The following is a 57,671-nucleotide window of genomic DNA, read 5'->3' on the forward strand; positions in this document are numbered from 1 at the left end:
ACGTCCCCCTTGATTAAGGATAGCGTTGCATCGACCCATTGAACTCACAGCCAAAAGCGGACGTTACTAACGCATCGGAGAGTTAGAATACGGTTAGCAAGGTCACGCCCTCTTAAGCGTCTGGGCGAGGTGGGGAAAGTGCTGCGCGCCAGAGAAATTACCAATATGCATCCAAATCTATTGTATCGCTCTCTGGTGCAAGTTCTTTTGATAACCTCTCAATCTGTATTACTACTGGGGTGTGGAAAGCGGTACCAGATACTACACATGCACCTGAAGGAAGTGATGGAATTAAAGCGCGAGATGAGTTATCAAGGTTGTTTAAAGAGTTTTTTAGCAAAAATATATCATTATCATTAACTAAGCGATGCAGAAAATAATTGTGAATTTGAGACACTATTGTTGGAGATATATCCGCAGGCCTTTGGCTGGAAATTGTTATAAAAAAACCAAATTTACGTCCTTCTTTGATTATTTCCTCGAAAAGTTCAAGTCTATAGTCTTTCCAGGTTTCGGACTCTCTAACTGAACTTTCAGAAAGGATGTTATGTGCTTCATCAATAATTAAATGGAAACTTTTTTCTTTTCCTTCGAAACGCTTATGTTCTAAGAAAGAACACTTAGCAATCATCATTGGTATGGTTTTTTTTATGTCTTGATTGCAGTTCTTTAGGGAAATGAATATTAATGGCGAGGGGTGAATTTCAACATCGGAAATTACCTTAATGACTTTCTCAAGTGATTTTGCAGATGCATTTATTTTACCAATTAAAGGGCTTATATGTTCATATTGAACATAGTTTCTAGATACTGATTGTATGAGCTGCAATGTTGCGCGTACTGATAATTGCTCGAATGCTGTAAGCTCCTCATGGTTTATATATGTATCTCTTAGGGTTGGGGTATGCGACAAATACTCTTCTGGCGTGCTTGGATAAACTCCTCCTAAATAGTATTTATTGTTTTCACCTCTAGAAAACCAACTAAATTTCGCCAGTTCATTATTTATTTTCCCTTCATTTTCAGGATTGATAATCTTTATTACACTAAGTAAGACACTTATTGTTTCTCTATGTTGGTTCTGACCAAACATAACCTGTAAAGTTTTCTGGAAGTAATCGTTAAGTCCTTCACCATACTCCATTCTATTTCTTATTAAGATATTCAAGAAGGGCTTTTGTGTTTTTTCTGTCGCTGAGAATAATACTGAAAGCAATTCGGAATCCCAGAACTCAGATTGCTTTAAAAATAATTTATCTTTTCCTGCATTGGTGTGGGTGTCAAGTTCTACATACGAACTATGCCTAATGAAAGTGTTATGCATTGTCCGATATTCGCCATTGAAATCGATGAATATAAATCGGGATCGTGTAAATATTTTATCTTTAAATGAGTTAAATAACTCTATGTAAAGTTTAGCCAGAGTGTTTGATTTGCCACTTCCTGTGTTCCCGAAAATACCTAAGTGGGAGTTGAAAACCCCGTTAATAGGTATTCTGATAGATATATCTTCCAGCAAAGATTTTCCTATTGTTATAGATTTTGAATCCATATTACCGCCGAAAGTGTAGATGGCGCTTATTAATTTATCCGAAGCCAAATACAGGCTATCTTGAATCATGGGGAGATACTTTATACCAGATTGAAACTTGTTATCTTGCACGTATCCAATAATTTTAAGATCGATAAACCTATCATACTTCTCTGCATTGGGCTGTTCTTGGTTGTAAGATTTTTTTTCAATTATTTCTTCACCCTCGATTTTCCCAACTATCTCATGAAACCCCTTTTTTATCACAATGTATTCATTTATAGACACACCACGGTATAATTTCCCATCATAAATATATGTTGCTTGATAAAGATTAGGGTTAATCAGGGCTCTGACAGCTGTTCCCTTAACCGAAGTTACAGCACCTATTACAAGCTGCATGTTAACCCCCGCAATGCATATTCATTTTTCTTCGGGAATATGCATGATATAAATCTTTTAAAATCAATGTTGTTTTCATCTGTATAGGAATTAGGAGATATGAAAACAATTTTTTTGCTGTTGATGATTCTTTTTATGTTTTCTTTATCCTTTAATCTATAGCAAAACACATAGATTATAAGAGATGGGTTGCTCAAAGATCTTTGGATTATTTCTCTAATGTGTTCATCTTTAAAAGAAAATCCAAAGCAAATTAATATTGTTTGCGGTTTCTCGAGTTCATAACTTAATAGTCGTAATGACTGATAGTAGTGTTGCTGAAAGACAGTTTCTTTAAACTTAGCTTTTGTTGGATTAACAATTGCTAGTTTGTCATATTCATTTCTAAACCTCTGTAATCTTTCATCATCTTCTCGAGAAAGTTCAATAGCAGTTTTTGCGCCATCGAAATAATATTCTTGCTCTATCTTCTCTATAGTCTCTGTTATATTTAAGTAATAATCTGTCTCAATCGACAGCTCATCAGGAAGTGTATCGAGATAACGTATGGTAATAGTATCTTCGTTAACTTTATTCCAAGATATTGACCCATGCATTTTAATGAGATTGATAGTGGGGATTTCAAATTTATAAAGATCGTTAGTCCCGTGATGCCAAGTTGATGTATGGAAATTACTTATATTAAGGTATCGAGTATGCAGTCCTCTCCCACCATCATTAAATATAAACCCAGCATTGGTTTTTAGGAGTAAGTCAGATGACTTTTCTAAGAAAAGATCATAATTAGTTGTAAAGATGTTTGCTCTGCGGATTTGATTGACACTTTTTTTATCGACTAAAGATGAGAGGTTTTTAATAAACCTTAAATAATTGATGAAAGTGTGTTTGAATTTAATTTTCTCTTTGAAGATGCTTGGGATTATGCAAAAGCTTTTAGATAAAATATCGTCGTAGTAAGAATGATATATAACATTTTCAATTTCTTGAAATTTTTCATTAGTTAATACATCCTCATATGATATGTCATCCTTAATCCACAAGGTAGGAATGTAGCCTGCTGATGCACCAGAACCAATAAGAAAATTAATATTCTTATCGACTAAGTCTGACGCTTTAAATGCTTTTAGAATATCATTGCTCATATATTCATTATCCATTCTTATTTTTGCAAAAAACTTCCCTACCACTTCATCAAATCAATTCGATGTTCAAAGTGAATCGATCTGTTAAAGTTTTTCTGATCTGATTTTATCACTATGAGCAAGAACTGCTTCGATTACATCTGCATTAAACCTGTTTTCATTAGCATCAGTACTCGCAATAGCTCTCAAACCATGAGCAGCTAACTTACCACCATAGCCAATACGTTTTAAAGAAGCATTAGCAGTTTTGACCTACTCCCCGGTGATTGAAACACCTCAATGTTAGTCATGTTGTTGGAGCTGTGAGCGTCCGCTGTTTGCTCATTGCGGTCACACTACACAATTGAGCGTGAAGCCATCTCAAAACTTAATCCGGCTCTGTACCCCATCGGTATCTGATAGTTAACCTACCAGTCCAGCATCTGGCAGGAACGAACCTTTTCAGTGGACGGGGCATTATGAACGCCCTGTTGCCGGGATTTAACAGCTTGAGAGCGTCTCATACCTTTGACCTTTACTCTGATATTCAATTATCAGTGGGCTGCGTCCGGATACCGCCCTTTTAGTTCAGCAAGGCGCCTGGCATCACGTTCTGTAAATTCAGTATCACCAAAAACCGGATTTCCCTGGGCATCATCAACCCGGATCACCGTTACAGTGAAGACTGCATCTGCCGGTGCCTCAATTTTTCCCCAGTCAGAGTAGGAATTGGGCGCAAGATTCCAGTCAGCTTTCTCTCCCGGTTCTAGGCCTCCAGAAATTTGATAGTTGAAAGTGTCTGTGTACCATGGCACTTCACGACCCGGGCTGGAGATGACGCCACGAAAGTAGGCGCGGGATACTGCTTTAGGCGTGCCATTCTCTACGCTCAGCGCAATAATAGGCTGGTCAGGACCATATTCCTTTTTCTCAAAATAAAAACGCGACCGTGTGACTTTGAAAGCCTCAAGCTGCTTCAGGTTTGCTTGTGCATCAGTCTGTTTTTTTTCAAGCTCTGCGATTTCCTGCAGGGCCTGTGTCTTTTCTTTTTCAGCCCGTTCCTTACGGATCTTGTCTGCGTAGTTGATAACTTCCTCGCCGGTTTTTCCTGCCAGGTCACTTTTCATCTGCGCTTCGATATCTGCGGTATTATTCGTCATCCCTGCCTGCATCAGGTCTTTAAAGTCCAGATGGCTGAAAGCTACCACCTTAAGCGCATCGTCATAAGATGCACGTTTATCCTCAGGTAATGACGTTCTGACCTTTTGAATAGAGGACTTCATGCTCTCATCACTGGACGTATCAATTTTTGGCTGCTCACAGCCACTGAGTGCCAATGTCACTGCTAGCACGACCCACATTTTTCTCATAACCATCCCTATTAAGATTCCACTTTGACAGGACAAATCCTAAACTCACAAAGAAAAATTGGGAAGCACTTCGAGCTGAAATGTTAAGGGAAACTTTCAAAAAAATGACTTCGCCCGATGGGATGGACCTTACTCGATGGGCTTGGCTGAATGCGAATAGTGGGTTATAGGTCCAGATTTATTAATGTGATGCTGGGTCTAAGAGCTGCTAGCCGTCGAGTAAAACTCGGGATGTAGAAATGCCACCACCGCACCCAAAGCCGCGGCAGTAGCATTTTTTCTTCTTCCCGATGATGCACCCCGTTTGCATCATCAGCCACAACGTCATCTACTTTTCGCGGGCAGGGTGGGGCAGCGGATAATCAAAATCCACCCTGATCGGCTCCGCGTAGGGGCTGTTCCACAGCTGACTATAAAGCGCGTCCAGGCGCTCGGCCATCGGCACGCTGTTCATCACCAGCTCAAGGTTGCGTGAGTTATCAAAATAGCCCCCGCTCCAGTTGCTGGTTCCCACCCAGGCCGTCGTACCGTCGATCGTCATCAGCTTGCTGTGAACCACGCGCGCAAAGGGAATAAACCCCCGGCTTGCGGGTGGAATAGTCACCACCTTGAGCTGAACGTTAGGCACCAGCGACAGGCTCTTTAACCAGAACACCTCCGGTTTTTTCAGATTCCAGCTGGCCACCATCAGTTCAACCTGCACACCCCGTGCGGCCGCGCTGCGCAGGGCGTTATCAATCGTGGCGTAATAGGGGCGCTTTCCCTTTTCTCCCCACGACAGCGGGGCGTAGTCCATCACCTGCACTCGTATCCGCGACTTTGCGCTGTCCAGCAGACGCGGCAGTTCAACCTGCGAGTCAATCACCCCGCTCGGGTTGTAATCGCGCGGGCTGGCAACCAGATAATTGCCCTGCGGAACCGACGCCGGTGCCTGCCACGTCAGTTTCGGCACCGGCTTATTCCCGGCGAGCAGTGCCTGCGCCTGCCAGTCCTGGTCGAAGATAGCCTGAATTTGCTGCACGGCTTGTACATCGTCGATCCGCAGGCCGGTTTCCTGAATCTGCTCCAGCGCGCGCCAGTCAAAGTTCTGGCTGCCGACAAAGGCCTCTTTACCATCCACCAGCAGATACTTGGCATGGACGATACCGCCGGTCAGCCGGTGGAACGGAATAATCCGCAGCTCAAGGTTGGGGATGGTCTTCAGCGCCGCCAGCGTTTCCGGCGTCGACAGGCCAACGCCTTTCTCCTCCATCAGGAAACGGATCTTCACGCCGCGTTCCCCGGCGGCGCGCAGATGGGTCAGCACGCCATCCAGCAGAGAACCTTGTTCGTTTGCCACATAAAACTGCGCCAGATCGATATGCCCACGTGCCGAATCAAACATCTGCTGCCAGACGTCGGCGGCATTGCGCAAATCACTGTTCTGTAGCGTGGTTTCCTGGGGTGCGTTATACACCAGCTCGTAGCCCGGTATTGAGAACGCCGCGTGTACGGGCAGGCTTAACAGCATCCAGCCGCCCGCAACCAGGCTAATCAGGCGGCCTCCCGGCCACCCGTATTGACGAGAATCAGGCATAGCGCTGCGCCTCGCGCCCTTCCCAGTGCCGATCGCTCTGTTCCGGACGACTGGCCGGGCTGCCGGCACGGATCAGCAGAACTTTCAGCAGTTCGTTAATACGCTCCATGCGGCTTTGCAGGTAGTTATTCCCCACCAGGCACAGCAGCGCTATCGCAATCCCCAGGCCGGTGGCGTAGAGCGCGGTGCCCATCCCGGCGGAAACCATACTGGCGTCAGAAACGCCAGAGGCGGAAAGCGCCTTAAAGGTGTCCATAATGCCCAGTATCGTCCCCAGCAGGCCCAGCAACGGCGCGGCGGTCACCACGGTTTCAAGCATCCACAGCCCGCGCGACATCTGCGGTTTGCTCAGCAGATACTGCGCATCAATTAAATCACTCATCGCTTCGCGGTCTTCCGCCATCTGTTTTTTCTCCAGCACCGGAAGAATAATGGTCAGTGGCAGGCTGTTGCGCCCGGTCAGCGACTCCGGCAGGTCCGACGCCCGGCGGACGTCCGGCGTCAGCGCCTGTTCAAAGCGCCGTGCCTGGCGCTGCGCCCACGAAAAATAGAGCCCGCGTTCAATCAGTATCACCACGGCGATCGCCAGTGCGGCATACATAATGTAGAAAATAATGTCGTGAATCAGGGTGGCATCCATCAGCGTGCCCTCCGGTTAGTTAAAAGGTGGCTTCCAGCGAAACGCTAAAGGTGCGCTCTTCGCCGACGTTGTAATACGGGGTGCTGGCCCTCACGCCGTTGTAAGGTGCCGCGTTAAAGGTCGTTGAGCGCACGGAGGTCAGATACTCTTTATCGAACAGGTTATCGATGCCGAAGCGCAGGGTGGCGCTTTTAACAATCTTTTTGTCCACCGGCAGATGAACGCCCGCGGCAACATCAAAGATCGTGCGGCCGCTGATTTTTTCGTCGTTGGTTAAATCGCCATAGAACGCGCTGACGTATTTACCGCCGAAGCTGCCGTAGTAGAGGCCATCGTCATATCCCAGCGACATGTTAAGCATGTTTTTCGGCACGTTCGGCACCGTTTTACCCGCCGTTGGCAGTGGATTGCCGCCGTTGCTGACAATGTCATCTTTCTGCTCGGAATCCGTATAGGTGTATGAGGTGTAGTAGTTGAAGTTGTACGGCAGCTTACCGCTCCACTCCAGCTCCAGACCTTTACTTTCCACGCTGCCGATATTCATCATCTCGTAGTCGCCGTCAGCATTGGTGGTGGAGATCTGACGGTCGGAATAGCGCATATAGAAAACGGTCGCGCTCAGCAGCATATCGTCGCGCTGGAAACGCCAGCCCAGCTCGTGGTTCCAGCTCAGCTCCGGCGAGGTGTTGATGGAGTCGCCCACGTTATAGAGCACGTAGTTTGGCGGCGTACGCATGTTGCGCGTCAGGTTATAGAACAGTTGGTTTTCCAGGTTCGGCTTATAGCTGAGGCTGAAGTTCGGCAGGAATTCATGGTAGGTCGCTTTACGTTTTTCCGGCGCGTTGTACAGGCTGCCCTTGTTATCACCAATGCGCTCGACGTACTGATACGCCAGGCCGCCCACCACCGTCCATTCCGGCGACACGAACCAGGTATCCTGAAGCCAGACTTTTTGCGCCGGGGTAACGGTGTACTGGTTGCGGCCCTGTACCGTGTTGCCGTTGGCGTCTTTCACCTGGTCGGACCCGCCGGGCTTACCGGAAACGTTCGCCGGGTTGCCATCATCCTGAATGCTGATAAACGGCTGGGTCTGCGACTGGCGTGCACGCTCATACCAGTAACCGATATCCAGGCTGTGCTCGTCGTTAATATCCCACTTCAGTTTCGTCGTAACGCCCGGCCGCCATGTCTGAGTCCACGAAGGTCGGTAGTAGGTATTGGAGGTTAAATTGCTCAGGTCGTACTGCCCGGCCTTATCGGAGGTGTTAGACAGCACCGAGGCCGTTTGCCCGGTAAAGCTGCCGCCGTTACCCCAGTAGTAATAGGGCTGAACGGTCAGCGCGAGGTTGTCGCGAAGCTGCAGTCGTTGTGAGAAAGAGAGGGAGAAGTTTTCAAACGGATTGCGGTCCAGCTTGTAATATTTGCTCAGCTGGCCTCTGCTGTTATAGACCGGCGAGGTCGAGTAATCCTGAGTCGGATCTTCGTCAAACTGCGCTTTGCTCAGGGTGTTGTAGTTGGTGTTGTCCTGCTTGTTGTACTTCACGATCAGGTTACTGCTGTTGCCGTTGCCATCCTCGTACAGCGAGTTCATCTCGAACTTATTGGAGTAGTTGCGTCCTTCTCCGCGCCATTTTTTTGCTTCAGTGTGCGAGTAAGAGAGCCAGTTGCTGAAACCGTTGTACTCACCGGTCTCCAGGCGGGCGAAAGTTTTGCTGAGGTTGTTGCTGCCCAGGGTTTGCTTGACGAAGCCGCCGAACTCTTTAGACGGACGCTTGGTGACCAGGCCAATGTTACCGCCGCTCGACCCGATATGCGGGCCGTCAACTTCGGAAGATCCCTGAGTCACAAAGATCTGCTCAAGGTTTTCCGCATCACCCAGCAGGTTCGGATACACCGCGTAGTTGCCCGAGTCGTTAATCGGAATGCCGTCCATCGACAGGCCGATTTGATCGGCGTTCATTCCGCGCATGGTGTAGTCAATACCGCTCAGGCCGCTGGCGTCATTACTGTTGACGTTCATACCGGGCGTATATTTCAACATGTCGATCGCGTTGCTGGCGCCTTGCGCTTTGTCCATGGCTTCTTTCGTCAGCGTGGAGCGTGCTTTACTGCTGTCTTCCTGCACCATCAGACCGCCGCCCAGCGACTGCCCTTTGACGTTAATCTCCCCCACATCGCTGCTGTCTGCCGCCAGCGATGAACCTGATAACAATGCCGTCACCACGGCTAACGCAATCCCAGAATAATTAAAGTTCTTCATTTTTTTTCCTGTGAAAAAACAGATAATTAAGTTTTATGGAGCCTGATAATTAAACGTTGCGGTAAATCTTTTGCTGCTTTGCCCGGCGAAAGCCTCTTCAGGGAAGGGCTTCAACTGGCTGATACTTTGTAAGGAACTCAGCGCTGCGCGATTGAGCAACATGCTCGGAGCCTTACTGGCAATACCGGAAGCGAGCACCCTGCCGCTGCGGTCGACCTCCAGCCAGACCTCAACGTTGCCCTGTGGGCGTTCCAGTGACGCCTGACGGCCGCTCGGGTAGCGTTTGCGCTGTTCCAGCTCGCGGCGCAGCGCCTGCAGGTAGCCGTTTTCCACCGCCTGCGCGTTGGCTTTCGGTGCCGGAGGAGCAGGTGGAGAGGGCGGCGCGGTAGGCTTGCTTACCGGCCTGCTGACGGCAGACGGCTTTTGTGCCACGCGCTCCTGCGGCTTCGGCGCTTTCTCAGGAACCGGTTTTGGCTTTGTTTCTGGTTTCGGCTTTGGCTTTGGCTTAACAATCGGTTGCTGCTGGATAACCGGTTCCGGAGCAGGAACGACGGGTTCTGCAATCGGCTCTGGCTCAGGCTGCGGTTCGGGTTGTGGTTCCGGCGGCGGTTCTGGCTGCGGTTCCGGGATGGGTTCCGGCTGCGGTGGCTCTGGTTCGGGTTCGGCCAGCGACAGCTCCATTACCGTATCGTCATAGTGGGGTTTCACCTGCAGCACGGCATGCTGGCTGATAAACAGTAAGCATCCACCGATAACCAGCGCGGGTAGCCAGCTGACAACGTGGCGTGAACGATAAAGCAGATACATATCACTGCTTCCGTGTGGCGATAGAAATGGAGAAGAAACCGCCCTGGCGCAGGGTATCCATCACGGTAACCAGGCGCTCGACCGCCACGTCTTTATCGCTGTTGACGATAATCGTGGTGGTCTGGTTTTCCTGCTGCTGCTGCTTAAGGGTATTCACCAGCGCATCGATGGCCAGCGGCTGGCCGTCCAGCTGTAGCTGTTCGCCGCTACCGAGGGTGATAATCGCCTTTTTCTGCGGTTTAAGCTGCTGGGCGCTGCTGGCCGACGGCAGCTGGGTTTTCAGGCCCAGAGCAGGGATCACATTCAGGCTAATCAGAACAAAGAAAACCAGTAAAAACATCATCACATCGATCATCGGGATCAGTTCGATATGGGCTTTATTTTTTTTAGGCTCACTCCAGTTACGCATGGCACTCCCTCCCAAAAATTGAAGGGGCCAATATAGAAGTGCTTTGTTTATTTTTTGTTGCACATTTATTATTTTATTATCACAACCCTTACATTTTTGTGAAATAAAACCGCGATAAGGTTCAATGATTAGCGCGGTATTTGGCAGCAGTCAGGGTCAAATCATGTTTTCAGCGTATGAGCATGCAGGGGCTAACAGGAATCAATTTTATTATCATTCCTGACGATTCATATCGGCTAAAGATGAAAACATATTTCCGTTGATTTTATGGCGCCATGTGAATATAAATATTGATTTAAAATCATATGGTTATTTTTTTATGAGGTGTGAATTTTCACAGGTCAAAAAATGTTTTTTTTACCGTGAAGCACGGGTGTTGTCAGCGTTAAGCAATCGTTTTCGTTCAAATAATTGAGTCAGGAAAGATCCTTCAGAAATAGTTATTGCCAGTACTTCAGCTGTAATATATCTGCGTGATATCTACAAAAGTGATTATTTCCGTATTCACCGATTCTCCGTATCGAATTAAGGGAGTGAATTTGTCATATCCGGAAATACAGTACCCTGATGCTCGACCGGAATTAAACGCTGTAGTGGCTCAGGGCCGTGACCGCATTACGCAGGTCAGATTATTACCGCCAATCTGAGCCGTCGCGTCCGTTCGTTCCCCTGTCAGGCCATATCTGCGCACCATCCTACCCTGTATTTTTAGCCGGGAAAGGCGGTAAACTGCCCGCCATAGCCAGCTGAACAGAACACACCATGCAAAATCGCCTGACGATCAAGGACATTGCCCGCCTCAGCGGGGTGGGGAAATCCACCGTATCCCGCGTGCTGAACAACGAAGAAAATGTTCGGCCGGAAACCCGCGAGCGCGTGCTGCAGGTGATTGAAGAGCATAACTTCAGCCCGTCCAAGTCGGCGCGGGCGATGCGTGGCTTCAGCGACAAGGTGATCGCCATTGTCGTGTCGCGCCTGGATTCACCCTCGGAAAATCAGGCGGTGCGCGCCATGCTGCCACTTTTCTATCAGCAGGGCTATGACGCCATCGTGCTGGAAAGCCAGTTCAGCGTGGAGCGGGTGAAAGAGCATTTGCTGGTGCTGAAGCAGCGCAATATCGACGGGGTGATCCTGTTTGGTTTTACCGGCCTGACGGCAAAAATGCTGCTGCCGTGGCGCGATAAACTGGTGATGATGGCCCGCGAGATGCCCGGCCTTTCTTCGGTGTGTTATGACGACGCCGGGGCAGTGCAGTTGCTGATGAAGACGCTGCTGGACAGACAGATTAACGAGATCGGCTTTATCGGCGTTTCCGATCGCGATACCACCACCGGACTGAAGCGTACCCGCGCCTACGAAGAGTGCTGTCAGCAGCACGAGTTAGCGCCGCATATCGCGCTCGGTGAACTCACCTGGCAGAGCGGTTACGATCTGCTGCCGCAGCTGCTGAAACACGATATCCGCGCGGTGGTGTGTGCCTCCGACACCATTGCCCTTGGCGCACAAAAATACCTTCAGCAACAGCAGATTAGCGGCGTGCTGGTGTGCAGTATCGGTAACCTGCCGCTGCTGCATTTCCTGTTCCCGGAATCCTTCTCCGTGGAGCTGGGATACGGTGCCGCTGGCGATGCCGCTGCCCGGCAGCTGCTGGCGCAGCTTGACGGTTCAATCGATCTGCAGCAGACGATTATTCGCGGAAAACTGGCGCTTTAACGCCGCCTTTCGGCCCGATTAAACCCTTACGATCCTGAAAATTTGTGATCGTTTCTGCAAAACTGGGAACGTTCCCATGACAGAGCGTAGCGGATCTGGATATTCTTGCGTCGATTTCAGACAGCCCCTGACCCGGCATTGGACACTTCCAGAGATAAGGCCACTTCTTATGAGTAAAGTTAAGCAACAGGATGTTGATCGGCTGATCGACCTTGTCGGCGGCAAAGACAACATCGCCACCGTAACCCACTGTATAACCCGTCTGCGTTTTGTCCTGAGCGATCCGAAAAAAGCCTCGCCGCAGGGGCTGGAAGAGCTGCCGATGGTCAAAGGCTGCTTCACCAACGCCGGGCAGTTCCAGGTGGTGATCGGGCCGGAAGTCGGCGACTACTACAAAGTGCTGATTGCGACGATCGGCCAGAATGAAGTCGGCAAAGAGCAGGCAAAAATCGCCGCCCGGCAGAACATGAGCCTGTTTGAGCGCAGCATCTCGCACTTCGCGGAAATCTTCTTCCCGCTGCTGCCCGCGCTGATCAGCGGCGGCCTGATCCTCGGCTTCCGCAACGTGATTGGTGATATTCCCTTCAGCAACGGCCAGACGCTGGCGCAGATGCATCCAATGTGGCAGTCGATCTACGACTTCCTGTGGCTGCTGGGCGAAGCGGTGTTTATGTTCCTGCCGGTGGCGGTGTGCTGGTCAACGGTGAGAAAAATGGGCGGCACCGAGATCCTCGGCATCGTGCTGGGCATCACTCTGGTGTCTCCGCAGCTGATGAACTCCTATAACCTTGGGCAGCAGCTGCCGGAAGTGTGGAACTTCGGCTGGTTCACCATTGAAAAAGTGGGCTATCAGGCGCAGGTGATCCCGTCCGTGCTGGCCGGTATGGCGCTGGCGCTGGTGGAAAATGCGCTTAAGCGTATTGTGCCCGCCTACCTGTATCTGGTTATCGTGCCGGTGACCTCGCTGCTGATTGCGGTGTTCCTTGCCCACACGCTGATCGGGCCGTTTGGCCGCATGATCGGTGACGGCGTGGCGTTCGCGGTGAAAAGCGTGATGACCGGCAGCCTTGCGCCGATTGGTGCGACGCTGTTCGGCTTCCTCTATGCGCCGCTGGTGATCACCGGCGTGCATCAGACCACGCTGGCGATCGATATGCAGATGGTGCAGAGCACCGGCGGCACCCCGGTCTGGCCGCTGATTGCCCTGTCAAATATTGCCCAGGGTGCCGCGGTTGTCGGTGTGATTATCGTCAGTAAGAAACATAACGAACGCGAAATCTCGGTTCCGGCGGCGATCTCCGCGTTCCTCGGCGTGACCGAACCGGCCATGTACGGCATCAACCTGAAATACCGCTTCCCGATGCTGTGCGCGATGATCGGCTCCGCCGTGGCGGCGCTGATCTGCGGCCTGGCCGGCGTGACGGCAAACGGCATCGGCGTCGGTGGCCTGCCGGGCATCCTCTCTATCAAGCCGCAGTTCTGGAGCGTTTACGCGCTGGCGATGCTGGCAGCAACTGTTATCCCGATTATTTTGACCGTGCTGGTTTACCAGCGTAAGGCGCGCCGTGACGCGCTGGCCGCGGTGTAGTGGTATTTAATAAGGAACAGGCAATGAGTAACGAAGTACAGTGGTGGAAAAACGGAACCATCTACCAGATTTACCCAAAAAGTTTTCAGGACACCACCGGCAGCGGCACGGGCGATATCAGCGGCATTATCAACCGGCTGGATTATCTGCAAACGCTGGGCGTGGATGCGCTGTGGCTGACGCCGATTTACCTGTCGCCGCAGGTGGATAACGGCTACGACGTGGCCGATTACTGCGCCATCGACCCGGCCTACGGCACCATGGAACAGTTCGAGCAGCTGACGGCGGAAGCGCATCGGCGCGGTATTCGCATCGTGATGGATATGGTGTTTAACCACACCTCAACGCATCACGAGTGGTTCCTCAAGTCGCAGGATCGTGACAGCGAGTTCCGCCCGTTCTACATCTGGCGGGATGCCGCTGAAGACGGCGGGCCGCCGAACAACTGGCGCTCCAAGTTTGGCGGCGGGGCCTGGCAGTGGCACGAAGCGAGCGGGCAGTACTATCTGCACCTGTTCGCCACCGAACAGGCGGACCTGAACTGGGAGCATCCGCCGGTGCGCGAAGCGCTGAAGCAGGTTTGCCGCTTCTGGGCACAGAAGGGCGTCGACGGCCTGCGGCTGGACGTGGTGAATCTGGTTTCCAAACAGCAGGATTATCTGCCGGATGACGTGGGCGACGGCCGCCGTTTTTACACCGACGGGCCGCGCATTCACGATTTCCTGCATGAGTTCAGCAATGACGTGTTTCAGCCGCTGGGCCTGATGACCGTTGGCGAGATGTCCTCCACCCGCCTGGAAGACTGCCGCCGCTACGCCGCCAATGACGGTAGCGAGCTGTCGATGACCTTTAACTTCCACCATCTGAAAGTGGACTATCCCAACGGCAATAAGTGGACCGACGCCGCGCCGGATTACGTGCTGCTGAAGCAGATATTCCGCGAGTGGCAGCAGGGAATGCACGGCCACGCCTGGAACGCGCTGTTCTGGTGTAACCACGATCAGCCGCGCATCGTTTCACGCTTTGGTGATGAGGGCGAGCTGCGCGTCACCTCGGCGAAGATGCTGGCGATGGTGCTGCACGGGATGCAGGGCACGCCGTATATTTATCAGGGCGAAGAGATCGGCATGACCAATCCGGGCTTCACCCGCCTTGAACAGTATCGCGATGTGGAAAGCCTGAATATGTACGCCGAGCTGAAGAGTGCCGGGCACAGCGATGAGGAGCTGCTGCGCATTCTGGCGCGTAAATCCCGCGATAACAGCCGCACGCCGATGCAGTGGAGCGCCGATGCGCAGGCCGGATTCAGCGCCGGTACGCCGTGGATTCCGGTGGCGCATAACGCCAGCCAGATTAACGTGGAGCAGGCGCTGGCCGATCACGACTCGGTGTTTTATCACTATCAGCGGCTCATTCAGCTGCGTAAAAACGAGCCGCTGCTGACCGAGGGCGATTACCAGGATCTGCTGCCCGATCATCCGTTTATCTGGTGCTATACCCGTTCCGCCGGAGGGAAAACCCTGCGCGTGCTGGCAAATCTGAGCGGCCGCGAGCAGGCGGTAACGCTGGCGGAATTTCGCGGTGAGCTGCTGCTGCATAACTACGAGGATGGCGCGCCGACGGGCATTCTGCGCCCTTACGAGTGTATCTGGCAGCTGGCGGACTGACGCGACCGGCCTTCATTTTCTTTAGCTTCGACTAAGCTTGTTTTTCGTAAGCTGTCTGAAGCGGATACCGTTTCACGCTATCCCTCCGCCTTAACAGCCCGGGTTGATGTTACTCACCGAATTAACGGGTTAAACGGGGCTAAAGAATGACTGGAAAATCTGTTTTGCGCAGTTGGGGGGCGGAATACGTCGCCGCTGGCGTGGTCCGCTTTCGGCTTTGGGCAACGGGCCAGCAGCGTGTCATGCTGCACCTGGCCGGTGCCGATCGGCCGATGAACCCCGTCGGCGACGGCTGGTTTGAGCTTGAGGTTGAGAGCGTTGAGCCCGGGGTTGAATACCGCTTCGTGCTGAGTGACGGCAGCGCGGTGCCGGACCCGGCGTCCAGAGCACAACGGGACGGAGTTAACGGGCCGTCACGGGTGGTCGACCCGGCAAGTTACCGCTGGCAGCACGCGGAATGGCGCGGCGTGCCGTGGGAAAACGCGGTGATTTATGAACTGCATATCGGCACCTTCACGCCGGAAGGCACGTTCAGCGCCGCCATCGAAAAGCTGCCCGGGCTTGCCGAACTGGGCATCACGCTGATCGAGGTGATGCCGGTGGTGCAGTTCGGCGGCGATCGCGGCTGGGGCTATGACGGCGTGTTGTTCTACGCGCCGCACGCTGCCTACGGCACGCCGGATGAGTTTAAAGCCTTTATCGATGCCGCCCACGGTTACGGCCTGTCGGTGGTGCTGGATATTGTGCTCAACCACTTTGGCCCGGAAGGCAACTACCTGCCGACACTGTCGCCGGATTTTTTCGATCCGCAGCGCACCACCCCCTGGGGTAACGGCATCGCCTGTGAGATTGACGCCGTTCGCCGCTATATCGTGGAAGCCCCGCTCTACTGGCTGACGGAGTACCGCCTGGACGGGCTGCGATTCGACGCCATCGACCAGATAAAAGACGACTCTGTCCGACACGTGCTGGTGGAGATCGCCGAACGTATCCGTAGCGAGATTACCGACCGCCCGGTCCACCTCACCACCGAAGACAGCCGCAATGTGACCTTCCTGCATCCACGGACCGAAGACGGCTCCGCGCCGCTGTTTACCGCCGAATGGAACGATGACTTTCACAACGCCGCCCACGTCCTTGCGACCGGGGAAACCCAGGCCTACTACCGCGATTTCGCTGAGCGGCCGGAAAAATGGCTGGCCCGGGCGCTGGCGGAGGGCTTTGCTTATCAGGGCGAGGTGTCCGTTCAGAGCGGCGAGTCACGCGGTGTCGACAGTACCGGGCAGCCGCCGACGGCGTTTGTCGACTTTATTCAGAATCACGACCAGGCCGGAAACCGCGCCCAGGGCGAGCGTCTGATATCGCTGGCCGGTGCCGACCGGACCCGCATTCTGCTGGCCACCCTGCTGTTGTCGCCGCATATTCCGCTGCTGTTTATGGGGGAAGAGTATGGCGAAACCTGTCCGTTCCTGTTCTTCACCGATTTCCACGGCGAGCTGGCCCGTGCGGTGCGGGAAGGGCGGGCGAAGGAGTTCGATGGCCACGCCGGGTACAGCAGCGAAAGCGTGCCGGACCCCAACGCCGTTGAGACCTTCCAGCGTTCGAAACTCGACTGGGAAAAGCGCCACGGGGAAGAGGGCAAAACCTGGCTGACGCTGGTGCGTCAGCTTCTGCTGCTGCGCCAGCAGCATATCGTGCCGCTGATTGCCGGTGGCGCGTTCGGAGCCGGAGAGATCCTGATGACGGCACCGGGCGTGGTGGCCGTTCGCTGGCGCTTCCCGGCGGGAACGCTGTCGCTGGCGCTGAACCTCAGCGAGAACGCACTCTCGCTGCCCGAGCTGCCGGGTAAAACCCTGTTTGCCTGGCCTGCGGAAGCCGACCGGCTGGGGCAGAACGCGATGATCGTCCGGCTTGTAGAGGGGGCCGCGCAATGATCCCACTCGCCACCTACCGCATTCAGTTCCGCAACGGCATGACCTTCGATCGCGCCGTTAAACTGATTCCTTACCTGAAACAACTCGGCATCAGCCATCTTTACGCGTCGCCGGTGTTTACCGCCACCTCCGGCTCTACCCACGGTTATGACATCACGGACTTCAATGAAATTGAACCGTCAATCGGCGGGCGCGAAGGCTTTGAGCGGCTGGCCCACGCGCTGAAAACGGCCGGGCTGGGGCTGATCCTGGATATCGTTCCCAACCATATGGCCAGCTCGCTGGAAAACGCCTGGTGGCGAAGCGTCATAAAATATGGCCGGCAGAGTCGCTATGCCCGCTATTTTGATATCGATGAAACGCAGCGCCTGACACTGCCGTTCCTTGGCGATACCTTCGAGACGGTACTGGAAAATGGCGAGATTAGCGTTAAAAACGATCCGTTAACCGGCGATCCTGCGCTGGCTTATTACGACAGTTATTACCCGCTCAATCCGGACAGTTGGGCGGGGAATCGTGCGGCGGTGCTGGCGCTGACCGATCCCGATGAGATCGCCGAACTGCACGAGCGCCAGTCCTGGCGGCTGATGTCATGGCGGGACGCGCCCACTGAACTTTCTTACCGCCGTTTCTTTGAAGTGACCGGACTGGTGGGCGTACGAGTTGAGGACCACGCGGTGTTTGAGGATTGCCACCGGCTGATTCTCGAACTGGTCAGAAGCGGTCTGGTTGACGGTCTGCGGGTGGATCACGTGGATGGTCTGGCCGATCCCAAAAGCTACCTGGAACGGCTGCGGCAGGAGGCGGGGCCGGATTGCTATATCACCGTTGAGAAAATTCTCTCGCAGGATGAACAGCTACCGCCGGACTGGCCGGTTTCCGGCACCACCGGCTATGAGTTTATCGCCGCGCTGTCCGAAGTGCTGGTGGATGATGAGAATATTGACCGTCTCCGCCACGTCTGGCACGACGCGATGGGAAGCGAGGTGGATATGCGCGCCGAACTGCGCGATGCCCGGGTTTTGATGGTCGATCGTAATTTTGCCGGCGAGTTTAGCCGCCTGTTCAGGCTGGCAATGGCGATTGCCGGGACGACGCGGGTAGCGCTGGAAAAATCCAGCGTGCGTGATGCGCTGCGCGAACTGCTGCTGGCCTTCCCTACCTACCGCACCTACGGCACGGCGGCAGGTATGTCCGAAGCGGATACCAGCCTGCTGACCCGGGTGGCGGAGAAGGTCAAAAACCGGCCGGAGCCGCCGGAAAATGCGGCGGTGGACTTTGTAGTATGCATTCTGATCGGCGGGCTTTCCGCCGCGGCCTATGACAATTCCGCCGAGTTCCGTACCCGTTTCCAGCAGCTGACCGGGCCGCTGATGGCGAAATCGGTAGAGGATACGCTGTTCTTCCGCCAGAACATGGGGCTGGCACTGAATGAAGTCGGTGCCGAGCCGGTTAAACGCGCATTTTCGCTGGCTCGCTTCCATAAGGAGATGCAACTCCGCCTGGCGCAGCAGCCCGATGCGCTCTCGGGTACTTCAACGCACGATACCAAGCGCGGAGAGGACGCCCGCGCCCGCCTCTATACGCTGACCGAAGCGCCGGATATCTGGCGTGACGGCTTTGCCCGCTGGCGGCAGATGAATCAGACCCACGTGAAGTTCCTTAATGACGGCACTGCGCCGAAAGCTGCCGATACCTGGATGCTCTATCAGGCGCTGGCCGGCGTGTGGCCGGCATCCCGTCAGATCCCCGATGCCGCTGCCCTGGTATCGCTTGAGGCGCGCTTCCTGGCCTTTGTTGAAAAAGCCCTGCGGGAAGCCAAGCTGCGCACCGACTGGGTGGACACCAATGAAGCCTATGAAACGGCGGTGCTCGACTATGCCCGCCATTTATTCTCGCTGGAAAACACCCGTTTCCTGACGGATTTTCATCAGACGCTACAGCCGTTCATCCGGGGTGGACTGATCAACAGCCTGACGCAGACGGTAACTAAACTGACCGCGCCGGGGGTGCCGGATATCTACCAGGGCAGCGAGGCGCTCAATTTCAGCCTGGTGGACCCGGACAACCGCCGCGAGCCGGACTTCGCCCTGCTGGCACGGCAGCTGGCCGAGCCGGAGCCGTTCAGCGCCGATGAACACTGGCGGAGCGGGCGGGTGAACCAGCATGTCACCGCCGCGCTACTCGGGCTGCGCCAGCGTATCCCGGCGCTGTTCCGGCGAGGGGATTATCTGCCGCTGCAGGCCGTGGGGCATCACGCGGATAACGCGATCGCCTTTGCTCGCATGAATGACGAAAACGCGGCGATCGTGATTGCGCCGCGTCTGGTCTTCAGCGTCTCGGATAAGCCGCTGGCCGATGCCGCAGCTGAGCTATGGCAGGAAACGGCAGTGGCATTACCGTCGCGGCTTGCCGGAAAACGCTACCGCGAACTGTTTAGCGGTAAAGACTATGAGGTCGGTGAAAGGCTGGAGCTTTCCACACTGCCCGGCCGGGCGGTCGTGCTGGTTGCCGTCTGATGTGTTGCTAAAACCATGATTCAGGGATTAAGGGAAAACAATGTCCAACGAACAACGATTTGAAATCAGGGCAGGATACGGTTACGCACTTGGGGCAAATTACGACGGCGAAGGGGTGAATTTCGCCATCTTCTCCGCCCACGCGGAGCGGGTTGAGCTTTGCCTGTATGACGACAGCGGGCAGCATGAAATTGCCCGGTTGACGCTGCCGGAATACACCAATGAGGTATGGCACGGCTACGTCCCCGGCCTCAGGCCCGGTGCGCTGTACGGCTATCGCGTTTATGGCCCGTACGATCCGGAAAACGGCCACCGCTTCAATCCACATAAGCTGCTTATTGACCCCTATGCGCGAGAGCTGGTCGGTGATATTGACTGGAGCGATGCCCATTTTGCCTACCAGTTGGGGCATGAAGACAAGGATCTCAGCTTCGATACCCGCGACAGCGCCCCCTTTACCCCGAAGTGCCGGGTAATCGATATCAATGCGTTTGACTGGCAGGATCACCGACGCCCTTCGATCCCCTGGCCAAACACGGTGGTGTATGAAACCCACGTCAAAGGCTTTACTCAGCTGAATCCGGCCATTCCGCCTGAACTTCGCGGAACCTTTGAGGGGATGGGGCATAAAGCCTCTGTTGACTACATCAAGAGCCTGGGGATAACCTCGGTGGAACTGCTGCCGGTACACGGGTTCCCCGACGACCAGCATCTGCTGGATAAAGGGCTGAAAAATTTCTGGGGCTACAATTCGCTTGGCTTCTTCATGCCCGCCAGCCGTTATTACGGTCCGCGGGGCATTCAGGGTTTCCGCGAAATGGTGCGGGCGTATCACGACGCAGGCATCGAAGTGATTCTGGATGTGGTCTACAACCACACGGCAGAGGGCAACGAGCTGGGGCCAACGCTGTCCTTTAAGGGTATTGATAACTTCTCCTACTACCGTACTCTGCCGGACCAGCACCGTTATTACATCAACGACACCGGCACCGGAAATACGGTGAATACCTCGCATCCCCGCGTGCTGCAAATGGTGATGGATTCACTGCGCTACTGGGCGGAAGCGATGCATATTGACGGTTTTCGTTTCGACCTCGGGACCATTCTGGGGCGTGAGCCGGAGGGCTTCGATCAGCGCGGCGGCTTTTTTGATGCGGTGATGCAGGACCCGGTGCTGGCAAAACTCAAGCTGATCGGCGAGCCCTGGGATATCGGGCCGGGCGGCTATCAGGTGGGCGGCTTTCCGCCGGGCTGGGGCGAGTGGAACGATAAATATCGCGACACGGTGCGCGAGTACTGGAAGGGCGAAAACGTCACCACCGATTTTGCCGCCCGCCTGCTGGGTTCCGGCGATCTGTACGATTTACGCGGCCGCCGCCCGTCGGCGAGCGTTAACTTTATCACCGCGCACGATGGCTTCACGTTAAACGACCTGGTGTCGTACAACGAGAAACACAACGAGGCCAACGGCGAAGACAATAACGACGGGCATAACGATAACCGCTCCTTCAACTATGGCGCGGAAGGCCCGACGGACGACGCGGGCATCAACGCCGTGCGCGAGTGCCAGAAGCGCAATTTCCTCACCACGCTGCTGTTTTCCCACGGTACGCCGATGCTGCTGGCCGGGGATGAATTTGGCCGCAGCCAGCTGGGCAATAATAATGGCTACTGTCAGGACAGCGAGATCTCGTGGATACACTGGGAAAACCTGCCGGAAAGCGCTGAAACGCTGCGTGAGTTTACCCGCCGCCTGATTGCGCTGCGTGCCAGCCAGCCGCTGCTGCGCCGCGAGAACTGGCGCGACGGCATGGTGATCCAGTGGTTTAACGTCGGCGGCGGTCCGCAGCAGTCAGAGCAGTGGGATGAGGGCACGACGATTGGTTTGTACCTGACGCGGCCCGATCTGCAACGGCAGGAAGGGATCTGGCACGATGTGCTGATGCTGTTCAATCCGTTTGAGGGCAGCGTGCCGTTTCGCATCCCGCAGACAGGGGAAGGCGGTTGGGTACAGGAGCTGAACACCGCCGATCCGCAGCAGCAGGGGCAGGTGATTACGCAGGAAGAGGACTTCGAACTGGCGGGGCGCAGTCTGGTGCTGTTCAGAAGACCATGACAGATTGATGGCAATTAAGGTGTCATGCCGGAGTTGAATGTGGGATACCGGGAGCCGATAGCCCGGTAAGCGGCGACCGAATGCGACTGAATGCCCGGCATGTGTTTGATCCAGTCAATGATGGGCCACCGGAGGGGAAAGCGGCGGCCCGTTTGATTCACCGGCCGTTTTTAGTCGGCCTGCTGGAATTCGCTGGCCATCAGCTGCTGGCAGGCATCGGTAGATTTTGCCTGCTGGCGCTGTTCCGGCGATAGCGACTGCCAGCTGTTAACCACTTCTTCGGCAATTTCCTGATCGAACTCGTCTTTATTCAGCGCCGACGGTGATTCGCCGCGCATGCTCAGCTCTTTAATTTTTTGCAGGTAATAGTCCGCCGACGCTTCCGGCTGTTTGACCACTACGCTGCACAGATGGTTGATATAGCTGGCCTGAGTTTGCTGTACGTCCGCCGCGCTGGCGGAGGCGGCGGTGAAAAGTAAAACGGCGGGGATAAAAATTCTCATAACATCTCCTGCGGTGGCCCGTCTCAGGGCGTTTACAAGGCTGGCCGGTTTCAGCGGTGACAGCAGTCAGTATGGGGCATAGCGGGTGAAAATGCTGCTGCATTGCCCCCGCCTGTCTCAAAATCAGTGCCAGTGGCGGCTGCTGGCACCTGTTACCGAATTAATCCTGCCCGGACGGGGTTTTTGACTCTTTCGTTTTTTCTTCTTTTTCTGGCTCTTCCGGTGCCGCATGGTTATGCGTGGGTTTCAGCAGCTGGATATCGAGGATCACATAGGTCATGGTACTGATAAACAGCGAGATCACGCTGCCCATCACGCCGCTGGTGGTGAAGGTCAGATAGTTATAAATCACCAGCCAGGTCAGACCGATAAACAGCGCCAGCGCGGTGGCAATCGCCGGGCCGGAATAGTCGCTGGCCCCTGAACTGCGGGTATTCACGGCGGTAAACAGGTTGCCGGAACTCTGCGACTCCAGCGCGTGAATGGCCCGGTCCCAGCTCTCCGTACGGCGGGCGCTGGTTTTACAGTGGAACAGGTACAGAATGGCAATAAAGTAGCCGGAAAAGGCGATCAGCACCGGAATGGCTTCCAGCGCGTATTCAATGCTTTTATGGCCGTGGCTGGCATTCCCGGCGGAGAGATCCAGCGTCAGCGATGCGCCCAGCGCGGCATAGAGAAAAACAAACAGCGCCAGGAAAGTGATGGCGTGCTGCCAGAACAGCGTTGACTCGCGGTTTTTCTGCCCGACGGCGGTGGTCAGGGCCTGTTGAATTTTCGCCGTTCGCCGTTCGTCGTGTTCGCCTTCGGCCTCGTTTTCAAAAAATGCCTGCATAAACTCTGCATCAGCCTGCTCGGTAACCACTTTCATCCCTTGCCTCAATAACAGTTAATTAACGTTCATAGGGTAGCAACGGAACAGGCGTTGTGGAACCCGTAACGATCTCAGTTCATTTCCCCTGAATTAATGTGATTACCCTCTAAGAAAACGATTCTTCCTGGCGGGTGATAACGGCATTTTAGTAATTAACAAAACATTAACATGATGAATTTAAAACGCTTAACGCACGTTTCATCCGTGAAATGCGCTCAATTTTCGCGCATTGCAATTTTTATTGCTCCGATCTTATTATTGGAAAAAATGGTGCGAAGTCCTGCTGGCAGGCAGGGCCATTTTTAAATAACGGCAGTTGATAATAAACCTTCGTAGTCGGTTAGCGCCGATTAACCCATTAATGTGGAAGGCAATAATGAAAAAATCACTCTTACTCTGTCTGACCCTTCTCACGCTCAGCCCGGCTGCTTTTGCCGTTCAGGTGGGCGTCAGCATCGCACAAATGGATGATGTCTTCCTGTCCCGCCTGCGGGGATACGTGCTGGACCAAAGCAAAACCTACCCCGATATGAAAGTGCAGTTTGAAGATGCGCAGGGCGCGGTCGATAAGCAGCTGAGTCAGGTACAGAATTTTATCAACGGTAAGGTTGATGTGATTATCGTCAACCCGGTGGATACCCAGGGCACCAAAAACATGAGCGAGGCCGCCAGAAAGGCCAAAATTCCGCTGATTTATCTCAACCGTATGCCGTCGGACTCGAAAATGGGTGACGGCGTCAGTTATATCGGTAGTGATGAAGTGGAAGCCGGCAGGCTGCAAATGGAATACCTGGCCGAGATGGTGAAGGACCGTAAAAGCGTCAACGTGGCGATCATGAAAGGGCTGCTGAGCAACGATGCGACCCGCTTCAGAACCCAGGGCGCGAAAGAGGTGATCGCCAAACACCCGAATATGCACGTGACGCTGGAAGATACCGCCAAATGGATGCGTGAAGACGGCATGAACCTGATGAACAACTGGCTCCTCGCCGGGGACAAAATCGACATTCTGTCCGCGAACGCCGATGAAATGGCGATTGGAGCGGCGATGGCGATTAAGAGCAACGGTCTGAAGCCCGGTAAAGACATTCTGGTCGGCGGCACCGACGGCGGTCCGAACGGGTTGCAGGCGATTAAAACCGGCCTGCTGACCGTCACCGTGTTCCAGGATGCGAAATCACAGGCCTACGGCGCGGTAGATATGGCTGAGACAGCCGCGAAAGGCGGCAAAGTTGAGGACATTAAATTCATTCCATTCCAGCAGGTTACACCGCAGAACTATCAGCAGTTTATGACGAAGTAATGATTTTTAGTGGGGTTATTTGCACCTGCGTTTCCCGCAGGTGCCTTTTTCTACAGGAGCCACAATGAAGACAATTAAAGGTCCTGGTGTATTCCTGGCGCAGTTTGCCGGAGACAGCGCACCTTACAATACGCTGGCCGGTATGGCGGCATGGGCGGCGGAGAAAGGATTTAAGGGCGTGGAGATCCCCACCTGGGATACGCGGCTGATCGATCTGGCGCGCGCGGCGGAAAGCCAGACCTACGCCGACGAAATTCTCGGCATCCTCGCTGAACACGATCTGACACTCACCGATTTAGCCAGCCATTTGCAGGGGCAGCTGGTGGCGCTGCATCCGGCATTTAATCTGCCTGCCGACAGCTTTGCGCCGGAAGCCGTGCGCAACAATCCGCAGGAACGGCAGCGCTGGGCGACCGAACAGCTGCATCTGGCGGCGAAGGCCTCCCGCCGTTTCGGTTTAAGTAAACACGTGACGTTTTCCGGTACCCTGCTGTGGCCGTATTTGTATCCCTATCCGCAGTGGCCGGAAGGTTTAATTGAGGAGGGCTTTGACGAACTGACGCGTCGCTGGCTGCCGATCCTCAACGCGTTTGACGAGCAGGGGGTGGACGTCTGCTACGAGATCCACGCTACCGAGGATCTGCACGACGGCCTGACCTTTGAGCGCTTTCTGGAAAAAACCGGTAATCACTCCCGCTGCAATATGATGTATGACCCCAGCCACCTGGTGCTGCAGGGCATGGATTATCTGGCGTTTATCGATCACTACCATGAACGGATTAAAGCCTTTCACGTGAAGGATGCCGAGTTCCGCCCCAACGGTAAAAGCGGAGCCTGGGGCGGCTATCAGCCCTGGAGCAGCCGTGCCGGGCGCTTCCGTTCGCCGGGCGACGGGCAAATCGACTTTTCCGCGATCTTCTCCAAACTGACGGGCTACGGCTTTGACGGCTGGGCGGTGCTGGAGTGGGAATGCTGCTTTAAAAACCCCGAAGACGGCGCGCGCGAGGGGGCGAAATTTATCCGCGACCATATCATCCGCGTGACCGATAAATCCTTTGATGACTTCTGTAAATCCTGGGCCGATCCGGCGCTTAACCGTAAAATTTTGGGGCTTTGACCATCATGAAAAAAACACCACTGAAGGGGCGGCGCATTCGCCTGGGGATGGTCGGTGGCGGCGAGGGAGCCTACATCGGCGGCATCCACCGCTTTGCTGCCCGGCTGGATAATCAGTATGAGCTGGTTGCCGGGGCATTCGATATCAATGCTGCCCGAGGGCATGCCTTCGCGGCTGAAAATTATATTGCCGCTGACCGTTCCTATGACGATTTTACGGCGATGATCGCGGCCGAATCCGCGCGTGAAGACGGCGTGGATGTGATTGCTATCTGCACGCCCAATTTCACCCACTATCCCGTGGCGCGCGCCTGCCTGGAGGCGGGGATCGATGTGATTTGCGAAAAGCCGCTGACCAGCACGCTGGAGGATGCTGAGCTGCTGGCCGAAGTGGTTCAGCGTACCGGCGGCTTCCTCGGCGTCACCTATACCTATGCGGGCTATCCGCTGATTGCCGAGGCGCGGCAGCGTATTGCCGCCGGGCTGATCGGCCAGGTGCGTACGGTGCAGGTGGAGTATCCGCTGGAGTGGATGGCGACCGGCGTGGAGCTGAAAAACAATCAGCAGGCCGCCTGGCGCGTCGATCCGAAGAAAAACGGTCGGGGTGGTTCCGTGGGCGATATCGGTACTCATGCCTACCATCTGGCGGGCTATGTGACCGGGCTGAAGGCCGAAAGCGTGATGGCCGATCTGGCGACGTTTGTTGCGGGGCGTGCGCTGGACGATAACGCCCATGTCCTGATCCGCTATGAGGGCGGTGCTCGGGGGATGCTGTGGTCTTCGCAGGTGGCGATTGGCTGCTCCAACTCGCTGCGGCTGCGCGTTTTTGGCGAAACCGGCAGCCTGATGTGGGCGCAGGAGCAGCCGAATGAACTGCTTTATACCTCGCTGGAGGGCAACAGTCAGGTGATTAAACGCGGGCGCGACGATCTGGCTGCGTTAACCCGTTCCCGCACCCGCACGCCGCCGGGCCATCCTGAAGGCTACATCGAGGCATTTTCGAACCTCTACAGTGGATTCGCCGATGCGCTGCGGGCGCGTGATGCGGGTCAGGAACCGGGCCTGGCCGGCTCGGCGGTGCCGCAGATTTATGACGGACTGAAAGGCGTGGCGTTTGTCGATGCGGTGGTGGACAGCCACGAGCAGGGCACGCTGTGGATGAAACCGAAGTACTGCTGATACTCTGTGATCTCTGACCTTGAAGATGACGATCGGAGATCTGGCGAGAACAGTTTACCCGGCAGAGTTAAGTCTGCCGGGCCGCCAGTTATTCACCTAACGGCGGATCACCACCAGCAGGCCGCCTATCACCAGTGCCGTTCCCAGCATCTGCTCCAGCGAGATTGGCTCCTTCAGCAGCCACCAGCTAAAGAAAATAGTCAGTACCGGACCCAGCAGACCAATCATCACCGCCCTGGCGGCACCGATACGGAAAATGGCGGCGGACTGCCAGAAAATCGGCAGCACCGTTGAGAACAGCGCCATCGCCAGGCACCAGCCGTACACCGGCAGCGGGAGGTTGAGCGCCGTCAGTCGATGGGTGAACAGGAAGTGAACCAGCGTGGCGAGGGTAGACACCAGCAGCGCCAACACGGAAAACTTCATCGCGCCAAGACGGGCGATCGCTGCTTCCGACCCGGCACTGTAACCGGCATACAGCACCGCGCAGCCGAACACCAGCAGACCGCCGGTGATCACCGTGCCAATTTCGCTGGAGACACTGACGTCGTGCATAAAGGCGAAGATAATCCCCGCGTAGGCGAGCGCCATCGCCAGCAGCACCTTTCTTTCAAACTTTTTCCCCAAGAAGGCGACCCCGAGCAGGATGGTCAGCATCGGATAGGTAAACAGGATCAGCCGTTCCAGCCCGGCGGAGATATACTGCAGGCCCATAAAGTCCAGCATGCTGGAACCGTAGTAACCCACCACGCCGAGCAGGAACAGCCATCCATAGTCTTTACGCGTCAGCGCCGGGCCCTGGCGCAGGATGGGTATCGCCATCAGCAGGATAAACGGCAGCGACATACTCATCCGCAGCGCCAGCAGGGTAACGGCATCCACGGGTGCGGACTGATAGGCAAGCTTGACGAAAATCGCCTTAAACGAAAAGCCAAAGGCGGCGAGTACGGCAAACGTAATCCCGGCTGCGCGGGATGGGGCTGATAGCGTCATTTGAACCATTTTATATGTAGAGTGAAATACTGTCGGCGGTTCGATTCACGCCGAATAGCGGTTAAATCAATGTTTTTATCGGGCGCCAGGCGGCTGGAATATTTAGGGTTCGGGTGGTTTCCTTGGGGTTTAGCTGGGCAGACGTTTTGCGATAAGAGAGATAATCGCTGACGGTTTCTGATATGTGAAATCGTAATCAGGTATGTGTCTGATATGCGTTTTATATGATTCAAGGGCGGGGGGCTTCGCGTTTAGAGCCGGGAGGGTGGTCCGGCCTTGGCGGCTGCCGGACGGTCCTCGCGCCGCTGTGCGGTGCCTTCGGTTGCGGCATTGTGCCGTGCGGATCGGCCAGGATTGAACATCCCTGTTCAAGCCCGGCCTGAGCGCAGCATCCATGCTGCGCTCTCCTGACCCAATGCCTTCACCTCAGCGCTGCGGATTATCCGGCAGCCGCCGAGGCCGGACCCCTTATACCGTTGCTATCGCTGTTTTGAAGATCGCGTGTTCGTTAATTTTAAGAGCCAGTGCCAGCAATTGGTTTTTTATTCAAACAGGCTACGCAAAAGTAATAAGCAGACTGGCCGGGGTACCGAACGGGCAATCCGCAGCGCTGAACGTAGCGAGGAAGCCAGGATTCGGCCACACGGACGTGGCCGAAAGTCACAGCCGCGCAGGACGCGCGTCTGTGGCGGTCCGACCGGCTGACAAGCGAAGTGAGGGCACCGCAAAGCGGCGCGAGGACCCGCCCGAGCGGTGCCCCGGCCAGTCTAAGCCTTCACTAAATTTGCAGACATCGTGCCGTACAGAAATCCGTCATAAACCCCGCACCCGAAAATGTTGAAAACCTAATCCCACCAGCGCTAAAGTTCGATATATAAAACCGCCATCCAGCAGGGCTCTGATATCCACAGCCTATCGAGAAAAAATGATTAACTTCCGCATTATCCGCCATATGTGGCTGTTCCTCGCCGTGGCCGAAGAGAAACACTTTGGCCGCGCAGCCAGGAAACTGGGCATGACGCAGCCTCCCTTAACCCAGCAAATCCAGGTGCTGGAACAGTCGCTAAAAGTTAAGTTGTTCGACCGCTCAAAAAGAAACGTGCAGCTGACGCCGGTCGGCCTGGCGATCCTTCCTGCGGTGAAGAAATTTGCGGAGCAGGTGGAGCGGCTCGAGGTGGCGATCAACGAAGCCGTTGCCGGACACAGCGGCGTGCTGACGATCGGGGCCATCAGCGCCGCGATGCTGGACGTGCTGCCCGGCTATATTCGCCGGATGAAGGCACTGAACCCGGATATCGTGATTTCCATTAAAGAGATCGACAGCGCCGAGGCGATTCCGGCGTTACAGAACGGTGAAATTGACCTGGCCTTCGCCCGCCTGACCGGTGAACAGGGGGAAGGCATCGAATCGCGGCCGATTTCCAGTGCTGAACTGGTGGTGACGCTACCGCACGATCACCGGCTGGCCGGGCAGAGCCGCATCAGCCTGCGATCGCTGATGAATGAAGAGTGGGTGATGTTTTATCGTTACCTCAATCCGGGCTATTTCGACAGCATCATCACCGCCTGCCGCAGTGAGGGCTTTTCGCCGCGCATTCTACATGAGGTTCGCTCGGTTGCACTCCAGATTGCTTTCGTCGGCTGCGGGCAGGGCATCGCGCTGGTTCCGGCATCGCTGAAACATCTGTCGCTCACCAGCGTGGTGACGTTACCGCTGGAAGAGCGGATTGAAGTGGTCACTACGGCAGTCGCCTGGTCCTCTGCCCGCCCGAATCCGCTGGTGGAGCGCTTTGTTGAACTGGTCAAAGGGGAGGTGTAGGGCTTATAAACCGGACCGAATGAAGTCATGAACCATTAGCGTCGATGCCAGCCATTGATAGCCGGTTCAGGAATGTTCCCTTGAACATGTCCCGTTATGGGACTACCATCAATGGATGAAAATAATATCCGTCAAAATATTAAGGGATTTTTGGGCGGAAAATCCTTCTGCAGAACAACCGCTCAAGGCCTGGGTTGATGAAGTCATCAAAGCTGACTGGAAAACGCCAGCAGAAATTAAAGCGATGTATCGCAGCGCCAGTATTCTGAAGAACCGACGTGTCGTGTTTAACATCAAAGGGAATGATTACAGATTAATAGTGGCTATTGCTTATCAGCGGGGATGGATGTTCGTCAAATTTATAGGAACCCATAAAGAGTATGACAGAATTGATGCAGAAACCGTGGAAGTGGAGTGATAGCTATGCAAATTAAACCCATCAGAACGGAGCAGGACTACAATGCAGCGCTTAGAACAGTGTCACCTATGTTTGAAAATGAACCGGAACTAAACACCCCGGATGGTGATTATTTTGAAGTTATGTGTTTACTTATTGAAGAGTATGAGAAAAAACACTTTCCGATTGAGGCCCCGGACCCTATTGAAGCAATAAAGTTTCGCATGGAACAGCAGGGCCTGTCCGTGAAAGATCTGGAGCCAGCAATCGGTAAGGCTAACCGAGTGTATGAAGTGCTAAACGGCAAACGTAATCTGACACTTCCAATGATTAGACGATTGCATAAGCAGTTTGGAATTCCACTTGAAAGCCTGGTCGGTGTTTAGGCTGAAAGTAGGTTGACCATCACGGACGCTCCCGCGTATCCAGCTTCAGCTGCATAAAGGTCAGATCCAGCCAGCGGCCAAACTTCATACCCACTTCATGAAGCTGGCCGCTCTGCTCAAAACCCAGCTTTTTATGCAGTGCAATCGACGCCCGATTGCCGGATTCAATTCCCGCTACCATCACGTGCTTGCCCTGTTCGCGCGCGTGTTCAATCAGGGCTGACATCAGCGCCAGCCCCGCGCCGTGGCCGCGTGCGTCTTTATGAACATAGACGGAATGTTCAACCGTATGACGATAGCCATCCCAGGGGCGCCAGTCGCCGTAGGAGGCGTAGCCAATGGTATCCCCCGCCTCGCTCACCGCCACCAGCACCGGAAACCCGGCCGCCTGACGGTCGCGAATCCACTGGATGCGGTTGCCGGTATCCACCGTTTTCTCATTCCAGATTGCCGTGGTGTTCTGCACGGCATCGTTATAGATCTCGGTGATTACCGCTGCATCATTCTCCACTGCCGTTCTGATCGTGACCATAGACACCTCCGGATTCATCTAATAAAGTGGACGTATTGTTTACTATTTTATTTATCCACTATGTTAGATGATTTGTCCAGTAAAGAAGATGACATCAATCACCGTATCGGCCAGCGGATTAAACTGGAGCGGGAACTGCGCGGCTGGTCGCTGACCGACCTGGCGCAGCACTCCGGTGTTTCCCGGGCGATGATCCATAAAATTGAACGCGGTGAGAGCAGCCCGACGGCGACGCTGCTGGCCAGACTGGCTGGATCGTATGATATGAGTATGTCCCAGCTGATCGCGCAGAGTGAGATGCAGTCGGGCACGCTGCTGACGCTGGCTCAGCAGCCGGTGTGGCAGGACCCGGAAACGGGATATATTCGGCGGCACGTTTCCCCACAGCAGATCCCGGCGGATCTGGTCAGCGTGGAGCTGCCAGCAGGCGTATCGGTGCCGATGCCCGCCATCTCCTATCTGTCCCGCCGCCAGTTAATCTGGGTGATCGGCGGCGAACTGGTGTTTCAGGAAGGGGAAAAAACTTTTGAGCTGAAAGAAGGCGACTGCCTGGCGCTGGGCGATCCGGCCGACTGCGTGTTTATCAACCGCAGCGAACGGGCGTGCCGCTATGCGGTACTGGTGCTGAAACCGCTTTAGATTGCGCCTTTCGGCATAAATTGCCCGGTAGCCTGTTTCAAACGTACAGTGCTCAGGGCAAACTCAGGATGCCAGATGCCAGATGCCAGATGCCAGATGCCAGATGCCAGATGCCGGATGCCGGATGCCGGATGCCAGATGCTGGATAGTTGCCAGCATCCCGCTTCGATTAGCCCGGCATCAGCGTGAAGCGGGTAACGATTTCAATTGGCACAAAGGTATGCGCTGGCACCGGTTTTTGCTGGGATAGCGCGAGCAGCCTGTCCACCGTTTCAAGCAGCAGCTGCGGGATGTTCTGCGACAGAATATAATCAATTTTCTCTGCCAGAATCAGGCGCTCGGTGACCTCGTTGACTTCATGCGTGATCACCACCGGTTTAATCGCGCCCTGATACTCCTCCAGCGCGGCGGCCAGGCCTGCATTTCCTCCGGCGACGTTGTACACCGCGCGGATAGTGGGATCGGTTTTCAGCAACTGGATCGCTGCATCGTAGGTTTGCTGCGTATCGTCATTGCCGGACACTACTTCCAGCACGTTGACTGAAGGCAGGGTTTTTCTGATCTGCGCCCGAAAACCGATTTCGCGATCATCGTGGCAGCTGTAGGAGAGCGTGCCAACAATCACCGCCACGCTGGCCTGTGGACAATGCTGCAGATGCCGGCCCAGAATAAAGCCTGCCGCCTGGCCCGCCGCACGGTTGTTAATACCGATATAGGCGTCACGGGCGTCGGGTTCGAGATCGCTCACCAGCGCAATGATGCGTTTTCCCTGCTGCTTCAGTTTGAGCACCGCAGCATTAATCACCGGGGTATTTTTCGCCACGATGGCGATGGCATCTGCCTTGCCCGCCTTCTGGATGATTAACCGCACCACCTCGTCGTCATCGGTGACAGAGCAGTCGGCAATATCCAGCGTAACGCCCCGTGTATTGAGCTGGCCTGCGATTTTCTCGCCCGCCAGCCTGACTGAGGCGTTGTACTCCTCACCACCCTGAACCACCAGCGCAAAATGGGCATTCTGTTTCACCGCAGCAGGCTTCACACCACCCGCGGCCTCAACCAGCAACGAGGCATAGGCGCGCTGCACGGCTTCAACGGTCCTCGGATTGACCCCCGGACGATTGTTGAGGACGCGATCGATGGTTGCGCGGCTAAACTGCGTAGCAGCAACCAGTTCTTTCATGGTGGGTTTACGGTTCATAAACAATAGTCTGCCTTCACGGTTCCATGTCCCTCATGTTACTCCATCTGTAACCGCTAAGTCTTCGTAATACCAGATGATTCATAAACGATCTGCATTTATGTGACTCAGCTTAACGGTTGAAATAAGGCGAACCACCGTAGAAGCGCTCGTACTGCACCGCTTCCGTTTCGCCGCCGCCGGTATTGCCATATTTTTCCCTGTGATGCGTACAGCAAGAGCCGCAGGAAGCACAGATATAGCGCCCTTCGTCGCATTTCTCCGTCAGATCCCGGTCGTCAATAATTTCACTGCATTTGTAGCCAATGCAGTGGTTGATATAGTGGCTGATGTCAAACTGTTCGCAGCCGTGGCTGGCGCACTTAAACACCGTCAGGCGATAGGCTGCCTGGAAAGGTTTACGGATAAACCCGTTGCTCGCTGCATCCCACACGGTAACCTCAACGCGGGAATATTTCATATTGGGAACCATCAGCAGACCGCAGCTGCGGCAGTTGAGGCGGGCAAACAGCTCTCTGATACGATTAAACCAGGCGGCCAGTTTAATCGGTAAATCACGTTTCGACGGCTCACCGGCGACCAGATACTGCATGCCGTAGTGGGCCAGCCAGTCATAAATCGAGAAATCCACAAACGCTTTACTGAGATCGGGCAGGACGCGTGGTTCCTCGCAGACTTTCGACCGGCAGAGGAAGCGGTTTTCTGTCGAGCCGTCGGCCTGTTTTGCCCGCCAGTGGAACGCTTCGCATGACAACCTGATATGTCTGAAGCGTTTTTGCAACGATGTACACTGCGGAAACAGTCTGAAGATGGCAGGATGACCAACGGTGAATCTGCCCGAGAGCAGGGCCTGCCAGATCTCATGCAGGATCACGCTCTGTATTGCTGCTTCGTCGTTGCGGCCGATGAGCGGCAGCAGTTTAGCGAGAATAAAAAATTCCGGATCGGCGGATAGTTCCGGGCTGGACTCGATATCACTGACGAAGCTGAAATCCTTTCTGAACATCTTCTGCTTCAGCAGGCAGGGGGTGATAAAGTCACGGAATACCGGATGCTGGTACCAGTCGGCTTTTGAGGCAAACGCACGCGGATAAGCATCACGAATATAAGGTTCAACCGCCATTTTATCCTGGCCGAAGCTTCGTCGGATAAACTCGTTAATATCGCTGCCGCGATGCTTGAGAAGCGTTTCACCCGGCAGGCAGTTGAAAAACGCCAGATAGAGCGTGGCGCTAAGCGAAATCTTTTTCAGCAGCGTTTCTATCAGCGCAGACTGCGCGGGCGAAGGCGCAGGATGGTTTCCGGCCCATTTTTTCATCCATGCGGCGAACTGCTCAACATGTTTATCGATAAACTCGCGTGGCAGGGTGTCAGGGCTAATGTCTAGTGCGATCAGATCGTTAAAATCTTTGTGGCTGGCAATAGCTTCAAACAGCTCTGGATAATATTGACGCTGTTGAAACAGCGCTAGCAGGTGGTAAGGGGCGATGCCGCTGGCAATCAGCCTGCTGACGACATCATCTCCCCAGGCCCGGACGAAGCAGGTAATGACTTTTTCACGCAGCGGCCAGCCGTTGAACTGAATTTCGCCCTGGCCAAAGGCACCGAAGTAATCCACCAGTTTATCGGCCGTTGCTGCCGCATCAAGCAGATGGACCTCATACGCGGTGGGCTTAGCATGTTTGCCCACACCTTCACGAAAAAGCACCGGTGAGTTTTCATCGGGCAGTTGGCTGCCGACAATCTCGTTTTTATGAAAGAATAGCTCGGCCCGGGTTTCCGATTTCAGGAAGCCAAACTGGTTCTCTTTGCCGGTCTTATTGTTCAGGCCGCCATACCAGAGCACGCTGCCCAGATACCACCTGGCACGACCTTTAGCGTTTTCAGCCATACTGCTGATTCCTTATTAAGAGCGCAGCGCCCTCAGGCTTTGCGTTTTTCCAGGCGAATATCGCCTTCGCCTGCGGGGATTTCGTTGCCCCATCCGCTATGACGATAGAATCCGGCTGCGCGCGTAGTTTTACCCGTTTCCAGCCAGATAACGTCGTGCTGCCGGAACAGCTCATCTTCAGCAACCTGAACCAGTCGTTTACCTATTCCTCTGTTTTCATATTCAGGAAGAACAAAAGCGGCAAAAAGGCAGGCATCTTCCGGGATAATCATGGAAAAGCCGACAATTTTCTGGTCTTCAGCCGCCACCCAGGCACAGGATGAATTCTGGATCATGGCGGTCACGGCGGCCCTCGTGATCCCCATTTCTTCAAGTTCTTCACAAGTCAGCGTATTTTCGCGAACCGAGGTGCGCACGTGAAACAGACCGTCGATATCATCGGGCGTTGCTGCGCGGATGGTTATTGTCATGGCGGTAAATCCTTTTTTAGCTGAAAACGACCGTCAGTCTGCCTGGTGTTAGCGGCGCTGTGCAACAATATCCAGCTGATATTTCTGCTTAATCAGCGTGTTACGTATGTCAGGCGACAGGCCATCATCGGTAATGATCTGACTGAAAGTGTGTTCGATCGAGATAGGATAGGGGTGGACGCTGCCGAATTTGGACGAATCCGTCAGCGCGATGGTCCAGGTGCCCCTGGCCATCACCGCGTTCACTACGTCGCAGCGCATCATATTGCGGCCGGTAAAGCCGGTGTCCGCGTGCCAGCCGTCCACGCCGATAAAAGCTTTATGGAAGTTAAGCTGCTGGATGCAGTAGCGGGTTAGCGGCCCGACCACGGATTCGCTGCTTTTCTGATACTGGCCGCCGAGGATAACCACTTCGCACTCCGAATCGCGCAGCAGATGGGCGATAAAGTGGCTGACGGTGATAATCGTCAGATCGCTGCGTGAGGCGAGAGCGCGGGCCAGCAGGGCATTGGTGCTGCCGCCTTCAATAAAGATGGCTTCACCGTCGCCGATCTGCGAGGCGGCAAACTCCGCCAGCCCCTGCTTGATTTTGTAGCGGGTCTGCATGCGGGAATTCACGTCGTCGCTGTCGGGGGCGACAGCGGAGCCGTGGACGCGTTTTAGAAAATTATCGCGTTCCAGCGCGTTGAGATCCTGGCGGATGGTGACTTCAGAAACGCCGGTCAGCTGCGCCAGTTCGCTGACGCTAACGCTGCCTCTTTCGTTCACCAGCTGGATGATATGTTCGTGTCTGCTGTTCATTCAGGCTTTGATAAGGCTGGAATAATTCGGTTCAGTCTAACAGATATTTTTGATGGCACACTACGCCTGTACCAGGCAGCGAGTATTGTGGCTGGCCCAAAACTTCAGGCCAGCCGTTTTGTCACTTATTCCAGCCCGAGGCTGCGCTTGCCGATGTTGTTCAAATCCGCAGTAGAAAAGCGCTGCTGCCAGTCGCGTTCGTAGTCCTCCCGTGGGAAATCGCCCGGCGACGTTCCCTGATCCAGCGCCTGCGCCACTTTGTGTGCGTAGGCCAGATTCTTCTCGCAGAGCGGTGCCGCAGGGATATACATCACGTTGCCCCAGCCCTGCTGATCGGTCACCGGTGCCACCGAGTGGATCACATCACAGTGCCACCACACGGAGTCGCCCGCCTGCAGCGACGGGATGGAACTCAGCCCCTCAATCAAGTCAGGATGCCACTGTGGCGAGATCGGCAGCACTTTGCCCGGTGCCACGCCGCACAGTTCATCTTCCGGAACATCGTCCAGCAGCGGCCTCAGCAGGACATAGGCCATCGCTTCCGGCACCGGCACCACGTGCAGCAACCCCTGGCCCTGCTGCATATCCGACAGCGCGGTCCAGCCCTGGAAGGTGCGGAAGGCAGAACATTTGGTCGTATTATCAACATCATATTCATGAACCTCGGTACGATGCGCCGCATCCCACGGGTCGTACGCGTCAAATTGATTGCTGAATATTTTGCTGAAAACCTGCTGATAGGCGGGCAGCAGCCATCGCTCCAGCGCGCCGGAGTCGGTGTGTGCACCCAGCCCTTTTGAGGTGGTTCCCGGCAGGCGGCGGCGAATTCGGTCTGGATAGATGATGCTGACGTCCGGGTTAAACCACTTCACGCCTTCCGATTCGAATTTCCACAAGCGATTAAGGAACGACTGCGTTTCGGCCATTGCCTCGCTTTGCCGCGCTTCCATCTGCGCGGTGGACCAGTAGATCGGATAAATCTCCGGCCGTGACGCCTCCAGGCTGCCAAAGAACGTATCCCCCGGCCCGCGGTATTGCGCATCGAAATCATTGCGGTCCAGGTAGTCGAGCATCGAGGTATCCCACGCCAGGGTTTTATCACGCGGGAAGGTTTGCTTTACCACCACGCAGCCGCGCCTTTTGATCGCCGCGATCTGTTCAGCAGTAATGCGTTTTTCAGCGATATCCGCCCAGTTAATCACCGGCCAGGCGGTGCCGTGCTCGGCTTCTTCCGCTCTGGCATGGGCGATTTCAGCTGTGATTTTTTGCTTAACCTGATTAAAAAGCCCTTCAACATCACCGATCTGCTGGCGAAGCTGCTTTTTCATCAGCCGGATTAGGGCTTTATGGTCTTCAGGTAGGGTGTTAGAGGTGAAATCGCTCATCGTGACAGCTCCGCTTCAGGTGTGTTAGGCTTCGAATGAAGGTTTTATCATCTTCGTTCGTAATTATGGCGGCGAAACTAACAAAAATGCAACAAGTCTTGCGTGAGTCGGATCACGAATCGTTCACGTTCCGGGAACGGGACGATCCGCTTTGCTCGGGCCGATAGCGAAACGTGGGGGAGATGAAATGAGAATGTTGAGAGACAGTGCGCACTTTTTCCGCGACTACTTCAGGCTGTCCGCAGCTGACAGTGGCCGTATCTGGCAGGGTTTCAGCCCGGAGGCACGTTACGGCTATTTAGCGGCATTACTGCAGTGGCAGGTGGATGAAGCTGATGACATCGGGCAGAACTGTGAGGAGCGAAGCGGGCAGCGGCATGAAAATAATGGCGTCGAGTGATGCACGGAATCTGTCGGAAAAACCGATAACCCGCAACGCGAAAAACCGGGCCAGGCGGCCCGGTAGAGTGAAGCTAAGCGTCAATCGCGTGCCGTTCCCGCCGTGTTAGCCCAGTTTTTTCAGCAGCGCCTTCGCCACATCTTCCGAGCTGGCCGGGTTCTGGCCGGTGATCAGATTGCCATCCTCCACCACGAATGAGGCCCAGTCGGCACCTTTCTGATAGTGTGCGCCAGCGGCAATAAACTCATCCTCAATCAGGAAAGGCACCACGTCGGTCAGCTGCACCGCCGCTTCTTCACTGTTGCTGAAGCCGGTCACCTGTTTGCCCTGAACGCGCGGTGCGCCGCCGGTGGATTTCACGTGGCGCAGCACGCCCGGCGCGTGGCAGACAAAGCTGATGGGCTTAGCGGCGCGATCAAAGGCTTCAATCAGCGCAATGGAGTCGGCGGATTCGGCCAGATCCCACAGGGGCCGTGGCCGCCGGGATAAAATACCGCATCAAAGTCCTGCTGATTGACCGTCTCCAGCTTCACGGTGCTGTCCAGTGCCTGCTGCGCCGCGCTGTCGGCCTTAAAGCGGTCGGTCATTACCGTCTGAAAATCCGGCAGATCGCTTTTCGGGTCCAGCGGCGGCTGACCACCGGCAGGCGAGGCCAGCACCACCTCCGCGCCCGCGTCTTTGAAGACGTAGTAGGGCGCAGCAAATTCTTCCAGCCAGAAGCCGGTTTTCTCACCGGTGTTACCCAGCTCGGCGTGTGAAGTCAGTACCATTAAAATTTTCATTACGGGTTCTCCGGTGATGAGGTAATAAAGAGTGATTATTGATTAAGCATAGCCGCGACGGCGGCAGTTTTATCCTGATACGGGGCGCGCAGACGTAAATTGGTGGTGCCCGCTTCATCCTGGACCACGACCGGCTTGGCGTGGCTGAAGCGGCGGAAACCGTGAATGCCGTGATAGGCACCGATCCCCGATGCGCCAACGCCGCCAAACGGCAGACTGTCGATCGCCGCGTGGGTCATCACGTCATTGATCACCAGCGCGCCGGAAGTGGTCCGCTGCGCCATCTGCTGCTGGCGCAGCGGATCGTTGCCAAAGTAGTAGGCGGCCAGCGGACGCGGGTGCGCGTTAATGTAGGCCATCGCCTCACTGACATCGCCCACATAGGTTTTCACCGGCAGCAGCGGACCAAATATCTCCTCCTGCATCACCTTCATCTCTTCGCTGACGTCGAGGATCAGATGCGGGGCGATTTTACGGCTCAGCGGATCGAAATCGGCTTCACCCTCCGGTGCCAGGCTGATAATGCGCGCACCTTTGGCGGCGGCATCGGCCAGCAGATCGGTCAGCCGCTGATAGTGGCGATCGCTGATGATGGCGGTGTAGTCCGGGTTATCCTGCACGGTGGGGAAAGATCGGCGGATAAAGGCGCGTGCGGCGTCGGTAAACACCTCTTCCGCCGCCTGCGGCAGCAGCAGATAGTCGGGGGAAATACAGATCTGTCCGGCGTTAAAGGTCTTGATGGTCAGGGTTCTTTCGGCGGCCAGCTGCGGATCGGCATCGACATCCAGCACCACCGGCGATTTTCCGCCCAGCTCCAGCGTCACCGGCACCAGGTTTTCGGCAGCGGCGCGCATTACGTGTTTACCTACCGAAGTGCTGCCGGTAAACACCAGATGGTCGAACGGCAGGGCGCTGAACGCCTGGCCCGTGGCGGCGTCGCCCAGTACCACGGCCAGCTCGTTCGGGTCGAAATAGCGCGCCACCAGTTCGGCCAGCAGCGCAGAGGTTTCAGGCGTCAGCTCCGACGGCTTGAGCATTGCGGTATTGCCTGCGGCGAACACGCCCGCCAGCGGCCCGAATGCCAGGTTAATCGGAAAATTCCACGGGCTGATCACGCCCACCACGCCCAGCGGCTGGGGTTCAATCCACGCCTGCATCCCTGCGACCGGCACTTCAGCGGCCTCCGGTTTCATCCATTCGGCCACATGATCTGCCGCGTGTTGCAGCATCCCGATCGTGATCAGCAGGTCGGCGGTCATCGTCTGATACGCGCTGCGGTGGCCGAAGTCGGCGCTGATGGCGGCGGCAATCGCCGCATGATTATCGCGGATCAGTGCGGCGCTGCGCAGCAGGCGGTCGCGCCGCAGTGCCAGCGGGGCCGGACCCGCCTGTAAATGTGCCTGCTTCATAGTCAGAAGAATGTGCTGTAAGTCCTGCTCAAGCGTGCTGTGAGTCATGGTGTTCATTGCCTTTCGCTGATTCGTAAGATGCAGCAAGCTTACCCGCCGTGGATTTTCGCCGCTAACAAGGCTATTTTTGCAGGGGTATAAATATTTTTATGGGGTCAGCATGTCACTGGTTCGCTTACGCACTTTCATTGAAGTTTACCGCCAGGGTTCCATTTCCGGCGCGGCCAGAGCGCTAAATCTGACGCAGCCTGCGGTTTCGCAGCATATCAGCGGGCTGGAGGTCGCCGTGGGCCGCGCGCTGTTTCAGCGTCAGCCGCAGGGCGTGGTGCCGACCGCCGCCGCGGACGACTTAGCGGCCGATATCGGCAATACCCTGGATACCGCCGAGTCGGCGCTGGCTTCTGCCCGTGCGCGCTCGATGGACGTCAGCGGCACGTTGCAAATCATCGGCCACGCGGATTTTATGGCGGAGAAGCTGGCCGGGGAGCTGCTGCCGCTGCTGGAAAACGATATTCGCGTACATATGCACACCGGCGACGGTGAGATGGTGGTGCAGATGGTGGTGGAGGGGCACTGTGATTTGGGCATTACCGCACACCCGGTGAGCGATTCGCGGCTGAAAGGTGAAGTGATCTTCACCGATCGCGTGCTGGCGGTGGCCGCGCCCTCGGTGGCACATCGGCTACGGCAGCAGCCGGATTTCGCTCTGGCGTTACTTCAGGAACCGCTGCTGGCCTACAACCTTGAGCTGTCGCTGATCGACCGCTGGCTGGATAAAAACCGGATTAAGTATGACGCACTGTTGCCTGCGATGGTCGGCCAGGATCTGCGCGGCCAGCGCAGCCTGCTGTGTAAGGGCTTCGGCTGGACGGTGATGCCGGAATTCCTTTGTCGTACGCAGTTAGACAGCGGTGAGCTGGTGGCGCTCGGTGCGCCGGTCGGTGACACTGAAATCCGTTACAGCCTGGTGTGGCTGCCGAGCGCGCTGCGCCAGCCGAGAATCGCTCATGCCAGACAGACGCTGGTCTGGCGGCTGACGAATCGGGAGAAGTGAACGGCGCAGCGGCCGACGGGAGTGCGCCCCTGCGCCGGTCGGGTTAAGCCAGCGCGTGGTGCACCAGCAGATTAATCGCGCCCCCGCCGACAATCAGCCAGATAAACAGGAACAGTCCCAGGGCAAACGGGCGGGTTCCGGCCTTCATCAGCTGGCTGATACGCGTGCTCAGCCCCAGTGCCGCCATTGCCATCGCCAGCATGACGTTATCCAGGCTGTTGATGGTGGCCACCACAGGCAGCGGCAGCAGGTGGAACGAGTTGAACATGGCCACCACAATAAACATCAGGGCAAAGCACGGGAAGACGATGCGCTGTGCCGTTGTGCCGCTCTCCGCTGTATCCCGGCTGATAAAGATGCTTAACACCAGCAGGAATGGGGCCAGCATCATCACGCGCAGCATTTTGGCAATCACCGCTGCGTTTTCGGTTTCCGGGCTGACGGCGTGGCCCGCGGCTACCACCTGGGCAACTTCATGCATGGTTGACCCGGTATACACCCCAAACTGGGTTGCCGATATGCCCGGGATCAGCGAGGCAACGTGATGCCAGATCCACGGATAGAGGAAGATCCCGGCGGTCCCGAAGATCACCACGGTGGCGACCGCGACGGCAACCTTTGACGATTCCGCTTTCACCACCGGGGCCGTTGCCAGCACCGCCGCCGCGCCGCAGATGCTGCTGCCCGCACCGATCAGCCACGCGGTCTGGCGATCGATACCGAGCAGGCGCGACCCCATATAGCTGGCAATCAGAAAGGTGCTGCTGAGCATCGCCACATCGACCACCACACCGCTCAGTCCAACATCCATCACCTGCTGAAAGGTCAGCCGGAAGCCGTAGAGGATAATGCCCAGCCGCAGCAGCTTCTGCTTGGCGAACTGTACGCCCTCATCGCACTGCGGGTGCAGCAGGGGATAAACCGTGTTGCCGAGCACGATGCCCACGATAATCGCCAGGGTCAGCGCCCCGAGCCCGAGTCCTGACATCAACGGCTGGTTACCCAGCCACGCGGTGCCGAGGGCAATGGCCAGCGTGAGCAGAATGCCGGGAATAAAGCGTTTAGCCGTGTGCGAATACTGTACCAGCGGAATATCGGTCATGGTTCTCTCCTCATGTATAGGACTGAGGATGCGACTAATCGGTTTGAAAAAACAATTTATTATATCGTTATAATCAATCTGAATATCAGGTAAACGTACAGTTTTCAGGGTAATTGACGGTGGTGCCGACAGGGTAATGCGTATTTAAGATGAGGCTGTTAGATGGACTATTGTTATCAAATACAGTTTGTTATTTAAGTTTTACGCCTTTTTGGTCATGGGTAAGGCCACGACTAATGGAGGCGGATTTGCCAAAAATAATCAACCCGGACAATAATCGACCGGGTTCACAATTCCAGTGAAATCTTCATTTTTGCCCGATATTTGAACGCGGAAAGATGCCTGCCACTCCTGTATATGTCATAGTATGACTGTCAATATTATTCAGCGCCTGTAGGTCGGAGGAAGAGAGTATGAATCAGGATATTTCATCATCCGCTGAAGTGAAATCGGCGATTTTCCAGCCGCTTTACCTGCAAATCAGCCAGCTGCTGCTGGAAAGAATTGCCTCCGGCGAGTGGCCTGCGGGCACCTATATTCCCAGTGAAGCCAGCCTGGCCGACGCCTATAACGTCAGTATCGGCACGCTGCGCAAAGCGCTGAACGAGCTGGTGAGTAATAACGTGGTGATCCGCTATCAGGGTAAAGGTACGGTGGTGGCCGCCCATGATTCGGACAGCGCGTTATTTCGCTTCTTTAACGTGCTGCGTGAAAACGGCGAGCGCTCGCTGCCGCTATCCCGGGTGCTGGCACGGCATTTACGCTCCGCCTCTGCAGAAGAAGCGGCGGCGCTGGATATTGCACCGGGCAGCAAGGTGATTCATATCTGGCGGGTACGCGATCTCGACGGGGCACCGGCAATACTGGAGCACGTCTACGTGGATGCGGCGCGTTTCCCCGGTATGGACCGTGAGCCGGAGATCCTGCCGAATACGCTCTATCAGCTGTATCAGCAAAAGTACGCCTGCACGGTGGCTAATGCCCATGAACAGATCAAAGCGGTGAATGCCGGGCCGGACGAGGTGCTGCATCTGGAGGCCGCCGAAGGGGAAGCGCTGCTGCGCATCTGGCGTACGGCAAGGGATTTTCAGGATAAACCGGTTGAGTACCGCGTTTCCACCGTACTCACCCGGCATCACGCCTACGTTAACCAGCTCTGAGGCGCAGCTGCTCCAGCAGCGTGGCGGGCAGATCCAGCGTCTCGCCGTGCTGCCTGGCCAGAGCCTGGCGTCGCTTACCGGGCAGCCTCACGCCCGGCTGTTCCAGCATCGCGCGGAACAGCAACTCGCTGTGCTGCAAGTAACCCGCTGAGAAGAAGGCCGGATTGAGCAGCAGCAGCAGCTGCGCGATATGCGGAGGTTCCCCCTCGGCGCTGAAGAATGAGCTGGCCTGGAAGCCAAAGTGGCTACCGGTCAGCCCCGCCGTTAGCAGCTCCACCATCAGCGCCAGCGCGGCACCCTTGGCCCCTCCGGCCGGTGCCATGCTGCCCGCCAGCGCGGCGTCCGCGTCCTGAGTCGGGTTGCCTTGGCGATCGATAGCCCAGCCCAGCGGGATCGCTTCCTTTCTCTGGCTGGCCAGCATGATTTTGCCGCGAGCCACTTCCGACAATGACAGGTCGATCACCAGCGGTCCTTCCTGCTGGCGCGGTGAGGCAAACGCTACCGGGTTGGTGCCGTACAGCGGCGCATTGCCGCCCCACGGGGCCATCGCCGCCGGGCCGTTGCTGAATGCCAGGCAAAGTAATCCCTGACGCGCGGCCTGTTCGGCGTAGTAGCCCGCCATGCCAAAGTGATGCGAATGACTGACCGCCACGCTGACGATGCCGAACTCCTGCGCCAGTGCGATGCCGCGATCCAGGCCGCGCTGCACGGCCGGGAAGGCCAGACCGGAATCCGCATCGACGTTCACCACCGCACCGCGCTGGCTGACGGATGGCCTGGCGTGGGAGTTCAGTTTGCCGCTAACCAGCTGGTCGAGGTAGTAGGGCAGCCGCGCAAAGCCGTGGGAGGGAATGCCTGCCCGCTCGGCGGCCATCAGCGCCGCACAGGTTTCGGCGGCGGCCTGAACCTCCACCCCCAGCTTCACCAGCGCGCGTTGCCCCAGGCAGGCGAGGTCGTGCAGGGCGATTGTTTCGTGGCTCATCGTGTTGTGCTTCCTTCTTCTTCGGTATCGGGGAGTGGCGTATCTGGCAGGACAATTTTACCGGGACCGGCTCTGAGCTGTTCCTGCGCCTGTGCCAGATCCAGCTTGTTTTCCCAGCGGGCGATCACCAGCGTGGCCACCACGTTGCCAATCATATTGGTCACCGCACGCATTTCGTTCAGTATCCGGTCAATGCCCAGCACCAGGGTGATCCCGGCGAGGGGAATAATATTATGCGTGGCCAGGGTCGCGGTCAGCGCAATCAGCGCCGCCCCGGCCACGCCCGCACCGCCTTTGGACGTCAGCAGCAGGATCAGCAGCAGGCCCATCTGCTGCCACAGGGTAAGGTCCGTATTGGTGGCCTGAGCGATAAACAGCGATGTCATGGTGAGATAGATCGCCGCGCCGTCCAGATTAAAGGAATATCCGGTGGGAAGCACCAGGCCAACGATGGCCCGGTCGCAGCCCAGCTTTTCCATCTTCACCATCAGGCGCGGCAGCACCGATTCGGTGGTCGAGGTGCCCAGCACAATCAGCAGCTCTTCGCGGAAGTAAACAATCAGCCGCCACATGCTGACGCCGACCAGTTTGCAGATCAGACCCAGCACGCCGCCGATAAACAGGAAGCTGGTGATATACAGGCAGACGATCAGCATGCCGAGATGCTGTAGCGAGGTCAGGCCGTATTTACCGACGGTAAAGGCAATTGCGCCAAACGCGCCAAGCGGGGCCAGCCGCATAATCAGTTCGACGATGCGCATCAGCACCTCGCCGCACTGCTCAATGGTTTTGGTCAGGAAGGCACTGCGGCTGGAGGCCAGCGACAGCGCCACGCCAAACAGTACGGAAAACAGCAGCACCTGTAGCAGATTACCCTGCGCAAAGGCACCGATTACTGAATCGGGGATGATCTGCTCAAGGAAACCTTTGCTGTGTTCGCTGACGTTAACGTAGTGGCTCATCGCACTGCCGTCCAGCTTCGCGGCATCCACGTTCATCCCCTTGCCGGGCTGCATCACGTTGGCCACCACCATGCCGATAATCAGTGCCAGCGTAGTGATCAGCTCAAAGTAGAGCAGGGTTTTACCCCCCACTTTGCCGACCTGTTTCAGGCTCTCCATGCGGGCAATACCAATGGCTACGGTACAGAAAATCACTAAGGTGACTACCATCTTGATCAGGCGGATAAAGGTGTCGCCAAGGGGTTTCATCTGAACGGCTAAATCAGGAAACGCGTACCCCACAGCAACCCCGGCGACCAGGCCGATGAGAACCTGGACGTACAGGTGCTTGAGAAATCGCATGCGGTTGTCCTCGCAGTGCCTGACGGCGGCGAACCGGAGAGGATCAGCGCCGCAGGCGATCGGGAAAGCAAAGCCCGCCGGGATCGGCGGGCGGGAGATTACGCACTTTCAAAGATACGGGTCAGAACGAACTCTCTGTGGCCCAGCGCCTCGGCGGCGGTCAGGCGGCCGTTGGCGGTGCGCATCAGGCACTCCAGCAGCGCATCGCCCGCGCCGTCCATGGTCATTTCCCGGCGCAGCAGGGCGGACACGTCAACATCGACATGTTCAGACATCGTCCGCACCGTGCGCGGGTTCGCGCAGATCTTAATCACCGGCAGGATCGGATTGCCGATCACGTTCCCCTGTCCGGTGGGGAAGAAGTGCGCCACATAGCCCGCTGCGGCACAGAGCGTGACCATCTCGGCTGCGGCTGAAGAGGAATCCATAAACCACAGCCCCGGCCCGGTCGGCGTTTCGGCCTTGTCCAGCACGCCGTCCACGGAGCATTTTTTGCCGATTTTCTGGATATTACCCAGCGCTTTCTCTTCAATAGTGGTCAGCCCGCCTTCGATGTTGCCCTTGGTCGGCTGCGATTCGGAGAGATCGCTGGTCTTCCAGCGGTCAATCATTGCGCTGTAGCGATCGAACATAAACTGGAACTTCGTCCGCACGTCGTCATTGATGCACCGCGCGGCCACCAGATGTTCACCGCCGGTCAGCTCGGAGGTTTCCCCGAACAGCAGCGTATTGCCGTTGGCGTGCAGACGATCGAACAGGTTACCGACCGACGGGTTCGCGCCACAGCCGGAGGTGGTATCCGACTCGCCGCACTTGGTCGACACCCACAGCTCGCTGATATCGCAGGTTTCACGCTGCAGTTCTGAAGCGTACTGCGAGAATTCCCGCGCCTTACGCGATGCGGCGCAGATGGTGTTGTGATCGCCGTTCTGCTCAATCCAGAACCCCGCAACCGGTTTTCCCGTGGCTTTAATGCCGTCGACCACGCGCCGGGTCCAGCCCGGCTCGATGCCGATGACGATCACCGCCGCCACGTTCGGGTTGCAGCCGGTGCCGATCAGCGTACGGAAGTGCAGCTCCAGATCCTCACCAAACTGCAGGCGGCCGTACGGATGCGGCAGCGCAATCGTGCCTTTAATGTTGTTGGCCACCGCTTCCGCCGCGGCGTTGGAGATATCATCCACCGGCAGCACAATCACATGATTGCGAATGCCCACACGGCCGTTTTCGCGACGATAGCCTGCAAACTTGCTTCCCTGGATTTCCATAGTTACCACCTTTTGGTTTTAACGTTGTGAACGTGAAGATGCTCGCCCTGTTTGATAGCCGCCACCACGCGGCCAATGTCTTCGCCGTATTTGATCACCGTGTCATCCACGGCCAGATCGCGAATGGCTAACTTATGGCCAATCGGAATGGCATCCTTCACCGCAAATTCGATCGTTTTGTTTTGATCCATGATCCACCCCGTCAGCTTCTGGCCTGCTTCCACGCCTTCCACCACTACGACCCCGACAGAATCGCCATCATCGTGTACGACAAAATCGATACTCATAACCGCCTCCGTTGTTTGAACAATAATGCAACTCATGTATATGACATATATTACATGACTTGATTAAAGCAAAATTTTTTCCGCGCAGGCTTAATTTTTTGCGAGGGACTTCACGAATAAAGGCCGATGGGTGCAGGGACAAGCGATGGCAAAGACTTAACAAAGCTAAATCGATTAAATCGATGATTGATATCACTTTATTAATTAGGTGATAACAAAACCGGCTTAAAATGTGATCGCGCATAAACTTCTGAAGCATGAAGCCGATCGCGATCACTTTTTGTTCGATTGTTTTTTGCGCTTCGGGGAAATGCTCATTATAGATATAGCTAGGTCATGTATATGACACAGGAGTATCGACGCAATGAACAGCCGTCGGGCACACTTAAACCTCGGAGATGCGTATGTCAGTAACCTGGTTAAAAAAAGCAACGAAGACGCCGGAGTCCAATACTTCAGAAGCCCGTCGGGTGGTTGAAGAGATGCTCACGACGATTAAGGCCGAAGGGGAAGAGGCGGTGCGCCGCTATGCCCACTCGCTGGATAAATGGAGCGGTGAGATCGTTCTGACCCCGGAACAGATTGCGGCGCAGATACGCGAAGTCCCCGCCGACGTCCGGCGGGATATCGACTACGCCATCGAGCAGGTTTACACCTTTGCCTGCGCGCAGCGTGAGTCGGTGAAAGATATTGAAGTGACGCTGCCTTCCGGGCTGATCGCCGGGCAGAAGGTGCTGCCGGTGAATACCGTCGGCTGCTACGCCCCGGCGGGCCGCTATGCCCACATCGCCTCGGCCTATATGGGTGTAGCAACGGCCAGAGCGGCAGGGGTGAAAAATATTATCGCCTGCTCCGGGCCGTATCTCGGCCAGTCGATCCATCCCTGCGTGCTTTACGCCTTTCACCGCGCGGGAGCCAGCACCATTATGACCCTCGGCGGCGTGCAGGCGATTTCCACCATGGCGTGGGGGCTGTTCACCGGTACGCCTGCCGATGTGGTGGTGGGGCCGGGCAATAAATTTGTTGCCGAAGCCAAACGTACCCTGTTTGGACAGGTGGGCATTGATGTGTTTGCCGGGCCGTCGGAAGTGGCGGTGATTGCCGACGACAGCGCCGATGCCCGCGTGGTGGCCTGCGACCTGGTCGGCCAGGCGGAGCACGGGCATGAATCGCCCGCCTGGCTGTTCACCACCTCCCGCCCGCTGGCCGAGGCGGTGATGCAGGAAGTCCCCCGACTGATTGACCTGCTGCCGCCGGTGGCGCGCGATGCGGCGAGCTGCGCGTGGCGTGACTACGGCGAAGTGATCCTCTGCGACAGCCGTGAAGAGGTGGTGGCGATCTCCGACCGCTATGCCTCCGAGCATCTGGAAGTGCATACCCGCGATCTGAACTGGTGGCTGGAATCGCTGAGCTGTTACGGCTCGCTGTTCCTCGGGGAAGAAACCACCGTCGCCTTCGGCGATAAGTGCAGCGGGCCTAACCACGTGCTGCCGACCAAAGGCGCGGCGCGTTACTCGGGCGGGCTGTCGGTGCATAAATTCCTCAAAACGCTGACCTGGCAGCGGATGCCGCGTGAAGCCGTCCCGCAAATCGGCGAGGCCACCGCGCGCATATCGCGTCTGGAAGGGATGGAAGCCCACGCCCGCACCGCCGAAATTCGCCTGGAAAAATATTTCCCCGGCATCGCTTTCCAGCTCGGTACGCCGGTGACGCGCTAAGGAGAATCCATGCATATTGCATCCTTATTTGATCTACAGGGCAAAACGGCGCTGGTCACCGGCGGCGGCAGTGGCATCGGCGCGGCGATGGCGGAGGCGTTAGCCCGGGCCGGTGCCTCGGTGATCCTCGCCGCCCGCCGCGAAGGGCAGCTGGCCGAAACGGCGCAGCGGCTGAATCAGCTGGGCCCAACGGCGCGCTACTACTGTGCCGACGTCAGCAGCGTTAGTGACATCAATTCCCTGGCGGCGCAGTGCGGCGCGGTGGATATCCTGGTCAATGCGGCAGGGATTAATCTGCGGCAGCCGTTTGAGGAGGTCAGCGAAGCCGCCTGGGACCAGCAGCTGGCGTTGCATCTGAAAGCGCCGTTTTTCCTGACCCAGGCGCTGGCACCGGGCATGGCGCAGCGCGGTTGGGGGCGGATTATTAATATCGCCTCGTTGCAATCCCTGCGCGCCTTTGACAACAGCGCACCCTACGGCGCGGGCAAGGGCGGCGTTGTGCAGCTGACGCGAGCCATCGCCCAGCGCTGGGGGCGTGACGGCGTGACCTGTAACGCCATCGGTCCCGGCTTTTTCCCCACGGCGCTGACCGGGCCGGTGTTTGCCAGTGATGAACTGCGCGAGCGCCATGCGGCCCGAACCTGCCTGGGGCGAAACGGCGAGATGGCCGATCTGCACGGCGTCACGCTGTTTCTTGCCAGCCAGGCCAGCGCCTACATCACCGGGCAAACACTGATGGTCGACGGCGGCTACAGCGCCGTCTGACACTAACTTACCAGCGCAGAGGAACACACTATGCAACAGCCAGCCAGCGGTAACCTGCGGCGCGTCACGGTGTCGAGCCTGTTCGGATCGACGATCGAGTGGTACGACTTTTTCCTGTACGGCACCGTCGCCGGAATGGTGTTTAACAAACTCTATTTCCCGGAGGGCGATCCCTTTATCACCACGCTGCTCTCCTACGGCGTGTTTGCCATCGGCTTTTTAACCCGTCCGCTCGGGGCCATTATTTTTGGTCACTTCGGCGATACGCTGGGCCGCAAAAAAATGCTGATCCTGACGCTGGTGATTATGGGCGGGGCGACGGTGTTTATCGGTCTGATACCCAGCTATCACCAGATCGGGCTATGGGCACCGTGCCTGCTGGTGCTGTGCCGCCTGATTCAGGGGATTGGCCTTGGCGGAGAGTGGGGTGGCGCGGTGCTGATGACCTATGAATCCGCACCGGAAAAACACCGGGCCTTCTTTGCCAGTATCCCGCAGATCGGCATGTCGCTCGGGCTGCTGCTGGCCTCGGGGGCGATCGGTCTGGCGTCATTCCTGCTGACGGATGAAGCGTTTATGTCCTGGGGCTGGCGCGTGCCGTTTCTGCTCAGCGGCGTGTTTGTGATTATCGGCACCTACATCCGTAATAACGTGGCGGAAACGGAAGATTTCCTCAAGGCGAGAGAAGCGCAGAAGGATAAGCCGAAGCGCATTCCGCTGGTGGAGCTGTTCCGCAAGCATACCGGACTGGTGTTTACCTGCATGGGAATGCGGCTGATCGACGGCGTGTTCTTCAATATTTTCGGCGTGTTCTCGCTGACGTGGCTGACCCAGACGCTGGATATTCCCCGGGGGCAGGCCATCGTGGCGATCCTCGCCAGCGCCTTTGTGATGAGCTTCTTTATTCCGTTCTGGGGCTATATGGCCGACCGCTATGGCCGCGCCAGAATATTCGCCATGGGCGCCACGCTCTCCGGGCTGTCTGCCTTCCCGGCGTTTGCGCTGATGCACGGCCATGCGGATAACATCTGGATCGTCTGGGCATCGATTGTTATCCCGTTCGGCATTTTTCATGCGGCGGTCTTCGGCACGCTGTCTTCGGTGTACTCCGACTGCTTCGACGCCTCGGTGCGCTATACGGGTATTTCCTTCGCCTATCAGATTTCCGGCGTCTTTGCCGGTGGCCTGACACCGGTGCTGGCGACGATTTTCTCCGAGATGCTGGGCGGCAAACCGTGGCTGATCTGCGCTTATGTGCTGATTATCGGCCTTGTCAGCGCGGCCTGCGCGCTCTATTTATGGCGTCGCACCCACGGTGCCGGTCGTCTGGCGATGGGCCAGACCTTAACGATGAAGTGAGGAATGATGAAAGCATTAGTTTATACCCAGCCTTACCGGGTCAGCGTTGAGGAACGCCCCTATCCCCAGCTGGAGGACGGCAGCGAGCTGGTGCTGATCCGCATCGGGGCCGCCGGAATATGCGGTTCGGATATGCACGCCTTTCACGGCAGCGATCCGCGCCGCCAGCCGGGGCTGGTTCTCGGGCATGAGCTGGCGGGCGAGGTGGTGGAAAGTCAGTCTCCACGTTTCCGCGTTGGTGACCGGGTCACGGCTAATCCGCTGATCGTCTGCGGACAGTGCGAATTCTGCCGCCAGGGGCGCGATAATCTGTGCAGCGACCGCCATATGGTCGGCATGGACTGGGCGGGCGCGTTTGCCGAGTTTATGAAGATCCCCGCCCGTTCGGTGGTGAAACTGCCCGATGGGCTGTCAGTGCAGCACGCGGCGCTGACTGAACCCGCCGCCACGGTGGTCCACGCGTTGAAGCTGACCCAGCGCGCGCTGCCCCTGCCGCTGGCGGAAACGCGGGCGCTGGTGATTGGCGGCGGCGCTATCGGCCTGCTGACGGTACTGGTGCTGCGCGCCTGGGGCTGCCGGGATATTACTCTGGCGGAAACCAACGGCCTGCGGCGGGAGGCGGCGGTGCGGCATACCGGCTGCGTGGGCATCAATCCGCTGGAAACCCCGGTTGAAGAAGCGCAGATGCAGCTGGTGGTCGATGCGGTCGGTGCGGCTCCAACGCGGCAGATGGCGCTACAGGCGGTGAAACCGGGTGGGGTGGTGATGCATATTGGCCTCCAGGCGTGGGCCAGCGAAATCGATATGCGCAAGCTGACGCTGGCGGAAATCACCCTGCTCGGCACTTACACTTATACGATGGATGATTTCTGCGTCACGCTGAAAATGCTGGGTGAAGGGGCGCTCGGGCCGCTGGACTGGGTGGAAACACGCCCGCTGACGGAGGGCCAGCAGGCGTTTGACGATCTGGAATCGCAGCGGGTTTCGGCGGCGAAAATCCTGTTGATCCCCTGAGCCTGAAGACGTCTGCGCAGCAGGGATCGCTGCGCTGAGCTGAGAAAGTCCGCCTCGTGCGCTTTATTTTTGAGAATGATTATCAATAGCGCTGCTTTTATTGTTATGATATAACATTCTAAAAATAATGACGAAGTGCGCAGAAATGCGTGGGAGACGGGTGGTATGGACCAGGGTTTTTCCAGAAGAACGCTGTTAAAGGCAATGGGTATCTCCGCCGGAATGGCGGTGTTACCAACATGGAGTCATTCAGCCTTTTCGGCAGAACCTGCCCCGGCCAAAGGCGGTGTACTGCGCGCCGCTTTTACCGGTTCGGGCAGCGATTCAGTCAACGTTTTGCAGGCAACGAACAGCAATATTGATTATGTTCGCGCCCGTCTGATCTGGGATTCACTGGCGGAAACCGATAACGGGAAAATGGTCTGGCGGCTGATGGAGTCTGCCGAGCCGAACGCCGATCGTACGCGCTGGGCGATTAAAGTACGTCAGGGCGTCACCTTCAGTGACGGACGTACACTGACCGCCAGAGACGTCTTTTTCAGTCTGCGTACCTGGCACAGTCAGCCGGGCAGCCAGGGCGGCTGGCTGAAACCGCTGGATATTGCCGCATCACGGGTGCAGGACGAGCAGACCCTGCTGTTACAGCTGACGCGCCCGGTGGGTTCGTTTGACCTGCTGCTGGCGCAGTCGATATTCATCTTTCCAGAGAATACTCAGGATTTTTCGGCGGCGGGGGGCAGCGGGCCGTTTACTCTGCATCACTGGACGCCGGATAAAAGCGTGCTGCACGCCCGTGGCGATTACTGGGATGCCGCAAACGGCGGTCCGTGGCTGGATGGAATCGAGCTTTATGCCATCGGGGAGACGACGGCGCGACTTAATGGCCTGAAAGCCGGGCAGTTCGATTACGCAGGAGGAATGTCGCTGCTGACCGTGCGCGCCGAACAGCAGAATCCGGCACTGAAGCTCTGGCAGTCGGCGCAAAATGAAATGAGCAGCCTGGCGATGAGTATGAATCTGAGCAAGGCTCCGTTTAATCGCCCCGAAGTGGCTGAAGCGCTCAAGTACGCTATCGATCGTGAAGCCATGGTGCGTGCCGTCACGATGGGGCTGGGCGAAGTCGGTAATGATGCACTGGGTGCCGGTCAGCCGTGGTTTAACGACGATCTTCCCGTGCGCGGCTACGATCCCGACCGTGCCAAAGCGATACTGCACAAGGCGGGGCTTAGTGAGGTCATCGCCGCGATCCGCACCAGTGATTACGAATACGGCACGGCCGAAAGCGCCACCCTGCTGCTGCGTCAGGCAAAGGCCGGAGGATTCTCGTTCAGCCTTAACCGCCTGCCCGCGGCAGATTATTACAGCGATTTCGGGGCATTGCTCAATGCGCCACTGCAAACCAACCTCTATCGTCCGATGCCGTTACCCGTCGCGCTGCCGTTCTATTACGGCTCCGCCGCCCCGTGGCCGTTTACCGGTCCTGCATCCCCGCAGCTCGATAAGCTGATCGCGGCGATGCAGGCGGCGCACGGTGAGGAACTGCGCGGCCGTGTCGCGGATGTACAGCAGTGGCTATGGCAGCAGGGTGGTGATGCCATCTTTGCCCGACTCCCCTCCGTGGCGGTTTCTTCACCGCAGGTATTCGGAGTCCAGGCCGCCGGCTTCTTTGATTACCCGCTGTTGCGCAATGCCTGGCTAGCCCGTCCGTGATCCGCACTATTGCAAGACGCCTGGCAGGACGATTGCTCCAGGCGCTGGGAACGCTATGGCTGCTGTCGGCTATCGTATTTTTTGCTCTGTCGATGATGAAAGGCGATGCGGCAACCTCCCGACTTGCCGGTAACGCTGATCGGCAGCAGGTTGAAATCGTTCGCGTGCAGCTCGGTCTGGACCGACCGCTGGCAGAACGTTATGCGAACTGGCTCTCCGGGATTCTTCGGGGGGACTGGGGTCACAGTTATCTGAACAACAGACCGGTCAGCCAGCTGCTCTGGGATCGCGGCCGCTACTCGCTGGCGCTGGGCGGCGTGGCCAGCGTGCTGTTGTTGCTGCTGACATTTTTCTGCGGCACCTGGTGCGGCTTACATCCCGGCCGTGGATTCGATCGAGCGTGTGGCCTGCTGTCGCTGATCTTTGTCGCACTGCCGGAATTTGTCACCGGTACGCTGCTGGTGCTGATTTTCTCTCTCACTCTGCACTGGCTGCCTGCACTCTCACTGATTTCCCCTGCGCAATCACTGTGGCGGCAGTGGCCGCAGTTTATTTTACCCGTTCTCACGCTGCTCAGCGTCTGCCTGGCACAGAATATCAAGCTGATGCGGCTTGGCGTGCTGCGCGCTTCCCGGTCGTCCGCCTGTGAGAATGCCCGGCTTAATGGCATCAGCGAGCGGCAGGTGATTGTGCGCTGGATACTGCCGCAGGCGCTGGGGAACACGTTGCCGGTGCTGGCGCGGTATATCACTTATCTGTCTGGCGGTGCGCTGGTCGCTGAAACGCTGTTTGGCTGGCCCGGGCTGGCGGCTTCTCTGCTGAACGCCACGCTGTTGCGCGATACGCCAGTGGTCATGGGGATCGCGATGGTTATCTGTGCTGTGACGGTTTTGCTGAATGGTATCGCCGACCTGTTAACCGCCATGTTAAATCCGGCAGCACGGCGCGGAGGCGAGGGTGGCTAAACGGCAATCTTTCTCGCTGATGCTGTTTTTCATCATGCTGGTGCTGGCGATCGCCGGACCGTGGCTGGCCCCCTGGCCGGTGGATGAGATCCGCGATATGCCGTTTGCTCCACCGAACTGGAGCACCCCTCTGGGAACGGATTATCTTGGCGCTGACGTTGCCAGTCGCGTACTCAGCGGTGGGCGATGGCTGGTGATGCTGGCGCTGACAAGTACGGCGTTTGCCTGGGGACTGGGGGCATTGTCCGGCATGCTGGCGGCGCTGCGCGGTGGGGTGACAGATCGGCTGCTGCTGACGTTGGCCGATCTCCTGCTCAGCGTACCCGGCCTGCTGCTGTTGACGCTAGTGGTGACGGTGAGTGGCACGGGCTATCTTCCGGTGGTGGTGGCTGCCGTGCTGGTGATGCTGCCGGATATTTTCCGGCTGGTTCGCGCGGCAGCGCTCAGGCAGCTTGAGCAGGACTATGTTGACATCGCGCGTGGCCGCGGTGAGACATCCTTAGCCATCATGCTCCGGGAAATCGCGCCGAATCTGCTGCCCCTTCTGGCCGCAGATGTCGGCATCCGCCTGCTCAGCGCGATTTTTATTCTCTCCACCGCCAGTTTTCTCGGGTTGGGGGCGATACCGCCACAGGCGGACTGGGGATTGATGATTATGGAAAACCGTCAGGGGCTGACTGTTCAGCCATGGGCCGTGCTGGCCCCCACGCTGGCTATTTTGTTGCTGGTTCTGCCGCTGACCCTGAGTGTCGAACGCAGGCCCCGGCGACGCTCAGACCGCATCGCCTCAGTGGATTCACTCTGCCACCTTAAGCCACCCGAGGCCGGTCGGGTACTGGTAATGCGCGACGTTTCACTCGCGCTGCCGCAGCAGATCCTGCTAAAGCGCGTTTCTCTCACTATTACGAAGGGCGAAGTCGTGGCGCTGGTTGGCAGCTCGGGAGCCGGGAAAAGTACGCTGCTGCATGCGGCGCTGGGCCAATTGCCGTTGACGGTACAACGGACGTCGGGGGCGATCTGGCTGGCGGGGCAGTCCGTCTTGAGCTGTTCTTCGGCGGTCCTTCGGCGACTGCGTCGTTCGACGGTGGGGTATGTCCCTCAGGATCCGCGTCTGGCTTTGATGTCGGCGCAAACGGTTGGCGGCTATCTGCGTATTATGGCGCGAAGCCGGGGCATTTCTGCCCGGCAGCGGCGTGCGCAGACGCGGGTTTTCTTTCGCGAGTTTGGTCTGCCGGAGGAATCGGCATTTTTACGTCGATATCCTCATCAACTCTCCGGCGGGCAACGGCAGCGCGTGATGCTGGCCGCCGCATTACTGGGTTTTCCCGCCTTACTGGTAATGGATGAACCGACCAGCGCGCTGGATCCGCTGGGTACCCGAACGCTACTGGCCTGGGTGGCACGTATGGCGCGTAAGCGGGGAATGTCGGTGCTGTTTGTTGCCCATGACCTGCCGCAGGCCAGCCAGATTGCCGATCGCATTGTGGTGATGAACGCCGGGGAAATCGTGGAAACGCAGCGTACCGCTGACTTTTTGCGGCGTCCCCAAACGCCATTTGCAGGTCGACTGCTGGCTGCGTGGCAACCTCAGAGCCTTCATCATCGCCCGGTAATAGCGGGAAAACCGCAGCTGATTGTTGAACAGCTGGTGGCCCGCTATGGCCAGCAGACAACGGTAGGGCCGGTAAACGTTGCGCTGGCACCAGGCCAGACGCTGACGCTGGCCGGGCGTTCAGGCTGTGGCAAGACCACGCTGCTGCGCGCGCTGGCCGGTCTGCATGCGCGTATGGACGGCGCGATGTTGCTGGGTGGCGATGTTCTGCCGTTTGCCGTGGAGGCACGCAGCCTCGCCCAGCACCGCCGCTTACAGTACGTCGCGCAAAATCCAGCCAGCTCGCTTAACCCGTTCTATACCGTCGAATCCCTGCTGGATCGCCCGCTAATGCTGCACGTTCCTGGCCTGAGCCGCGCAGAGCGGCGTCGGCGTATTTATCAGGTACTGGATCAGGTTGGGTTGTCGGCATCGCTGGGCGATTGCCGGATATCAACGCTTTCCGGCGGCCAGCAGCAGCGCGTGGCGCTGGCGCGAGCGTTGATTATCCGTCCGGACATTGTGCTGTGCGATGAGGTGACCAGCGGCGCAGACGGTATGACACGACAGGCGCTGGTCCAGCTGCTTATTTCACTCCAGCAGCAACGCGGAGTCGCACTGCTGATGGTAACGCACGATTTAACACTGCCTGCGCAGATGGGGGGAACGCTGATGGTTATGGATGAAGGGAGAGTGGTGGAACAAGGCAGCGTTCGACAGCTATTCGAACAGCCTGCTCATCCGGTTACACGACAGATGATTGAGGCGTCACGGCTGGGAACGCGCTTCAGGTAATAATTTTTCACAGAGAGATAATCATGCAACTCCTTGGAGAACCGGGCAGGCTGGCATCCCGCGTGCCGGACGTCGCGCGAATGCTGCGCTTGTCGCTGGTATACGGTGCAGCGGCAGGCGGATTACATGTTTTTGCTGTTGCCCTGCTGGTATGGATGGCCGCACCGCTGATTGTGGCGCAACCCGCCCCGATGCTTACGTTGTTGGGACTGACTGGCAGCGGCTTTACCCTGCTACTGGCTTTTTTTTTACGTCAGCGCGCCGAAGAACTGGCCCATGAGGGCAGTTATCGGCTGGAGGTGGCGCTTCGTCAGCAGCTGGTTGAGAAATTGAGCCGGGTTCCGCTGGGCGTTGTGCAGTCCTGGGGAAGCGGACGCCTGCGTAAAATTCTGCTGGATGATGTAAAGGCATTGCACATTGCGATTGCCGATGCTGCGCCTTTTATCGGCGGTAGCCTCAGCCAGCCGCTCGCTGCGCTGCTGCTGCTGACCCTGGTGCAGTGGAAGCTGGCACTGGCTGCGATCCTGATGCTGCCGATCAGTCTGATCTGCATGACGCTGATGGCCCGTGCAACTCCTCAGCAGCGCGAGGCCTATAATCAGGCCGCCGAAGAGGTGAATGCCGGGGTGATTGAGCTGGTACAGGGTATGGCGGTGATGCGAACGTTTGATAACGGAGCCGCAGGCTGGCAGCGTTTCACTCTTCGTCTTCAGGTATTTACCGTTGCCGTTGCGGCCTGGATGGGGCGCAGCGAAACGCCGTGGAAACTGAACCGGCTCGTCAGCGCGGCGCTGCCCACGGCAGCCGTCATTCTGCTGGTGGGGAGCGTGCTGATAGCAAACGGACAAATCACGCTGGCGCAGTGGC

47 protein-coding genes and 2 pseudogenes (1 of these 49 running past the window's edge) are annotated in these 57,671 nt (G+C 56.5%); 24 read left to right on the top strand and 25 right to left on the bottom strand.

Annotation, left to right across the window (positions count from 1 at the left end):
* Positions 1-157: 157 nt before the first annotated feature.
* The 9 genes and pseudogenes from IBT46_RS20830 to IBT46_RS20865 form a co-directional block, all read right to left on the bottom strand.
* On the bottom strand, positions 158-1,933 hold the full coding sequence (locus tag IBT46_RS20830) for an ATP-binding protein (protein ID WP_200547235.1): 1,776 nt from the start codon (positions 1,931-1,933) through the stop codon (positions 158-160).
* Positions 1,921-3,075, bottom strand: coding sequence for an SIR2 family protein (locus IBT46_RS20835; protein ID WP_200547236.1), 1,155 nt, complete (start codon positions 3,073-3,075; stop codon positions 1,921-1,923). The genes IBT46_RS20830 and IBT46_RS20835 overlap by 13 nt, the downstream gene beginning before the upstream one ends.
* Before the next feature lie 38 nt (positions 3,076-3,113).
* Positions 3,114-3,324, bottom strand: a pseudogene (locus IBT46_RS27400) (integrase); the annotation flags it as partial.
* 284 nt (positions 3,325-3,608) lie between these two features.
* Positions 3,609-4,424, bottom strand: a complete 816-nt coding sequence (locus IBT46_RS20840; protein ID WP_200547237.1) for a DUF6694 family lipoprotein — start codon at positions 4,422-4,424, stop codon at positions 3,609-3,611.
* Between the two features lie 328 nt (positions 4,425-4,752).
* Entirely contained in the window at positions 4,753-6,000 is a 1,248-nt protein-coding gene (locus IBT46_RS20845; RefSeq protein ID WP_200547238.1) for a phospholipase D-like domain-containing protein, read from the bottom strand.
* Positions 5,993-6,640, bottom strand: a complete 648-nt coding sequence (locus tag IBT46_RS20850) for a MotA/TolQ/ExbB proton channel family protein (RefSeq protein WP_200547239.1) — start codon at positions 6,638-6,640, stop codon at positions 5,993-5,995. The genes IBT46_RS20845 and IBT46_RS20850 overlap by 8 nt, the downstream gene beginning before the upstream one ends.
* A gap of 19 nt (positions 6,641-6,659) precedes the next feature.
* The gene (locus IBT46_RS20855; RefSeq protein ID WP_200547240.1) at positions 6,660-8,900 is read right to left on the bottom strand and encodes a TonB-dependent receptor; all 2,241 of its coding nucleotides are present in this window, start codon (positions 8,898-8,900) and stop codon (positions 6,660-6,662) included.
* A gap of 33 nt (positions 8,901-8,933) precedes the next feature.
* A complete protein-coding gene (locus IBT46_RS20860) occupies positions 8,934-9,707 on the bottom strand; it encodes an energy transducer TonB (protein WP_200547241.1) in 774 nt (257 codons plus the stop codon).
* A 1-nt stretch (position 9,708) separates the two neighbouring features.
* A complete protein-coding gene (locus IBT46_RS20865; RefSeq protein ID WP_105591958.1) occupies positions 9,709-10,116 on the bottom strand; it encodes a biopolymer transporter ExbD in 408 nt (135 codons plus the stop codon).
* 762 nt (positions 10,117-10,878) lie between these two features.
* Between IBT46_RS20865 and treR the strand changes: the two genes are divergently transcribed.
* The 6 genes from treR to glgX all read left to right on the top strand — a co-directional run bounded on the left by treR (position 10,879) and on the right by glgX (position 21,653).
* Positions 10,879-11,829 (top strand): trehalose operon repressor TreR, encoded by a 951-nt coding sequence (treR, locus tag IBT46_RS20870; protein ID WP_200547242.1) that lies wholly within the window; start codon positions 10,879-10,881, stop codon positions 11,827-11,829.
* A gap of 169 nt (positions 11,830-11,998) precedes the next feature.
* On the top strand, positions 11,999-13,417 hold the full coding sequence (gene treB / locus IBT46_RS20875) for a PTS trehalose transporter subunit IIBC (protein WP_200547243.1): 1,419 nt from the start codon (positions 11,999-12,001) through the stop codon (positions 13,415-13,417).
* A 23-nt stretch (positions 13,418-13,440) separates the two neighbouring features.
* Positions 13,441-15,084: an alpha,alpha-phosphotrehalase gene (gene treC, locus IBT46_RS20880; protein ID WP_200547244.1), complete on the top strand. Its 1,644-nt coding sequence runs from the start codon at positions 13,441-13,443 to the stop codon at positions 15,082-15,084.
* Between the two features lie 146 nt (positions 15,085-15,230).
* A complete protein-coding gene (gene treZ / locus IBT46_RS20885) occupies positions 15,231-17,018 on the top strand; it encodes a malto-oligosyltrehalose trehalohydrolase (RefSeq protein ID WP_200547245.1) in 1,788 nt (595 codons plus the stop codon).
* Entirely contained in the window at positions 17,015-19,537 is a 2,523-nt protein-coding gene (gene treY, locus IBT46_RS20890) for a malto-oligosyltrehalose synthase (RefSeq protein WP_200547246.1), read from the top strand. Before treZ ends, treY begins: the two co-directional genes overlap by 4 nt.
* A 40-nt stretch (positions 19,538-19,577) precedes the next feature.
* Positions 19,578-21,653, top strand: coding sequence for a glycogen debranching protein GlgX (gene glgX / locus IBT46_RS20895; RefSeq protein WP_200547247.1), 2,076 nt, complete (start codon positions 19,578-19,580; stop codon positions 21,651-21,653).
* A gap of 170 nt (positions 21,654-21,823) precedes the next feature.
* On the opposite strand, the gene IBT46_RS20900 is transcribed toward glgX, so the two are convergent.
* Positions 21,824-22,156 carry a hypothetical protein gene (locus IBT46_RS20900; protein ID WP_200547248.1) on the bottom strand — a complete coding sequence of 111 codons (333 nt, stop codon included), beginning with the start codon at positions 22,154-22,156 and terminating at the stop codon, positions 21,824-21,826.
* A 160-nt stretch (positions 22,157-22,316) separates the two neighbouring features.
* Positions 22,317-23,024 carry a hypothetical protein gene (locus IBT46_RS20905; RefSeq protein WP_200547249.1) on the bottom strand — a complete coding sequence of 236 codons (708 nt, stop codon included), beginning with the start codon at positions 23,022-23,024 and terminating at the stop codon, positions 22,317-22,319.
* Positions 23,025-23,403: 379 nt separating this feature from the next.
* Here IBT46_RS20905 and IBT46_RS20910 point away from each other — a divergent pair, with 379 nt between their 5' ends.
* The 3 genes from IBT46_RS20910 to IBT46_RS20920 all read left to right on the top strand — a co-directional run bounded on the left by IBT46_RS20910 (position 23,404) and on the right by IBT46_RS20920 (position 26,625).
* Positions 23,404-24,330, top strand: coding sequence for a substrate-binding domain-containing protein (locus IBT46_RS20910; protein ID WP_200547250.1), 927 nt, complete (start codon positions 23,404-23,406; stop codon positions 24,328-24,330).
* 64 nt (positions 24,331-24,394) lie between these two features.
* On the top strand, positions 24,395-25,447 hold the full coding sequence (locus tag IBT46_RS20915) for a sugar phosphate isomerase/epimerase (RefSeq protein ID WP_200547251.1): 1,053 nt from the start codon (positions 24,395-24,397) through the stop codon (positions 25,445-25,447).
* Between the two features lie 5 nt (positions 25,448-25,452).
* On the top strand, positions 25,453-26,625 hold the full coding sequence (locus tag IBT46_RS20920; protein WP_200547252.1) for a Gfo/Idh/MocA family protein: 1,173 nt from the start codon (positions 25,453-25,455) through the stop codon (positions 26,623-26,625).
* Between the two features lie 96 nt (positions 26,626-26,721).
* Here the strand turns inward: IBT46_RS20920 and IBT46_RS20925 are convergent, their stop codons facing one another.
* Entirely contained in the window at positions 26,722-27,618 is an 897-nt protein-coding gene (locus IBT46_RS20925) for a DMT family transporter (RefSeq protein WP_200547253.1), read from the bottom strand.
* A 925-nt stretch (positions 27,619-28,543) separates the two neighbouring features.
* Here IBT46_RS20925 and IBT46_RS20930 point away from each other — a divergent pair.
* From IBT46_RS20930 to IBT46_RS20940, 3 genes are all read left to right on the top strand, one after another.
* Positions 28,544-29,437 carry a LysR family transcriptional regulator gene (locus IBT46_RS20930; protein WP_200547254.1) on the top strand — a complete coding sequence of 298 codons (894 nt, stop codon included), beginning with the start codon at positions 28,544-28,546 and terminating at the stop codon, positions 29,435-29,437.
* A gap of 115 nt (positions 29,438-29,552) precedes the next feature.
* Positions 29,553-29,855 (top strand): type II toxin-antitoxin system HigB family toxin, encoded by a 303-nt coding sequence (locus IBT46_RS20935; protein WP_200547255.1) that lies wholly within the window; start codon positions 29,553-29,555, stop codon positions 29,853-29,855.
* A 5-nt stretch (positions 29,856-29,860) separates the two neighbouring features.
* Positions 29,861-30,220 carry a type II toxin-antitoxin system HigA family antitoxin gene (locus tag IBT46_RS20940; protein WP_200547256.1) on the top strand — a complete coding sequence of 120 codons (360 nt, stop codon included), beginning with the start codon at positions 29,861-29,863 and terminating at the stop codon, positions 30,218-30,220.
* A 19-nt stretch (positions 30,221-30,239) separates the two neighbouring features.
* Here IBT46_RS20940 and IBT46_RS20945 read toward each other — a convergent pair whose 3' ends face one another.
* Positions 30,240-30,752: a GNAT family N-acetyltransferase gene (locus IBT46_RS20945; RefSeq protein ID WP_234480225.1), complete on the bottom strand. Its 513-nt coding sequence runs from the start codon at positions 30,750-30,752 to the stop codon at positions 30,240-30,242.
* A gap of 60 nt (positions 30,753-30,812) precedes the next feature.
* On the opposite strand from IBT46_RS20945, the gene IBT46_RS20950 reads away from it, so the two are divergent.
* Complete coding sequence (locus IBT46_RS20950) at positions 30,813-31,391, top strand: XRE family transcriptional regulator (protein ID WP_200547258.1); 579 nt, start codon at positions 30,813-30,815, stop codon at positions 31,389-31,391.
* Between the two features lie 169 nt (positions 31,392-31,560).
* Here the strand turns inward: IBT46_RS20950 and IBT46_RS20955 are convergent, their stop codons facing one another.
* From IBT46_RS20955 to IBT46_RS20975, 5 genes are all read right to left on the bottom strand, one after another.
* Positions 31,561-32,592 (bottom strand): LacI family DNA-binding transcriptional regulator, encoded by a 1,032-nt coding sequence (locus IBT46_RS20955; protein WP_200547259.1) that lies wholly within the window; start codon positions 32,590-32,592, stop codon positions 31,561-31,563.
* A 112-nt stretch (positions 32,593-32,704) separates the two neighbouring features.
* On the bottom strand, positions 32,705-34,483 hold the full coding sequence (locus tag IBT46_RS20960; protein ID WP_200547260.1) for a cold-shock protein: 1,779 nt from the start codon (positions 34,481-34,483) through the stop codon (positions 32,705-32,707).
* A gap of 32 nt (positions 34,484-34,515) precedes the next feature.
* On the bottom strand, positions 34,516-34,953 hold the full coding sequence (locus tag IBT46_RS20965) for a GNAT family N-acetyltransferase (RefSeq protein WP_200547261.1): 438 nt from the start codon (positions 34,951-34,953) through the stop codon (positions 34,516-34,518).
* A gap of 48 nt (positions 34,954-35,001) precedes the next feature.
* Positions 35,002-35,754, bottom strand: a complete 753-nt coding sequence (locus IBT46_RS20970) for a DNA-binding transcriptional regulator YciT (RefSeq protein WP_200547262.1) — start codon at positions 35,752-35,754, stop codon at positions 35,002-35,004.
* A 125-nt stretch (positions 35,755-35,879) separates the two neighbouring features.
* A complete protein-coding gene (locus IBT46_RS20975; protein WP_200547263.1) occupies positions 35,880-37,139 on the bottom strand; it encodes a DUF1479 domain-containing protein in 1,260 nt (419 codons plus the stop codon).
* Positions 37,140-37,326: 187 nt separating this feature from the next.
* Between IBT46_RS20975 and IBT46_RS20980 the strand changes: the two genes are divergently transcribed.
* Complete coding sequence (locus tag IBT46_RS20980) at positions 37,327-37,539, top strand: hypothetical protein (RefSeq protein WP_200547264.1); 213 nt, start codon at positions 37,327-37,329, stop codon at positions 37,537-37,539.
* A gap of 105 nt (positions 37,540-37,644) precedes the next feature.
* On the opposite strand, the pseudogene IBT46_RS20985 reads toward IBT46_RS20980, so the two are convergent.
* Positions 37,645-38,321: pseudogene (locus tag IBT46_RS20985) on the bottom strand (type 1 glutamine amidotransferase domain-containing protein).
* Positions 38,322-38,356: 35 nt separating this feature from the next.
* Positions 38,357-39,778, bottom strand: coding sequence for a coniferyl aldehyde dehydrogenase (locus IBT46_RS20990; protein ID WP_200547323.1), 1,422 nt, complete (start codon positions 39,776-39,778; stop codon positions 38,357-38,359).
* A gap of 112 nt (positions 39,779-39,890) precedes the next feature.
* Between IBT46_RS20990 and IBT46_RS20995 the strand changes: the two genes are divergently transcribed.
* Positions 39,891-40,784 carry a LysR family transcriptional regulator gene (locus IBT46_RS20995; protein WP_200547265.1) on the top strand — a complete coding sequence of 298 codons (894 nt, stop codon included), beginning with the start codon at positions 39,891-39,893 and terminating at the stop codon, positions 40,782-40,784.
* Between the two features lie 43 nt (positions 40,785-40,827).
* On the opposite strand, the gene IBT46_RS21000 is transcribed toward IBT46_RS20995, so the two are convergent.
* The gene (locus tag IBT46_RS21000) at positions 40,828-41,886 is read right to left on the bottom strand and encodes a YeiH family protein (RefSeq protein ID WP_200547266.1); all 1,059 of its coding nucleotides are present in this window, start codon (positions 41,884-41,886) and stop codon (positions 40,828-40,830) included.
* 413 nt (positions 41,887-42,299) lie between these two features.
* On the opposite strand from IBT46_RS21000, the gene IBT46_RS21005 reads away from it, so the two are divergent.
* On the top strand, positions 42,300-43,046 hold the full coding sequence (locus IBT46_RS21005; protein WP_200547267.1) for a GntR family transcriptional regulator: 747 nt from the start codon (positions 42,300-42,302) through the stop codon (positions 43,044-43,046).
* Here IBT46_RS21005 and IBT46_RS21010 read toward each other — a convergent pair.
* The 4 genes from IBT46_RS21010 to IBT46_RS21025 all read right to left on the bottom strand — a co-directional run bounded on the left by IBT46_RS21010 (position 43,033) and on the right by IBT46_RS21025 (position 46,887).
* On the bottom strand, positions 43,033-44,028 hold the full coding sequence (locus tag IBT46_RS21010; RefSeq protein ID WP_200547268.1) for an Ldh family oxidoreductase: 996 nt from the start codon (positions 44,026-44,028) through the stop codon (positions 43,033-43,035). The genes IBT46_RS21005 and IBT46_RS21010 overlap by 14 nt on opposite strands.
* A complete protein-coding gene (dctA, locus tag IBT46_RS21015) occupies positions 44,025-45,332 on the bottom strand; it encodes a C4-dicarboxylate transporter DctA (RefSeq protein WP_200547269.1) in 1,308 nt (435 codons plus the stop codon). The genes IBT46_RS21010 and dctA overlap by 4 nt, the downstream gene beginning before the upstream one ends.
* Before the next feature lie 98 nt (positions 45,333-45,430).
* Positions 45,431-46,600 (bottom strand): UxaA family hydrolase, encoded by a 1,170-nt coding sequence (locus tag IBT46_RS21020; RefSeq protein WP_200547270.1) that lies wholly within the window; start codon positions 46,598-46,600, stop codon positions 45,431-45,433.
* Between the two features lie 2 nt (positions 46,601-46,602).
* Positions 46,603-46,887, bottom strand: coding sequence for a UxaA family hydrolase (locus tag IBT46_RS21025; RefSeq protein ID WP_105591934.1), 285 nt, complete (start codon positions 46,885-46,887; stop codon positions 46,603-46,605).
* 404 nt (positions 46,888-47,291) lie between these two features.
* On the opposite strand from IBT46_RS21025, the gene hisD reads away from it, so the two are divergent.
* From hisD to IBT46_RS21065, 8 genes are all read left to right on the top strand, one after another.
* Complete coding sequence (gene hisD / locus IBT46_RS21030) at positions 47,292-48,605, top strand: histidinol dehydrogenase (RefSeq protein WP_200547271.1); 1,314 nt, start codon at positions 47,292-47,294, stop codon at positions 48,603-48,605.
* Positions 48,606-48,614: 9 nt separating this feature from the next.
* Positions 48,615-49,370: an SDR family NAD(P)-dependent oxidoreductase gene (locus tag IBT46_RS21035; protein WP_200547272.1), complete on the top strand. Its 756-nt coding sequence runs from the start codon at positions 48,615-48,617 to the stop codon at positions 49,368-49,370.
* A 30-nt stretch (positions 49,371-49,400) separates the two neighbouring features.
* Positions 49,401-50,729 carry an MFS transporter gene (locus tag IBT46_RS21040; RefSeq protein ID WP_200547273.1) on the top strand — a complete coding sequence of 443 codons (1,329 nt, stop codon included), beginning with the start codon at positions 49,401-49,403 and terminating at the stop codon, positions 50,727-50,729.
* A gap of 3 nt (positions 50,730-50,732) precedes the next feature.
* Positions 50,733-51,743 (top strand): alcohol dehydrogenase catalytic domain-containing protein, encoded by a 1,011-nt coding sequence (locus IBT46_RS21045; RefSeq protein ID WP_234480226.1) that lies wholly within the window; start codon positions 50,733-50,735, stop codon positions 51,741-51,743.
* A gap of 165 nt (positions 51,744-51,908) precedes the next feature.
* On the top strand, positions 51,909-53,453 hold the full coding sequence (locus IBT46_RS21050; RefSeq protein ID WP_200547274.1) for an ABC transporter substrate-binding protein: 1,545 nt from the start codon (positions 51,909-51,911) through the stop codon (positions 53,451-53,453).
* A complete protein-coding gene (locus IBT46_RS21055; RefSeq protein WP_200547275.1) occupies positions 53,450-54,418 on the top strand; it encodes an ABC transporter permease in 969 nt (322 codons plus the stop codon). Before IBT46_RS21050 ends, IBT46_RS21055 begins: the two co-directional genes overlap by 4 nt.
* Positions 54,411-56,804: an ATP-binding cassette domain-containing protein gene (locus IBT46_RS21060; RefSeq protein ID WP_200547276.1), complete on the top strand. Its 2,394-nt coding sequence runs from the start codon at positions 54,411-54,413 to the stop codon at positions 56,802-56,804. The genes IBT46_RS21055 and IBT46_RS21060 overlap by 8 nt, the downstream gene beginning before the upstream one ends.
* A gap of 23 nt (positions 56,805-56,827) precedes the next feature.
* On the top strand, positions 56,828-57,671 hold the 5' end (the start) of the coding sequence (locus IBT46_RS21065; protein WP_200547277.1) for an ABC transporter ATP-binding protein. Its footprint extends 923 nt past the window's final position; the window shows 844 of its 1,767 coding nt (coding positions 1-844); it begins with the start codon at positions 56,828-56,830; its stop codon lies beyond the right edge, outside the window.

The sequence above is a fragment of the Erwinia sp. S38 genome (assembly GCF_016624545.1).
Taxonomy (GTDB): domain Bacteria; phylum Pseudomonadota; class Gammaproteobacteria; order Enterobacterales; family Enterobacteriaceae; genus Erwinia; species Erwinia coffeiphila.

What these genes read in the sequence shown, in the direction of transcription:
- IBT46_RS20830 (WP_200547235.1), bottom strand. Translation starts at nt 1,933, where the DNA reads ATGCAGCTTGTAATAGGTGCTGTAACTTCGGTTAAGGGAACAGCTGTC.
- IBT46_RS20835 (WP_200547236.1), bottom strand. Translation starts at nt 3,075, where the DNA reads ATGAGCAATGATATTCTAAAAGCATTTAAAGCGTCAGACTTAGTCGAT.
- IBT46_RS20840 (WP_200547237.1), bottom strand. Translation starts at nt 4,424, where the DNA reads ATGAGAAAAATGTGGGTCGTGCTAGCAGTGACATTGGCACTCAGTGGC.
- IBT46_RS20845 (WP_200547238.1), bottom strand. Translation starts at nt 6,000, where the DNA reads ATGCCTGATTCTCGTCAATACGGGTGGCCGGGAGGCCGCCTGATTAGC.
- IBT46_RS20850 (WP_200547239.1), bottom strand. Translation starts at nt 6,640, where the DNA reads ATGGATGCCACCCTGATTCACGACATTATTTTCTACATTATGTATGCC.
- IBT46_RS20855 (WP_200547240.1), bottom strand. Translation starts at nt 8,900, where the DNA reads ATGAAGAACTTTAATTATTCTGGGATTGCGTTAGCCGTGGTGACGGCA.
- IBT46_RS20860 (WP_200547241.1), bottom strand. Translation starts at nt 9,707, where the DNA reads ATGTATCTGCTTTATCGTTCACGCCACGTTGTCAGCTGGCTACCCGCG.
- IBT46_RS20865 (WP_105591958.1), bottom strand. Translation starts at nt 10,116, where the DNA reads ATGCGTAACTGGAGTGAGCCTAAAAAAAATAAAGCCCATATCGAACTG.
- treR (WP_200547242.1), top strand. Translation starts at nt 10,879, where the DNA reads ATGCAAAATCGCCTGACGATCAAGGACATTGCCCGCCTCAGCGGGGTG.
- treB (WP_200547243.1), top strand. Translation starts at nt 11,999, where the DNA reads ATGAGTAAAGTTAAGCAACAGGATGTTGATCGGCTGATCGACCTTGTC.
- treC (WP_200547244.1), top strand. Translation starts at nt 13,441, where the DNA reads ATGAGTAACGAAGTACAGTGGTGGAAAAACGGAACCATCTACCAGATT.
- treZ (WP_200547245.1), top strand. Translation starts at nt 15,231, where the DNA reads ATGACTGGAAAATCTGTTTTGCGCAGTTGGGGGGCGGAATACGTCGCC.
- treY (WP_200547246.1), top strand. Translation starts at nt 17,015, where the DNA reads ATGATCCCACTCGCCACCTACCGCATTCAGTTCCGCAACGGCATGACC.
- glgX (WP_200547247.1), top strand. Translation starts at nt 19,578, where the DNA reads ATGTCCAACGAACAACGATTTGAAATCAGGGCAGGATACGGTTACGCA.
- IBT46_RS20900 (WP_200547248.1), bottom strand. Translation starts at nt 22,156, where the DNA reads ATGAGAATTTTTATCCCCGCCGTTTTACTTTTCACCGCCGCCTCCGCC.
- IBT46_RS20905 (WP_200547249.1), bottom strand. Translation starts at nt 23,024, where the DNA reads ATGAAAGTGGTTACCGAGCAGGCTGATGCAGAGTTTATGCAGGCATTT.
- IBT46_RS20910 (WP_200547250.1), top strand. Translation starts at nt 23,404, where the DNA reads ATGAAAAAATCACTCTTACTCTGTCTGACCCTTCTCACGCTCAGCCCG.
- IBT46_RS20915 (WP_200547251.1), top strand. Translation starts at nt 24,395, where the DNA reads ATGAAGACAATTAAAGGTCCTGGTGTATTCCTGGCGCAGTTTGCCGGA.
- IBT46_RS20920 (WP_200547252.1), top strand. Translation starts at nt 25,453, where the DNA reads ATGAAAAAAACACCACTGAAGGGGCGGCGCATTCGCCTGGGGATGGTC.
- IBT46_RS20925 (WP_200547253.1), bottom strand. Translation starts at nt 27,618, where the DNA reads ATGACGCTATCAGCCCCATCCCGCGCAGCCGGGATTACGTTTGCCGTA.
- IBT46_RS20930 (WP_200547254.1), top strand. Translation starts at nt 28,544, where the DNA reads ATGATTAACTTCCGCATTATCCGCCATATGTGGCTGTTCCTCGCCGTG.
- IBT46_RS20935 (WP_200547255.1), top strand. Translation starts at nt 29,553, where the DNA reads ATGAAAATAATATCCGTCAAAATATTAAGGGATTTTTGGGCGGAAAAT.
- IBT46_RS20940 (WP_200547256.1), top strand. Translation starts at nt 29,861, where the DNA reads ATGCAAATTAAACCCATCAGAACGGAGCAGGACTACAATGCAGCGCTT.
- IBT46_RS20945 (WP_234480225.1), bottom strand. Translation starts at nt 30,752, where the DNA reads ATGGTCACGATCAGAACGGCAGTGGAGAATGATGCAGCGGTAATCACC.
- IBT46_RS20950 (WP_200547258.1), top strand. Translation starts at nt 30,813, where the DNA reads ATGTTAGATGATTTGTCCAGTAAAGAAGATGACATCAATCACCGTATC.
- IBT46_RS20955 (WP_200547259.1), bottom strand. Translation starts at nt 32,592, where the DNA reads ATGAACCGTAAACCCACCATGAAAGAACTGGTTGCTGCTACGCAGTTT.
- IBT46_RS20960 (WP_200547260.1), bottom strand. Translation starts at nt 34,483, where the DNA reads ATGGCTGAAAACGCTAAAGGTCGTGCCAGGTGGTATCTGGGCAGCGTG.
- IBT46_RS20965 (WP_200547261.1), bottom strand. Translation starts at nt 34,953, where the DNA reads ATGACAATAACCATCCGCGCAGCAACGCCCGATGATATCGACGGTCTG.
- IBT46_RS20970 (WP_200547262.1), bottom strand. Translation starts at nt 35,754, where the DNA reads ATGAACAGCAGACACGAACATATCATCCAGCTGGTGAACGAAAGAGGC.
- IBT46_RS20975 (WP_200547263.1), bottom strand. Translation starts at nt 37,139, where the DNA reads ATGAGCGATTTCACCTCTAACACCCTACCTGAAGACCATAAAGCCCTA.
- IBT46_RS20980 (WP_200547264.1), top strand. Translation starts at nt 37,327, where the DNA reads ATGAGAATGTTGAGAGACAGTGCGCACTTTTTCCGCGACTACTTCAGG.
- IBT46_RS20990 (WP_200547323.1), bottom strand. Translation starts at nt 39,778, where the DNA reads ATGACTCACAGCACGCTTGAGCAGGACTTACAGCACATTCTTCTGACT.
- IBT46_RS20995 (WP_200547265.1), top strand. Translation starts at nt 39,891, where the DNA reads ATGTCACTGGTTCGCTTACGCACTTTCATTGAAGTTTACCGCCAGGGT.
- IBT46_RS21000 (WP_200547266.1), bottom strand. Translation starts at nt 41,886, where the DNA reads ATGACCGATATTCCGCTGGTACAGTATTCGCACACGGCTAAACGCTTT.
- IBT46_RS21005 (WP_200547267.1), top strand. Translation starts at nt 42,300, where the DNA reads ATGAATCAGGATATTTCATCATCCGCTGAAGTGAAATCGGCGATTTTC.
- IBT46_RS21010 (WP_200547268.1), bottom strand. Translation starts at nt 44,028, where the DNA reads ATGAGCCACGAAACAATCGCCCTGCACGACCTCGCCTGCCTGGGGCAA.
- dctA (WP_200547269.1), bottom strand. Translation starts at nt 45,332, where the DNA reads ATGCGATTTCTCAAGCACCTGTACGTCCAGGTTCTCATCGGCCTGGTC.
- IBT46_RS21020 (WP_200547270.1), bottom strand. Translation starts at nt 46,600, where the DNA reads ATGGAAATCCAGGGAAGCAAGTTTGCAGGCTATCGTCGCGAAAACGGC.
- IBT46_RS21025 (WP_105591934.1), bottom strand. Translation starts at nt 46,887, where the DNA reads ATGAGTATCGATTTTGTCGTACACGATGATGGCGATTCTGTCGGGGTC.
- hisD (WP_200547271.1), top strand. Translation starts at nt 47,292, where the DNA reads ATGTCAGTAACCTGGTTAAAAAAAGCAACGAAGACGCCGGAGTCCAAT.
- IBT46_RS21035 (WP_200547272.1), top strand. Translation starts at nt 48,615, where the DNA reads ATGCATATTGCATCCTTATTTGATCTACAGGGCAAAACGGCGCTGGTC.
- IBT46_RS21040 (WP_200547273.1), top strand. Translation starts at nt 49,401, where the DNA reads ATGCAACAGCCAGCCAGCGGTAACCTGCGGCGCGTCACGGTGTCGAGC.
- IBT46_RS21045 (WP_234480226.1), top strand. Translation starts at nt 50,733, where the DNA reads ATGATGAAAGCATTAGTTTATACCCAGCCTTACCGGGTCAGCGTTGAG.
- IBT46_RS21050 (WP_200547274.1), top strand. Translation starts at nt 51,909, where the DNA reads ATGGACCAGGGTTTTTCCAGAAGAACGCTGTTAAAGGCAATGGGTATC.